49 protein-coding genes (2 of these 49 cut by a window edge) are annotated in these 57,671 nt (G+C 31.2%); 20 read left to right on the top strand and 29 right to left on the bottom strand.

The genetic code is table 11. The annotated features are described in order from the left end of the window. The 4 genes from FHG05_RS07465 to FHG05_RS07450 form a co-directional block, all read left to right on the top strand. On the top strand, positions 1 to 91 hold the 3' end of the coding sequence (locus tag FHG05_RS07465) for a mevalonate kinase family protein (RefSeq protein WP_140997394.1). 848 nt of this gene lie to the left of the window's left edge; only the last 91 of its 939 coding nucleotides appear in the window; its start codon lies off the left edge, out of view; its stop codon occupies positions 89 to 91. A 69-nt stretch (positions 92 to 160) separates the two neighbouring features. After that, complete coding sequence (locus FHG05_RS07460; protein ID WP_140997393.1) at positions 161 to 1,108, top strand: geranylgeranylglycerol-phosphate geranylgeranyltransferase; 948 nt, start codon at positions 161 to 163, stop codon at positions 1,106 to 1,108. An 88-nt stretch (positions 1,109 to 1,196) separates the two neighbouring features. Beyond that, positions 1,197 to 2,078 carry a pseudouridine synthase gene (locus FHG05_RS07455; protein ID WP_140997392.1) on the top strand — a complete coding sequence of 294 codons (882 nt, stop codon included), beginning with the start codon at positions 1,197 to 1,199 and terminating at the stop codon, positions 2,076 to 2,078. A gap of 55 nt (positions 2,079 to 2,133) precedes the next feature. Then, the gene (locus tag FHG05_RS07450; protein ID WP_140997391.1) at positions 2,134 to 2,493 is read left to right on the top strand and encodes a nuclear transport factor 2 family protein; all 360 of its coding nucleotides are present in this window, start codon (positions 2,134 to 2,136) and stop codon (positions 2,491 to 2,493) included. A gap of 100 nt (positions 2,494 to 2,593) precedes the next feature. Here FHG05_RS07450 and FHG05_RS07445 read toward each other — a convergent pair whose 3' ends face one another. Further along, positions 2,594 to 2,968 (bottom strand): hypothetical protein, encoded by a 375-nt coding sequence (locus FHG05_RS07445; RefSeq protein ID WP_140997390.1) that lies wholly within the window; start codon positions 2,966 to 2,968, stop codon positions 2,594 to 2,596. 51 nt (positions 2,969 to 3,019) lie between these two features. Next, complete coding sequence (locus FHG05_RS07440; RefSeq protein ID WP_140997389.1) at positions 3,020 to 3,358, bottom strand: roadblock/LC7 domain-containing protein; 339 nt, start codon at positions 3,356 to 3,358, stop codon at positions 3,020 to 3,022. A 125-nt stretch (positions 3,359 to 3,483) separates the two neighbouring features. Between FHG05_RS07440 and FHG05_RS18635 the strand changes: the two genes are divergently transcribed. Then, positions 3,484 to 3,612 carry a hypothetical protein gene (locus FHG05_RS18635; protein ID WP_262710448.1) on the top strand — a complete coding sequence of 43 codons (129 nt, stop codon included), beginning with the start codon at positions 3,484 to 3,486 and terminating at the stop codon, positions 3,610 to 3,612. Between the two features lie 131 nt (positions 3,613 to 3,743). Here the strand turns inward: FHG05_RS18635 and dusB are convergent, their stop codons facing one another. The 3 genes from dusB to FHG05_RS07425 form a co-directional block, all read right to left on the bottom strand. Next, the gene (gene dusB, locus FHG05_RS07435; RefSeq protein ID WP_140997388.1) at positions 3,744 to 4,736 is read right to left on the bottom strand and encodes a tRNA dihydrouridine synthase DusB; all 993 of its coding nucleotides are present in this window, start codon (positions 4,734 to 4,736) and stop codon (positions 3,744 to 3,746) included. A gap of 95 nt (positions 4,737 to 4,831) precedes the next feature. Continuing rightward, positions 4,832 to 5,590, bottom strand: a complete 759-nt coding sequence (locus FHG05_RS07430) for a TIGR03915 family putative DNA repair protein (RefSeq protein ID WP_140997387.1) — start codon at positions 5,588 to 5,590, stop codon at positions 4,832 to 4,834. Then, entirely contained in the window at positions 5,568 to 6,848 is a 1,281-nt protein-coding gene (locus FHG05_RS07425) for a putative DNA modification/repair radical SAM protein (protein WP_140997386.1), read from the bottom strand. Before FHG05_RS07425 ends, FHG05_RS07430 begins: the two co-directional genes overlap by 23 nt. Positions 6,849 to 7,041: 193 nt before the next feature. On the opposite strand from FHG05_RS07425, the gene lepA reads away from it, so the two are divergent. After that, entirely contained in the window at positions 7,042 to 8,838 is a 1,797-nt protein-coding gene (gene lepA, locus FHG05_RS07420; protein WP_140997385.1) for a translation elongation factor 4, read from the top strand. 60 nt (positions 8,839 to 8,898) lie between these two features. Here the strand turns inward: lepA and FHG05_RS07415 are convergent, their stop codons facing one another. From FHG05_RS07415 to FHG05_RS07405, 3 genes are read right to left on the bottom strand one after another with little or no spacing between them, the layout of a single operon-like run. Continuing rightward, a complete protein-coding gene (locus FHG05_RS07415; RefSeq protein ID WP_140997384.1) occupies positions 8,899 to 9,099 on the bottom strand; it encodes a hypothetical protein in 201 nt (66 codons plus the stop codon). 3 nt (positions 9,100 to 9,102) lie between these two features. After that, a complete protein-coding gene (locus FHG05_RS07410) occupies positions 9,103 to 10,500 on the bottom strand; it encodes a radical SAM protein (RefSeq protein WP_140997383.1) in 1,398 nt (465 codons plus the stop codon). Continuing rightward, a complete protein-coding gene (locus FHG05_RS07405) occupies positions 10,490 to 11,230 on the bottom strand; it encodes a prolipoprotein diacylglyceryl transferase family protein (RefSeq protein ID WP_140997382.1) in 741 nt (246 codons plus the stop codon). Before FHG05_RS07405 ends, FHG05_RS07410 begins: the two co-directional genes overlap by 11 nt. A gap of 175 nt (positions 11,231 to 11,405) precedes the next feature. On the opposite strand from FHG05_RS07405, the gene FHG05_RS07400 reads away from it, so the two are divergent. After that, positions 11,406 to 15,581 carry a T9SS type B sorting domain-containing protein gene (locus tag FHG05_RS07400; RefSeq protein WP_140997381.1) on the top strand — a complete coding sequence of 1,392 codons (4,176 nt, stop codon included), beginning with the start codon at positions 11,406 to 11,408 and terminating at the stop codon, positions 15,579 to 15,581. Positions 15,582 to 15,642: 61 nt separating this feature from the next. Here the strand turns inward: FHG05_RS07400 and FHG05_RS07395 are convergent, their stop codons facing one another. Next, a complete protein-coding gene (locus FHG05_RS07395; protein WP_140997380.1) occupies positions 15,643 to 16,893 on the bottom strand; it encodes an ABC transporter permease in 1,251 nt (416 codons plus the stop codon). Positions 16,894 to 17,211: 318 nt separating this feature from the next. Between FHG05_RS07395 and FHG05_RS07390 the strand changes: the two genes are divergently transcribed. From FHG05_RS07390 to rodA, 7 genes are all read left to right on the top strand, one after another. Further along, complete coding sequence (locus tag FHG05_RS07390) at positions 17,212 to 18,231, top strand: OmpA family protein (protein WP_140997379.1); 1,020 nt, start codon at positions 17,212 to 17,214, stop codon at positions 18,229 to 18,231. A 292-nt stretch (positions 18,232 to 18,523) separates the two neighbouring features. Then, entirely contained in the window at positions 18,524 to 20,050 is a 1,527-nt protein-coding gene (purH, locus tag FHG05_RS07385; RefSeq protein ID WP_140997378.1) for a bifunctional phosphoribosylaminoimidazolecarboxamide formyltransferase/IMP cyclohydrolase, read from the top strand. 58 nt (positions 20,051 to 20,108) lie between these two features. Beyond that, complete coding sequence (locus FHG05_RS07380) at positions 20,109 to 21,137, top strand: rod shape-determining protein (protein WP_130735703.1); 1,029 nt, start codon at positions 20,109 to 20,111, stop codon at positions 21,135 to 21,137. Between the two features lie 9 nt (positions 21,138 to 21,146). Next, positions 21,147 to 21,977 (top strand): rod shape-determining protein MreC, encoded by an 831-nt coding sequence (mreC, locus tag FHG05_RS07375; protein ID WP_140997377.1) that lies wholly within the window; start codon positions 21,147 to 21,149, stop codon positions 21,975 to 21,977. After that, positions 21,974 to 22,477, top strand: a complete 504-nt coding sequence (gene mreD / locus FHG05_RS07370) for a rod shape-determining protein MreD (protein WP_140997376.1) — start codon at positions 21,974 to 21,976, stop codon at positions 22,475 to 22,477. The genes mreC and mreD overlap by 4 nt, the downstream gene beginning before the upstream one ends. Then, entirely contained in the window at positions 22,474 to 24,387 is a 1,914-nt protein-coding gene (gene mrdA / locus FHG05_RS07365) for a penicillin-binding protein 2 (protein WP_140997375.1), read from the top strand. Before mreD ends, mrdA begins: the two co-directional genes overlap by 4 nt. Beyond that, positions 24,388 to 25,641, top strand: coding sequence for a rod shape-determining protein RodA (gene rodA, locus FHG05_RS07360; protein ID WP_140997374.1), 1,254 nt, complete (start codon positions 24,388 to 24,390; stop codon positions 25,639 to 25,641). It begins immediately after the preceding gene. A 14-nt stretch (positions 25,642 to 25,655) separates the two neighbouring features. Here rodA and FHG05_RS07355 read toward each other — a convergent pair whose 3' ends face one another. The 8 genes from FHG05_RS07355 to FHG05_RS07325 form a co-directional block, all read right to left on the bottom strand. Further along, on the bottom strand, positions 25,656 to 26,966 hold the full coding sequence (locus FHG05_RS07355; RefSeq protein ID WP_140997373.1) for an HlyD family secretion protein: 1,311 nt from the start codon (positions 26,964 to 26,966) through the stop codon (positions 25,656 to 25,658). A 35-nt stretch (positions 26,967 to 27,001) separates the two neighbouring features. Then, positions 27,002 to 29,203, bottom strand: coding sequence for a peptidase domain-containing ABC transporter (locus tag FHG05_RS07350; RefSeq protein ID WP_140997372.1), 2,202 nt, complete (start codon positions 29,201 to 29,203; stop codon positions 27,002 to 27,004). Positions 29,204 to 29,427: 224 nt separating this feature from the next. Beyond that, the gene (locus FHG05_RS07345) at positions 29,428 to 30,936 is read right to left on the bottom strand and encodes a vitamin K epoxide reductase family protein (protein WP_140997371.1); all 1,509 of its coding nucleotides are present in this window, start codon (positions 30,934 to 30,936) and stop codon (positions 29,428 to 29,430) included. Positions 30,937 to 30,956: 20 nt separating this feature from the next. Then, entirely contained in the window at positions 30,957 to 32,063 is a 1,107-nt protein-coding gene (locus FHG05_RS07340) for a thioredoxin-like domain-containing protein (RefSeq protein ID WP_140997370.1), read from the bottom strand. Between the two features lie 64 nt (positions 32,064 to 32,127). Further along, complete coding sequence (locus FHG05_RS07335; RefSeq protein WP_140997369.1) at positions 32,128 to 32,379, bottom strand: bacteriocin-like protein; 252 nt, start codon at positions 32,377 to 32,379, stop codon at positions 32,128 to 32,130. A gap of 468 nt (positions 32,380 to 32,847) precedes the next feature. Beyond that, positions 32,848 to 34,374: a vitamin K epoxide reductase family protein gene (locus tag FHG05_RS07330; protein WP_140997368.1), complete on the bottom strand. Its 1,527-nt coding sequence runs from the start codon at positions 34,372 to 34,374 to the stop codon at positions 32,848 to 32,850. A gap of 80 nt (positions 34,375 to 34,454) precedes the next feature. Further along, positions 34,455 to 34,607, bottom strand: a complete 153-nt coding sequence (locus FHG05_RS18350; protein WP_157504199.1) for a hypothetical protein — start codon at positions 34,605 to 34,607, stop codon at positions 34,455 to 34,457. 106 nt (positions 34,608 to 34,713) lie between these two features. Beyond that, positions 34,714 to 35,502 (bottom strand): DNA/RNA non-specific endonuclease, encoded by a 789-nt coding sequence (locus FHG05_RS07325; protein WP_140997367.1) that lies wholly within the window; start codon positions 35,500 to 35,502, stop codon positions 34,714 to 34,716. A gap of 48 nt (positions 35,503 to 35,550) precedes the next feature. On the opposite strand from FHG05_RS07325, the gene FHG05_RS07320 reads away from it, so the two are divergent. Then, positions 35,551 to 36,126, top strand: a complete 576-nt coding sequence (locus FHG05_RS07320) for a hypothetical protein (protein WP_140997366.1) — start codon at positions 35,551 to 35,553, stop codon at positions 36,124 to 36,126. A 65-nt stretch (positions 36,127 to 36,191) separates the two neighbouring features. Here the strand turns inward: FHG05_RS07320 and rpmA are convergent, their stop codons facing one another. Beyond that, positions 36,192 to 36,452 (bottom strand): 50S ribosomal protein L27, encoded by a 261-nt coding sequence (rpmA, locus tag FHG05_RS07315; RefSeq protein WP_140997365.1) that lies wholly within the window; start codon positions 36,450 to 36,452, stop codon positions 36,192 to 36,194. Positions 36,453 to 36,484: 32 nt separating this feature from the next. After that, on the bottom strand, positions 36,485 to 37,165 hold the full coding sequence (rplU, locus tag FHG05_RS07310; RefSeq protein ID WP_140997364.1) for a 50S ribosomal protein L21: 681 nt from the start codon (positions 37,163 to 37,165) through the stop codon (positions 36,485 to 36,487). Positions 37,166 to 37,351: 186 nt separating this feature from the next. Between rplU and FHG05_RS07305 the strand changes: the two genes are divergently transcribed. Both FHG05_RS07305 and FHG05_RS07300 read left to right on the top strand, forming a co-directional pair. Further along, the gene (locus FHG05_RS07305; protein WP_140997363.1) at positions 37,352 to 38,677 is read left to right on the top strand and encodes a M16 family metallopeptidase; all 1,326 of its coding nucleotides are present in this window, start codon (positions 37,352 to 37,354) and stop codon (positions 38,675 to 38,677) included. An 8-nt stretch (positions 38,678 to 38,685) separates the two neighbouring features. Then, complete coding sequence (locus FHG05_RS07300) at positions 38,686 to 40,737, top strand: M16 family metallopeptidase (RefSeq protein ID WP_140997362.1); 2,052 nt, start codon at positions 38,686 to 38,688, stop codon at positions 40,735 to 40,737. A 52-nt stretch (positions 40,738 to 40,789) separates the two neighbouring features. Here the strand turns inward: FHG05_RS07300 and FHG05_RS07295 are convergent, their stop codons facing one another. Then, positions 40,790 to 41,665 carry a DMT family transporter gene (locus tag FHG05_RS07295; protein ID WP_140997361.1) on the bottom strand — a complete coding sequence of 292 codons (876 nt, stop codon included), beginning with the start codon at positions 41,663 to 41,665 and terminating at the stop codon, positions 40,790 to 40,792. Between the two features lie 107 nt (positions 41,666 to 41,772). Between FHG05_RS07295 and FHG05_RS07290 the strand changes: the two genes are divergently transcribed. Continuing rightward, on the top strand, positions 41,773 to 42,288 hold the full coding sequence (locus FHG05_RS07290; protein WP_140997360.1) for a heavy-metal-associated domain-containing protein: 516 nt from the start codon (positions 41,773 to 41,775) through the stop codon (positions 42,286 to 42,288). A gap of 47 nt (positions 42,289 to 42,335) precedes the next feature. On the opposite strand, the gene gldD is transcribed toward FHG05_RS07290, so the two are convergent. The 4 genes from gldD to mutY are packed head-to-tail and all read right to left on the bottom strand — an operon-like array spanning position 42,336 to position 45,730. Continuing rightward, positions 42,336 to 42,887 carry a gliding motility lipoprotein GldD gene (gene gldD, locus FHG05_RS07285; protein WP_140997359.1) on the bottom strand — a complete coding sequence of 184 codons (552 nt, stop codon included), beginning with the start codon at positions 42,885 to 42,887 and terminating at the stop codon, positions 42,336 to 42,338. Positions 42,888 to 42,889: 2 nt separating this feature from the next. Further along, positions 42,890 to 44,182, bottom strand: coding sequence for a gliding motility-associated protein GldE (locus FHG05_RS07280; protein WP_140997358.1), 1,293 nt, complete (start codon positions 44,180 to 44,182; stop codon positions 42,890 to 42,892). A 22-nt stretch (positions 44,183 to 44,204) separates the two neighbouring features. After that, on the bottom strand, positions 44,205 to 44,654 hold the full coding sequence (locus tag FHG05_RS07275; RefSeq protein ID WP_140997357.1) for a single-stranded DNA-binding protein: 450 nt from the start codon (positions 44,652 to 44,654) through the stop codon (positions 44,205 to 44,207). A gap of 47 nt (positions 44,655 to 44,701) precedes the next feature. Beyond that, on the bottom strand, positions 44,702 to 45,730 hold the full coding sequence (gene mutY, locus FHG05_RS07270) for an A/G-specific adenine glycosylase (protein WP_140997356.1): 1,029 nt from the start codon (positions 45,728 to 45,730) through the stop codon (positions 44,702 to 44,704). A gap of 88 nt (positions 45,731 to 45,818) precedes the next feature. Between mutY and FHG05_RS07265 the strand changes: the two genes are divergently transcribed. Both FHG05_RS07265 and FHG05_RS07260 read left to right on the top strand, forming a co-directional pair. Continuing rightward, complete coding sequence (locus FHG05_RS07265) at positions 45,819 to 46,157, top strand: HU family DNA-binding protein (RefSeq protein WP_256476717.1); 339 nt, start codon at positions 45,819 to 45,821, stop codon at positions 46,155 to 46,157. A gap of 289 nt (positions 46,158 to 46,446) precedes the next feature. Further along, complete coding sequence (locus FHG05_RS07260; RefSeq protein WP_157504197.1) at positions 46,447 to 47,997, top strand: Rne/Rng family ribonuclease; 1,551 nt, start codon at positions 46,447 to 46,449, stop codon at positions 47,995 to 47,997. A gap of 173 nt (positions 47,998 to 48,170) precedes the next feature. On the opposite strand, the gene FHG05_RS07255 is transcribed toward FHG05_RS07260, so the two are convergent. From FHG05_RS07255 to FHG05_RS07235, 5 genes are all read right to left on the bottom strand, one after another. Beyond that, on the bottom strand, positions 48,171 to 50,744 hold the full coding sequence (locus FHG05_RS07255; RefSeq protein WP_140997353.1) for a LamG-like jellyroll fold domain-containing protein: 2,574 nt from the start codon (positions 50,742 to 50,744) through the stop codon (positions 48,171 to 48,173). Between the two features lie 97 nt (positions 50,745 to 50,841). Continuing rightward, complete coding sequence (locus tag FHG05_RS07250) at positions 50,842 to 51,594, bottom strand: LytR/AlgR family response regulator transcription factor (protein WP_140997352.1); 753 nt, start codon at positions 51,592 to 51,594, stop codon at positions 50,842 to 50,844. Positions 51,595 to 51,603: 9 nt separating this feature from the next. Further along, the gene (locus tag FHG05_RS18700) at positions 51,604 to 54,516 is read right to left on the bottom strand and encodes a histidine kinase (protein ID WP_140997351.1); all 2,913 of its coding nucleotides are present in this window, start codon (positions 54,514 to 54,516) and stop codon (positions 51,604 to 51,606) included. Between the two features lie 72 nt (positions 54,517 to 54,588). Beyond that, on the bottom strand, positions 54,589 to 56,880 hold the full coding sequence (gene pbpC, locus FHG05_RS07240; RefSeq protein ID WP_140997350.1) for a penicillin-binding protein 1C: 2,292 nt from the start codon (positions 56,878 to 56,880) through the stop codon (positions 54,589 to 54,591). Positions 56,881 to 56,942: 62 nt separating this feature from the next. Next, positions 56,943 to 57,671: the 3' portion of an alpha-2-macroglobulin family protein gene (locus tag FHG05_RS07235; RefSeq protein WP_140997349.1), read on the bottom strand. 4,776 nt of this gene lie beyond the right edge of the window; only the last 729 of its 5,505 coding nucleotides appear in the window; its start codon lies beyond the right edge, outside the window; its stop codon occupies positions 56,943 to 56,945.

Here is a 57,671-nt window from a genome sequence, read left to right as displayed (position 1 = left end):
TGGCGGTTATATTCTTGGTTTTACAGAAGATTTAGAAAAAGCAAAAGCATCACTTAAAGATTACAAATTAGAAGTAGTTTATAATTTTTAACCCTAAGTACTCTCAATAAAAGCATTCTGCTTTTGACAGTTACTTTTTTAAACTTTTTTATACGCCCTTATGCTAAGTCGTAAATCTAAATTATTACTCACTAAAATTTTCAGTTTTTTTTCTGTTATTAGAGGTTATAATATTTGGGTCATCGTCTTAGCACAATACTTATCTGCTATTTTTATTTTAGCTCCTGAAAGAAGCGCACTAAAAATTATTTTAGATTGGAAATTATTTTTAATCGTTTTCGCATCTTCTTTAACTATTGCATCAGGATATATTATTAATAATTTTTATGATGCTAAAAAAGATTTAATCAATCGCCCTCGTAAAGCTATGATAGATCGTTTGGTAAGCCAGTCTACCAAATTAAAAGTCTATTTTGCTTTAAATTTTTTGATTGTAACTTTAGTTAGTTTTATTTCTTGGAAGGCCATCTTATTTTTTTCTAGTTATATTTTCTTAATTTGGTTTTATTCTCATAAACTAAAAAAATATCCTATTGTAGGAAATTTAACTGCAGCCCTTTTGGCCGTATTGCCTTTTTTTGGCATCTTAATGTACTACAAAAACTTTTACCATGTCATTTTTGCTCATGCTACCTTTCTCTTCTTATTAATCCTGATACGAGAATTAATTAAAGATCTGGAAAACATAGAAGGTGATTTAGCTAATGAATACAAAACCATTCCTGTACTATTTAATGAAAAGACGGCTAAAACTATCATTTCAATATTAACTATTGGAACTTTACTTCCAGTCTATTTTTTAACTGACATATACGATGTAGGTTATATGGACATTTATTTTTATTCTAGCTTGTTACTTTTAATCTATTTTTTTATCCAATTATGGAAATCGGAAAGCAAAGCTGATTTTCTAAAACTCCATTTCTTATTAAAATTCATTATTGTATCGGGTGTATTTTGTATTGTTTTAATTGACCCTTCCGTACTTATTCACGGACAAAAACTATTGACACAAGAATACCATCAGCTAATTTTAAATTTTATTTAATCACTTCTAGATAAACGAATTGTATTTGCGAATAAAAATACGCGAATCCATATATTAGTTATATCTTTGCAAAAAATACAGAAATATTATGTCACGTCACCAAGGCAATGATAAAAGCAAACCTGGATCAGGAAGACAAGGTGGTTTTAAAAAAACGAGTAACTCAAGAGGAAACGCACCCATAAAAAAAACACCCTCTAAGTTTACAACCAAACCAGAAGAAAATAAAAACACCAAAGCACCTAAGACCGCATCAAATTCAGACGAAATGCGATTGAATAAATATATCGCTAATTCTGGAATGTGCAGTCGTAGAGAAGCCGATATTTACATTCAAAGCGGAAATGTTAAGGTAAATGGTGAAGTAGTTACCGAAATGGGCTACAAAGTAAAATTATCAGATGTAATTGTATTTGATGGTGCAACCATTACTCCTGAAAAAAAAGAATATATTTTATTAAATAAGCCTAAAAACTTTTCTACTGTAGGTGATGATGTTAAAGGTGATGGAAACGTATTGGATTTAGTACGTAATGCTACAAAAGCTAAAATTCAACCTATTGGGAGAATGGACAAAACCACCACGGGTTTATTATTATTTACAAACGATACGGACATGATCCGTAAGTTTACCACTCCTAACCAACGTTCTTCTAAATTGTATCAAGTGAGTTTAGACAAAAATTTAAAATACGAAGATTTAGAAAAAATTGAGAAAGGAATTACAATTGATGATTACCGAATTTACGTAGAGGAAATTACGTATATCGAAAACGAACCTAAAAGCGAAGTTGGGGTTAAAATGAAAACAGCCAACGTAAAAATTGTCCGTAAAATATTTGAACATTTCAACTATAATGTAATCAAATTGGACCGCGTTACTTTTGCTGGTTTAACCAAAAAAAATCTGGCTCGTGGTCAATGGAGATTCCTAACGGATCAAGAAATAATAAATTTAAAAAATTCGTAATTAAACTATCAAAAACCACGAAAATAAAAAATTCGTGGTTTTATTTTCTAGACATATGTCCAATCAACTCCAACAAATAGCCATTCGATGGTTTGAAGCATTCAATGCAAAAGATTTAGAAAAATTACTCGACTTATATGATGAAGATGCCCAACATTATAGTCCGAAATTAAAAATACGTCAACCCGAAACTAAAGGTTTAATTGAAGGCAGAGAAGCTTTACGCAGTTGGTGGCAAGATGCTTTTGAAAGGCTTCCTTCATTACACTACAAAACAACCTCTTTAACTGCAAATTCGGATCGCGTATTTATGGAATACATTCGTCAAGTTGACAATGAAGAAGATATGGCTGTAGCCGAAGTTTTAGAAATTAAAGAAGATAAAATTATTTTTTCTAGAGTATATCATGGCTAAAACACCAATATAAAAGTATATTCTTAATCACTTTAAGAATAAAAAATCTTAGCTGAATCACTGAACAGCTAAGATTTAAAATATTAAAAAAAGTAGTTTTTTACATTTTTGAAGCAATTTCTTTACTATATCTTTTTAGAATAGCTCTACTCATTCCTAAATTAGCCTTACTACTATCTACAGCTAAATAAATGAAATACTCTCCATTTTCAGAAATACTGATAATATGAATTTGGTTACTCAAAGTAATCATAATATCTTCAATATTTTCTTTCAATCCTAAGGCTTTAATCGCGGTCATTTTTGCTTTTACAACTTCTAAATTATAAGCGGAAGCTAATTCTGGATCAAAAGACGGATTTACAGATAACGATTTGTAAGACATACCTGTTTTAACTTCTGTTACAGCTACTGCAATAAAACCCGCTACATTGGCTTTTAAATCCTCTACGAATGTGGTTAAAAAATCTGACATAAATTTTTGTTATTTAGTTTATAATGGTTGAATTCTTTTGATTAAATAATACTATTTGCTAATAATACTGTCCATGGTTTTCATGATAAGACCCAATTTGGAACCATCTTTTGAAAAGGAGGCTAAATAATAATCTTTATTAAATTTATTAATTACTACCAAACCTTTATCTGCATGTATGGTAATTTTATCCATTTCACCATATTCGAGATCTATAATTGTCTCTTTACACATGGTGGCAATCATTCCAGACATGGCCGCAAAATTTCCGTCATATTCAAATTCGGTAGATTCAATTAAATCTCCATCAATATCAAATAGAAGAACATTTTCTACACCTGCGTCTGCAATCATGTTTTTTAAATCTTGTTTGGTCGGTCTACTGCTCATAAATACTTAGTTTTGATTTGTATTAGTTTTTTATTAAATATATTTAGAGTTTTAACAAAAATATATTAAATTTACTTCACAAAAAAGTTAAAATATCAGTATTCCATTACAGAAAAACTATAATTATGAAAACAAAGAACCTAAAAAAACTAAACAAAGACCTACAAAAAGCATTAGTAGAATTTAGAAAATATTCTACTGAAAATGGTGCCATTACTAAGAAAAGAGGATTTTTTAAAAATATTTTTAGCTAATAGAAGTTAAAAATCTAAATCTCCTTTGGAAGAAGAGAAAATTTTCAAAAAAAAGAGCACTTTCGCGATTTTATGAGTTTAAAATCAACGAAAGTGCTCTTTCTTATATATAAATTTTGAAAAAAAGCTATTTATGCAAATTGATAGTCTCCAAATACCTGCTCAATTTCTGTAAACACATCTAATAATTGATGTAAATCATCTGTAGTAACTAATTTTTGTTTGTATTCTTTAAACCCATGAATGCCTTTAAAATAGTTGGTGTAATGTCTTCGCATTTCAACCACTCCCACTCTTTCATTTTTCCATTCTACAGACCAAATCAAATGATTGCGAGCAGCTTCAATACGGTCTTTCATACTAGGAACTGGTAAATGTTCACCCGTTTTAAAAAAATGCTTGATTTCATTAAAAATCCAAGGGTACCCAATAGCTGCACGCCCTATCATAATTCCATCCAAACCGTATTTATCTCTATATTCCAATGCTTTTTCAGGAGAATCGATATCACCATTACCAAAAACAGGCATCGTAATTCTAGGATTATTCTTTACTCGTGCAATATGTGACCAATCGGAATGACCTTTATACATTTGTGCACGCGTTCTTCCATGAACTGTTAAGGCTTGCACACCAATATCTTGTAAACGTTCTGCTACTTCATCAATATTGATAGAATCTTCATCCCAACCTAATCGTGTTTTAACCGTTACTGGTAACGAGGTACTTTTTATGACTGCTTTTGTTAAACGTACCATCAAATCCACATCTTTCAAAACTCCAGCACCAGCACCTTTAGAAACCACTTTTTTAACAGGACACCCAAAATTAATATCTACTAAATCGGGTTGCACTGTTTCTACAATTTTAGCACTCATGGCCATGGCTTCTTCATCTCCTCCAAAAATCTGAATTCCTACAGGTCGTTCGTAGTCAAAAATATCTAATTTCTGACGACTTTTAATTGCATCACGAATTAATCCTTCCGAAGAAATAAATTCAGAATACATTAAATCTGCACCGTGTAATTTACACAACCGACGAAATGGTGGATCACTCACATCTTCCATTGGAGCCAATAAAAGAGGAAAATCAGGTAATTCTATGTTGCCAATTTTAGGCATAATCTTTTATTTTTTTTGCAAAGGTAAGTTTTTTTTAAAAAACATAGATTGTTGATCTAAAATTCAAGCTTTGAACACTTTAAACCAAAATAACATTATCTCTTTTCCGTTAAATAGCGCCAATAACGCTTAGGAACATGTTGGAGATGTAATTTTGTGTTTTTTCGTTCCTTAATGTTCGTATGATCAAAATATTCTATCCATAAATTTTGATACTTGACTTCTGCTTCGTGCCAAATAGTTTCTTTATTTTTTGACAACATTTTTTTATCTGGCAAAGTAACCACTGCCACTTCCTTCAAATCATAAAAAATACCATACTGCCTTTTTTCATCATAAATCAACCATTTTTGATCTTGATATCTTTCTTTAAAATGCTTAACAAGTAAAGGCAATACGTCAAAATCAGGTCGAATTGTTGCGAAGTAAATAGCGTCTTTTAATAATTCAAAACGCACAAAAGCCTCCATGCGATGCTTTTCTCTACCCACGCTTTTTACCCATTTTGATAATTGCAACACAAAAGGATTAGAATAATCATTTAAAATATTGTCAGAAGGATTTGCTATTGCATAAAAAATTATTTGACTAATAATTACTTCCCTTTCTTCATTTTCAGAAGCAAACGCATACAAGAACTGCCTAATAGCATTAGCTCCCATCTGTTTTTCAATGCGCGCCATTACTCGATCAGCTTTTTCTGTATTTGTAATTACTAAGCTGTTTTCACCAAAGAGATCATTTTGTGTATTTTGATTACCAAGGATTTTAACATCCGTGTATTTGTATTCGTAAATTTCGAATATTGCTGTAAGCAACCCTTCAAAACTATTATCGTATAAAAGAGCTATCATTTAATAAAGACAATTGAGCACTAAATTGTTTTTCAAACTTACTTTTTGTTTCATTTAAAATGACTTTTTTTAAATGCAAACTATCTAAATATTGCAAATGCTGATTGGAATGAGACACACTAATAAAATACTTCGCCCTATTCGTAGCCACTCCCATTTTTTTTATATGTTCCAATGTAAGCTTTTGAAAACGTCTTGCTTGAACAATTTTGTAGGCCGATTTTACTCCAATTCCAGGTACCCGCAAAATCATTTCAAGAGAATCATACTGAATATTAACTGGAAATTGATGAATATTTCGCAACGCCCAACCTAATTTCGGATCCACTTCTAAATCTAGAAAAGGTTGGTTTCGATCGACTATTTCATCTGCTTTAAAACCATAAAAACGCATTAACCAATCCGCTTGATACAAACGATTTTCTCTTACCATAGGAACTTCTGTACCTAAAGCAGGCAAACGAAAATCATTTGACACAGGAACATAACCTGAATAATACACTCTTTTTAAATTAAAATTAGTGTAAAAATGGTCGGCCACTTTTATAATTTGAAAATCCGTTTCTTTCGTAGCACCTACAATTAATTGAGTACTTTGTCCAGCAGGAGCAAATTTAGGAGTCGATTTGAATTTCTTTTTTTCCTCTTTATAAACCACAATCTCATTTTTCACAAAACCCATCGGTTCAATCATTTGCTGATGATTTTTATCAGGCGCCAATAATTTCAAACCCGATTCGGTTGGGATTTCCAAATTTACACTCAATCTATCGGCATACAAACCTGCTTCACGCATTAATTCATCACTTGCTCCAGGAATAGTTTTTAAATGGATGTAGCCATTGAAATTATGCTCCAATCGTAACTTTTTTGCCACACGAACCAAACGCTCCATGGTATAATCGGCATCTTTAAAAATTCCCGAACTTAAAAAAAGTCCTTCAATATAATTTCTTCGGTAAAAATTAATAGTTAAATCTACCACTTCTTCTACCGTAAAAGCAGCTCTTTTAATGTCATTACTTTTTCGCGTCACACAATAGGCACAATCGTAGATACAAAAATTAGTTAAGAGAATTTTCAACAAAGAAACACACCTTCCATCTTCTGTATAGGTATGACAAATTCCAGATGCTGAAGAATTCCCTAAGCCTTTATCTTTATTTTTTCGATTCCCTCCACTAGAGGAACAGGAAACATCATACTTGGCGGCATCTGCTAAAATTTCTAATTTCTCTTTAATTCGATCGTAATTCACTTTACAATATATAAGATTATTTTCGTATAAAAATAAGAAAAAAATATTAGCCACAAAAGAAAAAAATAAACTTTAGCATTTGTTTAAGCATGTACATAATCTGTTAATAATACATCGATTGTTAAAAACTTTAATTTATATTTGCAGATTAAATACAGCAATGTATTTTTAGGAAATTTGATAGAATCAGAAGATGAAGAACATTAGAAATTTTTGCATTATTGCGCACATTGACCATGGTAAGAGTACTTTGGCAGACAGATTATTAAGTGCTACACAAACTGTCTCAGCCAGAGAAGAAAAAGCGCAATTGTTAGACAATATGGACTTAGAGCGTGAGCGTGGTATTACCATTAAAAGTCACGCCATTCAAATGAATTATAGACACAATGGTGAAGATTATATTTTAAACTTAATTGACACTCCAGGTCACGTAGATTTTTCGTACGAAGTTTCGCGTTCCATTGCAGCTTGTGAAGGCGCCTTATTAATTGTAGATGCCGCACAAAGTATTCAAGCGCAAACCATTTCTAATTTATATTTGGCATTAGAGAATGATTTGGAAATTATTCCTGTTTTAAATAAGGTAGATTTACCGAGTGCCAACCCAGAAGAAGTAAGTGACGATATTATTGATTTATTAGGATGTAAATTAGAAGATATAATTCATGCTTCTGGTAAAACAGGTTTTGGAGTCGATAAGATTTTAGAAGCTATAGTAGAAAAAGTTCCAGCACCAAAAGGGAATGTGGATGAATCACTACAGGCTTTAATTTTCGACTCGCATTACAACCCTTTCAGAGGAATTGAAGTTATTTTCCGGGTAGTGAATGGAGAAATTAAAAAGGGTCAAAAAATTAAGTTCATGGCTACAGGCAAAGAGTATTTTGCTGATGAAGTAGGAACTTTAAAATTAAATCAGGTTCCCAAAGATAAAATTTCAACAGGTGATGTAGGCTATTTGATTTCTGGAATTAAAGAAGCGAAAGAAGTAAAAGTAGGTGATACTATTACTGATGCAAAAGAACCTACTACCAATATGATTACAGGTTTTGAAAACGTAAAACCAATGGTATTTGCTGGAATCTACCCAGTAGATACGGAAGATTTTGAAGATTTACGTGCTTCTATGGAAAAACTACAGTTAAACGATGCTTCTTTAGTTTTTGCTGCAGAGAGTTCAGCAGCTTTAGGATTTGGTTTCCGTTGTGGTTTCTTAGGCATGTTACACTTAGAAATCATTCAAGAGCGTTTAGAGCGTGAATTTGATATGACAGTAATTACAACAGTTCCCAACGTTTCATATTTGGCTTATACCAAAAAAGAACCTGAAACCGCTATTATTGTTAACAATCCTTCTGATTTACCAGAACCTTCTAAGTTAGACCGCGTAGAAGAGCCTTATATCAAAGCAACAATCATTACAAAATCAGACTTTGTGGGTAACGTAATGAGTCTATGTATTGAAAAAAGAGGAATTATTACCAATCAAACTTATTTAACCACTGAAAGGGTGGAGTTGAATTTTGATATGCCATTAGCAGAAATTGTATTTGATTTTTACGATCGCCTAAAAACAGTTTCTAAAGGATATGCTTCTTTTGATTACCATCCAATCGGGATGCGAACTTCTAAATTAGTGAAGTTAGATGTTCTTTTAAATGCACAATCAGTAGATGCTTTGTCTGCATTGATACATGAAGACAATGCCTATAACATTGGTAAAAAGATGTGTGAGAAATTACGTGAATTAATCCCAAGACAACAATTTGACATTCCAATTCAAGCTGCTATTGGAGCTAAAATTATTGCTCGTGAAACCATAAAAGCACTTCGAAAAGATGTTACCGCAAAATGTTATGGGGGTGATATTTCTCGTAAAAGAAAATTATTAGAAAAACAGAAAAAAGGTAAAAAACGTATGCGTCAAGTAGGAAATGTTGAAATTCCTCAAGAGGCATTTATGGCCGTTTTAAAATTAAATGATTAAGAAGCCTAAATCTTTCAAAATATTGTATAAAAAACCAATAAGTAAAATTATTGGTTTTTTTTATGCCATCATACTGCCGCAAATACCAAGGCCTATTAATAAATATATTCCAGATAATATATATAAAATTTTAGCCGCCTTAGGATTATTCTTCCGAATAATAAATCCTAAAATACTTAATACAATGGGAGGACCAACCATTATGATAATAATTAATAGAATTAACCCTCCTAAATTCATATTTCCTTCTAATGTTATCATATTTTAAAATTTTATTTCGTTTCTTAATGCTTCTAAACGTGCTTTCTTATCGTCTCTATAAAACAAATTCATCGTTTCAAAAGGAATAATTTTATAATCCTTATCTACAATATGCACACATGATTTTTTAATAGCTCTAACATCAAAATTATAGGCATCAATAAATTGCATGATAATAATCCTGAAAAGGTTGTCATACCCTAAATGAGGTGCATCAATATGAGGCAAACAACATAAAATTGATTTTAAATTTTCTTCAGCTACTTCAACCGAATTTCCAGTGCTAAACAAATCAATCATTTTCCCTTTTAATTGTTCGTCCTGTTCATAGATAATTGTATTTTTACTATTATCAAGCAAATCATTTGGGTTAATATAACGTGTTAAAGGGAATACTTCACCTGCTAATTTTAAAGCATAACCCATAACCAAAGCATCTGGATTACAAGGCACTGGCAACAAATCATCTGGGTTAAAAATAGTTGTTTGTTCCAAAATTTTCCTTCTAACTTCTGTCAATGTCATTCGGTCTGTTTCAGGATTAAAGTTTTGTAACCTACCTGCTATTTGAGTGGGTTGAAAAGTAACTCCACGAACGCATTTTTGCTGTAATGCATAATCTATTATTTTTCCAATTTCATGATCATTCAATCCTTTTTGTAAGGTTACTACTAAAGTAGTTGACAAATTTACTTCATTCAAGTTGGCAATAGCTTGTTTTCTTATCTCACTTAAATGCGCTCCTCTCAATTCCTTCAAGACCTCATCTTCAAAAGAATCAAATTGCAAATAAATCTCAAAATCTGGTGTATATTTTTTTAATTCGCTTACAAAATCTTTATCCTTTGCAATTTTAATTCCATTGGTATTCAGCATCAAATGGCGAATAGGCAATGATTTTGCATATTTTAAAATTTCAAAAAAATCAGGGTGTTCAGTAGGTTCACCGCCACTTAATTGCACTACATCAGGTTCTTTTTCATTACGAACAATGGTATCTAACATCTTTTTCACCTCATCTAAAGTTCGATGTCTTCCATAAAAAGGAGAAGAACCAGCATAACAAGTAGGACACGTTAAATTACAACGATCTGTAATTTCAATGACAGTTAAACAAGAGTGTTGTTCATGATCTGGACATAATCCACAATCATAAGGGCAACCATAATCTGTTTTCGTATTGAATTTATAAGGTGTTTCAGAAGGTTTGTTATAATTTCTAATATTTTTATAGTAAGCTATATCATCAGCAATTAACACTTTTGAATTCCCATGTTCTGGACATCGCTTCAACATGTAAACCTTATCGTCTTCAAAAACAATTTTAGCATCAATACGCTTTAAGCATTTGGGACACAAACTTAAGGTATAATCGTAATAGGTATAATTTCTAACAGGCATTTTTGAATAGATTAAAAATGGTTTTATAATAGTACAACCAACAAATGACACATAAAATTTGAATGGTACTCAAATGACAAATAAAAAAGGTATTCGGTTTTAAAAATTCAATAAAAAAGCGAAACGTAAAATAGCCAATCATAAAATATTGAAACAACAAACCATTTTCTTTGACTTTGCTTTTTATTTTCCATAAAAATAAAAATAAAATGAATAGAAAAAACAATTCATACAAAGCAATAGGATGTCTTTTCAAACCATCTCCTAAATTCATTCCTAAAAAAAAAGAAGTTCTTTTTCCGTACGTAAATTCGTTAATTCCAGAAAAAAAACAACCAATTCTTCCAATAAAAATTCCCAAGATTAGAGGAAATACAAATAAATCTCCAGATGAATGTGTTTCACCAATTATTCTCTTTGCTATTTCCACTCCTAGTAATCCTCCAAATAGTCCGCCCATAATGGTTTTGGTATTCATAACCTGAATCCATTGCAACAGCTCAGTGGGAAAAATTGGGTTTTCAAAAAAACCAATAATTCTAGAACCCAAAAGTGCTCCTAAAATGGCGCCGAGTAGAATAGACAAACGATTCGTATTGGAAATATAATCTATAGTGTTTTTTCTGAGATAGAGATAATATCTAAATCCTAAAAAAAAAGCAAGGTATTCTAAAACAAGGTGCACATTGATTTGGCAATCAAACCAAATAGGTTCATAAGGAATTGTCATACGTACAATTTTACTAAATTTAGAAAAATACTACAAAAAAAACAACATTGAAAAAAAGCTCTTATTAAATGTGTTAAATTTATTAACATTTTAAGATTATTTTCTCAGCTCTATAGTCAAAAAACCGTAATTTTGTAAACTGTCAAAATGATTTTCAAACCCCAAAGATATCATAATGAAAAAACTACTAATTTTATTTTGGCTTTTGCCAATACTATCTTATTCTCAAGCCATTACAGTGGATGATACTGGGTTTTCTCCTAATCAATTAGTGGATTTATTGTTAGGTAATTCCTGTACCGAGGTATCAAATGTTTCCATTTCTTCCAATCAATCAGTAGCCTATTTCAACAACAATGGTTCTGCGTTTCCAATAAATGAAGGAATCATAATAAGAAGTGGTATTGCTTCTTATTCAGAAGGTGTTTACACAGGAAACAATTTAGACAGTCAGGTAAACACTTCTGGTGATGCTGGTTTACAAAACCTTGTAGCAAGTAACGGACAAAGTGGCTCCATTACTGATGTGGCATATCTCGAATTTGATTTTATTCCTTTATCTTCAAACTTTAGCTTTGATTTCTTATTTGCTTCAAACGAATACGGTCAGTGGCAATGTGCTTCTTATGATACTTTTGCTTTTTTCTTAACAGACTTAAGCACTAATACAACTACTAATTTAGCTGTTATACCATCTACAATAACTCCTGTATCGGTTCTAAACATTAGAGACCAAGCCTATAATAACAATTGTTTTTCTTCAAATGCTACTTTATTTAGCACCTATAATGTAACCAATCCTGGAAACTCAACTGTAAACATGAGAGGGTTTACTACGGTTATGAATGCATCTTCAACAGTAACACCAAACAATGCTTACAGAATACGATTAGTTATTGGAGATTACCAAGATGCACGTTATGATTCTGCTGTTTTCTTAGCATCTGGAAGTTTCATTACTACTTTAGACTTAGGGCCAGATGATAGTTTTTGTTATGGTGACAATAGAACACTTACAACTGGGCTAAATGAGACCGATTACAATCATAGTTGGACGTTAAATGGAAATCCATTAGCAGAAACAGGCAACACCTTAACGGTTACAGAAAGCGGAGAGTATGAGGTAACAGTAACAAAACCCAACACAAACTGTACCATTACCGATGCAATAGTTTTCTATGATTTAGCTGTTAACAATCCAAATAACCTTACAGCTTGTAATAACGGTAGTACAACCTACACTTATGATCTAACACAAAACAACGAAGCTACTTTAGGAATTGATGATGCTCGATATGATATTTTTTATTACACCTCATCAGCAGATGCTTCATCTCATACCAACCCAATCCCTGATGTTGAATTAAACAATTATGAGAGTCCAGGAAATGAAACCCTATATCTTGCAGTCTATAATAGTAACACTTCTGCATTTTGTGAAGCTGTTTATTCTTTTGATTTGTTAGTGAGTGATCCAATTATTGTGAACACTATTGATAATCTAGAAATTTGTGATACCGCAAACGGTCAAGGTCAAAATGTAAATTTAATTTCGCAAACATTAGCTAATAATTCGCAGTTAGCTACAGGGTATAGTTTATCTTTCTATGCTACTCAAAACAGCGCACAATTAGGTGATACTGGGAATTATCCAAATCCTTCTACCTACCCAATAGCGACTGGAGCCTCTACACAAACAGTGTGGGTTAGAATCCAATCCGATACCAATTCCAATTGTTTTGCTGTAAGCAGTTTTGAAATCATTATTAATCCTTTACCGATAGTAGATACGTTAGAAAACGTCATAGAATGTCATAATTATATCCTACCTCCTATTACAAATGGAAATTATTTTTCAGGACCAAATGGCACAGGTATTTCCTATAATGCTGGCGATATAATAGATATTAGCGGCACCTATTATATTTTTATCGGTCCAGATACAAATGGTTGTACCAATCAATCTAGTTTTCAAGTTACTTTAATTGACGAGTATGATATTGATTTAGAGCACTGTGGTCAATTTGCCATACCTAATCCAGTATTAGGTAACTTTTATACGCAAGCAGGTGGACCAAATAATTTATCTAATAATGTTATTCCTAGTGGCACACTAATTACGAGCGATCAAACGATATATTATTATGCCGAAGTAGACGGTGTTTTTTGTAGAGATGAAGCTTTCCCATTAATTATTCATCCTTTACCTCCTGTAGATACTTTAGACGATGTAATAACTTGTACAAGTTATACTTTACAACCTCTTATCAATGGGAACTATTTCAACGCACAAGGGAATCAATTGAATGCAGGAGAATCGGTAACTTCTACGCAAGTTATTACCATAAGCAATGGTCCAGACGGTAATGGCTGTGTTAACAGTTCCACCTTTACAGTTTATATTATTAATAATATCGGAAATCAAAGGGCCTGTGGAGTATACACACTTCCTAATTTGGATGCAGGAGGTTATTTCACAGGTCCTTCAGGATCGGGAGATAACATTCCTGCACAAACTCAAATTACATCCTCACAAACGATTTATATCTACGCAAACACCAGTACAGTCCCTAACTGTACCGAAAACATGTCTTTTGAAATTACTATATTAGAAGTTCCACCAGTAGATGAACTAGAGGACGTTATTGCTTGTGATCATTACATTCTACCTGAGTTAACAGATGGAAATTACTACACAGAACCAAATGGAAATGGAACCCAATTACAAGCTGGAACAATTATTGACTTAACATCAAATAATCCCAACCCAGGCATTTACTATATTTACACTCCTGCAAATGCATTCAATTGTGATAATCAAAGTTCGTTTACCGTTACTATAAATCCATTACCTCCTGTTGATAACGAAGGAGATCTTTATTTTTGTAGTCCTTATTCATTAGAGGCACCGGTTTTTGGAACTTATTACACAGAACCTAATGCATCAGGAACACTTGTAACACCAAGTATGGTCTTTGAAGAAACAAAAACCTTTTACATTTATAACATAGATACAACTACAGGTTGTTATCAAGATATTCCATTTACGGTTTACTATAATTATATTGGTTTACCAGATTTTGATAATATCTCTAGCTGTGATAGTTATACATTAGAAACATTAACTCATACACCAGCTTCACCAAATAGTTATGCAATAGGTTATTACTCCCAACCTGGGGGCAATCCTGCAGATATTATCAATCCAAATGATTATACTATTAGCGCAACTCAAACCATTTATGTGTATGCAAAAAATGGAGATAGATATCCTTGTACAGAAGAAAAGAGTTTTACAGTTACTATCTCAGAAACACCAGATTTAAGTACTTATGCGATTGATTTTACAGCTATAAACGGAAGCAATCATTGCGGTGAATTTACGTTACCGACCTTAACACCTACTACTTATCAAGTAAATTATTACAGTCAGCCAGGTGGTGATTCGGCAAACCTCATTAACCCAAACAACTATACGTTTAGTGTACCAGCCGCTAGTACAAGTGAAACCTTTGATATTTGGGTATATGCTCGAGCAACTAATAATGATGCTTGTAATGACGAAACGCATTTTCAATTTACAGTTTCTCCAAGATCCGTGTTTTCTGTAGCAGACGGTATTATTTGTATTCATCCAGAAACCAATATAGTAGAACAAACAGCAACCTTAGTTGTTCCTCAAGACACAAGTTTAAATACTACTAACTATGCTATTGAATGGTATTTGAATGGTAACTTAATGGGTACAGGATTTCAATATATCGCTGATGCAATTGGAGTTTATGATGTAGTTCCCATTAAATTAATACCTGAAAACGCTCCTGATTGTTCGTATGATGCAACTACCGTTGAAGTTACTGCTTCAAGTGTTGCTTTAGCCGAAGTGGTCTTAACAGAAGATTTCGAAGAAGTAGCTATTGCAACTGTTAACATACTAACGGGTTTGGGCAACTATGAATATCAATTAGATGGAGGTGCCTTTCAAACAAGTCCCGTATTTACCGATTTAAATTCTGGTGATCATACTATTGTTATTAATGATTTATATGGAAACTGTGGAGATAGTCAGGTTACCTTTACAGTGATTAAATATCCCAAATTTTTTACCCCAAATAATGACGGTTACAATGATCAATGGAACATTTATGATTTAAAAGACACTTCTGGTACAACCATTTCTATTTTTGATCGTTATGGCAAATTAATTAAACAAATTTCACCAAACGGACCCGGCTGGGATGGAACTTACAACGGAACACCATTACCATCAACAGATTATTGGTTTATTGTTTCGTATCAGTATAATGGGGAAGAACGCACCTACAAAGCACACTTTACAATGAAACGATAAATAAAAAAGCACTTGAAGATTCAAGTGCTTTTTTTATACTATTCTCTATTTAACAATTAATTTAGAGACCTGTTCTAATCGCTTCCACTGGATCCAATTTTGCAGCTGAAATAGCAGGCAGAATTCCAGAAATCAAACCAATAAATGAGGCCAGACCACTCCCAATTAATAAATTTTGGGAACTTAAAACAAACTCAAAATCCAGAGCAGCACTTAATCCTACTGCACACAACCATACGAGTAGCATACCTACAATTCCTCCAATTAGAGACAAAATAATAGCTTCAAATAAAAACTGAAATAAAATAAACTTATTCTTAGCTCCCAAGGCTTTTTGAATTCCAATTAAGTTGGTACGCTCTTTTACAGAAACAAACATAATATTAGCAATTCCAAAACCTCCAACTAAAAGAGAGAACAAACTGATTCCCCAACCTATTTTATTCATTTGTCCAACGATATTATCAATGAAATCTGTAAAACCAGATAGCACATTAATAAAAAAGTTATTAATTTCACCAGGCTTCAAACTTCTGTAAGCTCGCAGTTTTTGAGCTAATTCTGCTTTAAACTCTTCCATATCTACTCCCTTTTCAGGTTTAATTAATATAGCTGGAGTTAAACTCTTATTATTATCACCATACATTCTTCTTAAAAAGTTAACTGGAAAAAACACAGACACATCATTGCTTTGACCAAAAGTAGCTTGTCCTTGTTTTTTAAGCACTCCAATTACTGTTAGTTTCTGACCATACAATCTTACCTTTTTACCAAGTGGATTCTTGTTACCAAATAGACTGCTAGCCACTTCGCTTCCAATAACAATTACAGGCGTACCTGAATTCGATTCTGATTCATTGAAAAAACGACCTGTTTCTACTTTTATAGGTTCAATATCAATTAATTCATTGGTACAAGGAGTAACCTGAATTGAATTAACTGTTTTATCGTCATACTTTATGTTTTCATTTCGCGTAAAAACATTAAAAGACATTTTATCCACATGATTTACTGAACGTCTAATGTATTCATATTCATCATAAGTTACATCTGGAAACTGTTCTCTCTTCCATCTTGGCACTTCAGAAGGACCGAAAGAAAAGCGAATTAAATACACGGTATTTAAATCCATATCACTTAAATCTTCTTTGATTTTCTTATCCATAGAATCTACTGCAGCAAGAACTGCAATAATGGAAAAAATACCTATAGTAACTCCCAAAAGAGACAACAAGGTTCGTAGTTTGTTATTTCGCAGTGCATTGAGCGCAAAGCTTAAACTTTCTTTAAGTAATCGAAGATATAATAACATAATACAGTTGAATTATAGTATTAGTAGACCGAAACCTTAAAATGTTACAAAAAGTATATAAAAAGATACACTTTAGCTTGACTAACGGTTAAGTTACTATAACCTCGGCTTTGATATGACTTTGATATGGAGTAATAACTTTTGTGAAACGCATAGAAGAAATAGAATTTGAAAAATATTTTTTAATAAAATAACTGTAAGGTCTCGATTCCTTGCACTTAACATCTATTTCATTTTAATACTAATATATTTTTAGAAACTTTATTTATTTTTGTTTTAACTTTATTTAAAAATACAACTATTCAAAAAACAAACACTATGAAAAAATTTTTTTTATTAGCCATACTAGGCTTATCTCTATTTTCATGTAAAAAAGATACTACTCCAGAAAACAAGAACAATAGTGAAATTGAAGTGGCAACGGAAACATTAGAACAAAAATCTTCAAATGAAAATAATTCCAAAACACTTGATTTAACACAAATCCCTATTAGTACATTTCCCATTACCCAAATTCCTTTTTTTAGTTTACCAACGGGATACAAATATTCTCATGAAGAAAAGAGAAATTACGAGTCGATTCGTTTTTGGACTGGGTCTTCATTTGAAATGCCAGAAGGTGAATTATTCTGTGGAAGAATCAGTAATGACAAAGACCATTCCTATTCTGGACTTGAACTCTTTAAAAACTTAGATCAAATTTTTAAAGATGCTGGTGCAGTAACTCTTTTTGAAGGCAAAGTACCACAAGAAGCAATCACTCAAAATGAAGAAAAATATCCTATTTCTGATTATGGGATAAAATCTAACGCCTATGGTTTTCAAGGATTTGCCAAAACATGGACGTATATCATTCGACAAGACAATCAAAATATTTGGTTGCAATTAAATGAATCTGATGACAATGCGAGTTTACATGTGGCAATAATTAAAACAAAAGCGGTTGCTATTACTTCTCAACTCATTAAAGCTGACGAAATGAAATTGTCATTGGAACAGAATGGATTAGTAACCTTATATATTAATTATGAGACCAATAAATCAGACATACAACCAGAAGCTAAGCCAACTCTAGAAGAAATTTTTAAATTATTAAAAGAAAACCCAAGTTTAAAATTAAGTATTGAAGGACACACCGACAATAGTGGCGATAAAAAATACAATTTTGAACTTTCTGAAGCAAGAGCCAAAAGTATTGTCGCTTACCTTACACAAAGAGGCATTTCAAGTGAGCGTTTACAAAGTAAAGGTTATGGTGACACTAAACCATTACAAGAAAACACATCAGAAGACAATAAAGCCTTAAATAGACGAGTTGAATTGAGAAAAATAGGATAACAACTACCCTCTTTTTTATCAATTTCAGGTATTTCAAAAACTCGAACACACAGTTATAAAAAGTTTAGAAGAGATTGTGAAACGAAAAAGCAATCAAATCCTTAATAGAATTGAGTTCGAGTTTTTTTAATATTCACTTTTAAATAAAAATTATCAAAAAAAGTACTTTTCTGTGCTCATAATTGTTGAAAGTTTTAATAAGTATAACTACTTTTGCACAACGAAAAACTACTCCAAAAAAAATACATTACAAAAATGTCTTTTTTGGAACTAAACAACAACACAACACACTATGAGCACAACGAAAAAAATTACTTCTGCCTTAATTTCAGTCTTTGACAAAACAGGATTAGAGCCTATTGTAAAAGCACTTCATGAAAATCAAGTAACCATCTATTCTACAGGAGGAACAGAAACTTTTATTACCAATTTAGGAATTCCAGTAGTAGCTGTTGAAAATATAACCGATTATCCCTCTATTTTAGGTGGCAGAGTAAAAACATTGCATCCTAAAGTGTTTGGAGGAATTTTAAACCGTCAAGACAACCCTTCAGATGTTGCTCAAATGGAAGAATATAACATTCCACAAATCGATTTAGTAATTGTTGATTTATATCCTTTTGAAAAAACAGTGGCTTCTGGAGCAAATGAAGCCGATATCATTGAAAAAATAGATATTGGTGGTATTTCTTTAATTCGAGCTGCAGCTAAAAACTTTAAAGATACCGTTATTGTAGCTTCTGTGGAAGAATACAAACCTTTTTTAGATTTCTATACGAATGAAAATGGAGCTACAACTATAGAACAAAGAAGAAGCTTAGCAACGAAAGCATTCCATGTTTCTTCCAATTATGATACTGCAATTTTTAATTATTTTAACACGGATGAAACCTACTTAAAAATAAGTATGGCAGAAGGCGAAACATTACGTTACGGAGAAAACCCACATCAAAAAGGATTTTTCTTTGGTGAGTTTGACAAAATGTTTACCAAATTAAACGGAAAAGAATTATCATACAACAACTTACTAGATGTTGATGCGGCTGTTAATTTAATGAATGAGTTTAAAAATGACGCCCCTACCTTTGCAATTTTAAAACACAATAATGCTTGTGGAATTGCGACAAGAGCTACCATGAAAGAAGCGTATTTAGATGCTTTAGCTGGTGATCCAACCTCTGCTTTTGGTGGTGTTTTAATTGCAAACGGCAAAATTGATTTAGCTACAGCAGAAGAAATTCACTCCCTATTTTGCGAAGTGGTAATTGCTCCTGCTTTTGATAAAGATGCAATCGATTTATTAGAAGAAAAGAAAAACAGAATTTTATTAGTTATAAATGATGTTGCATTGCCAACAAAACAAGTACGTACTTGTTTAAACGGCATCTTAGTTCAAGATAAAGATAACCTAACAGATACGAAAGAGCAACTAAAAAACGTTACTACTTCAAAACCGACAGAAGAAGAAATTGAAGATTTAATTTTTGCTTCAAAAATTTGCAAACACACAAAGTCGAACACTATTGTTTTAGCAAAAAACAAACAATTATGTGCTTCAGGAACAGGGCAAACGTCACGAGTAGATGCCTTAAGACAAGCGATTGAAAAAGCGCGTTCTTTTGAATTTGACTTAATTGGCGCGGTGATGGCAAGTGATGCTTTCTTTCCTTTTCCAGATTGTGTAGAAATTGCAAATAAAGCAGGAATTACTTCGGTCATTCAACCTGGAGGTTCTATTAAAGACGAATTGAGCATTAATTATTGTAATGAAAATAATGTGTCTATGGTATTTACGGGAACACGTCATTTTAAACATTAATTTTATTACATTTGTAAAACACGAATATTTTTACTAACATAAACCCCTAAAAAAGCATATGGGATTTTTTGATTTCATGACTGAGGACATCGCAATTGACCTTGGTACAGCAAACACCTTAATCATTCACAACGACAAAGTAGTAATAGATAGTCCTTCTATTGTTGCACGGGATCGTATTAGTGGTAAAATTATAGCCGTCGGGAAAGAAGCCAACATGATGCAAGGGAAAACACATGAAAACATTAAAACCATTAGACCTTTAAAAGATGGAGTTATTGCTGATTTTGATGCTTCAGAAAAAATGATTAGCATGCTAATTAAAAGCATTCCAGCATTAAAAAAGAAACTTTTTACACCCGCTTTACGAATGGTAATTTGTATTCCTTCTGGAATAACGGAAGTAGAGATGCGTGCGGTAAAAGAATCAGCGGAACGTGTAAATGGTAAAGAAGTATATTTAATTCATGAACCTATGGCTGCTGCTATTGGTATTGGAGTTGATATCATGCAACCAAAAGGGAATATGATTGTAGATATTGGTGGAGGTACAACTGAAATTGCAGTAATTGCGTTGGGTGGTATTGTTTGTGACAAATCTGTAAAAATTGCAGGTGATGTATTTACTAATGACATCATCTATTATATGAGAACACAACACAACTTATTTGTGGGTGAAACTACAGCTGAAAAAATTAAGATTCAAATTGGTGCCGCTACAGAAGATTTAGACAGTCCACCAGAAGAAATGCAAGTTCAAGGTAGAGATTTATTAACTGGTAAACCAAAGCAAGTTGACATTTCTTATAGAGAGATTGCAAAGGCATTGGACAAATCGATACAACGAATTGAAGATGCCGTTATGGAAACGTTATCGCAAACACCTCCAGAATTAGCCGCTGATATTTACAACACAGGTATTTATTTAGCTGGTGGTGGTTCTATGTTAAGAGGTCTTGATAAGAGAATCTCTATCAAAACTGATTTACCTGTTTACATCGCTGAAGACCCATTAAGAGCAGTTGTAAGAGGAACAGGAATAGCGTTAAAAAATCTTGGTAAATACAAAAGCATCCTTATAAAATAAAGATAATTCATGCAGCAAATACTCTATTTTTTTATAAAAAACAGCTATAGATTGCTGTTTTTGCTGCTTTTGGGTATTTCATTTGCGCTCATTATTCAGTCTCATTCCTTTCATAGAAGTAAGTACATTAATAGCGCCAATAATATAACAGGAGGAGTATATGAAAACATTAATTCGTTTAACGAATATCTTAGCTTAAAAGAAAAAAATGAATTACTTGCTGAAGAGAATGCACGATTAAAACAAATCTTATTCAATCAAAAAGATACGGTTTTAGATTTGAAAAAGTTAAAATTCAATGATGCGCTATTTTATACAGTAACAAAAGCGAAAGTGATTAAGAACTCGTATAATGTTAGGCAAAATTTTTTAACGATTAATGCAGGAACAAAAGACAGCATTAAACCGAGTATGGGTGTTGTAAATGACAAAGGTATAGTAGGAATTATAGAAAAGACTTCTAAGAATTATGCAACTATTATTAGCATATTAAATACCGAATTAAAAATTAATGCTAAAATTAAAAATTCGACTCATTTTGGAACCTTAAATTGGGACGGAAAAAATGTGGGTTATGTGCAACTCACCGATGTACCTCGTTTGGCTAGTTTAAAAAAAGGAGATTCGATTGTAACAGGAGCAGATTCAGAAATTTTCCCAGAAAACATTCCAATTGGTAAAATTGAAAAGGTTTTTATCGATAAGAAGACCAACTATTACACCATAAACGTGCGATTATTTAATGACATGACAGCTTTAGGTTATGTATATGTAATTGGGAATGAATACAAAGAAGAAAAACAAGAGTTAGAAAAAGAAACCATTAGAGAAGCGAATTGAATAATAACATCCTAAATATCATACGTTTTATATTACTTGTTCTTTTACAAGTAATTTTATTTAACAACATCAATATGTTTGGGTTTGCGAATCCTTACCCTTATGTTTTATTTATCTTATTATTTCCAGTAAATGGGAATAAAAGCGCGTTGTTAATTAGCAGTTTTTTTATTGGTTTAACGATAGATATGTTTAGTAATTCACATGGAATTCATGCTATGGCTTGTACCGTATTAGCCTTTGTGAGACCAAATTTATTTCGTTTTTCCTTTGGAATTAGTTATGAATACCAAACTGTTAAAATAGCAGATAAAATTACATCCGAGAGAGTATCTTATGTGTTATTAGCACTTTTTATTCACCACTTTGTATTGTTTTTCTTTGAATATTTCAGTTTGACTTTATTCTTTGAAATAATATATTCCACCTTAATCTCAACGGTACTTTCATTTATTATTTGTTTACTGATTATTTATCTTATTAAACCGAATAAGCGATGAGAAAAATTGTTTTACCATCTCTCATAATAGTTGCGGCAATTGTATTAATTGCACGTATTTTCTATTTACAAATAATGGATGATTCTTTAAAGCTTCAATCTGAAAATAATGCAATCAAAAAAGTATTTGATTTTCCTGAAAGAGGTTACATCTATGATCGAAATGGAAAACTAATGGTTGCCAATCAACCTTCTTATGACATCATGGTAATACCCAGAGAAATAAAAAACTTAGACACTTTAGATTTTTGTAATTTATTAAAGATTGATAAAAAAGAATTGATAGAAAAAATCAGAAAAGCAACCGTATACAGTCCGAGGTTACCTTCTGTTTTTTTAGCACAATTGAATAAAAAAGAATATGCAGCTTTTCAAGAAAAGGAAAGAAAATTTGAAGGTTTCTATACGCAAAAGAGAGCATTAAGAGATTACCAAGTTGATTTTGGAGCTAATATTTTTGGTTTTATCACCCAAGTAAATGAAGCTATTATCAAAAAGAACCCCTATTATAATAGTGGCGATTTAATTGGTAAACAAGGTGTTGAACAAGAATATGAAGATATTTTAAGAGGTGTAAAAGGAGTAAAATACCTATTGAGAGACAAATACAATAAAGTGATTGGTTCTTACAAAGATGGTAAGTTTGATACCCTTTCCCAACAAGGAAAAGATTTAACACTTACCATTGATTATGAGTTACAAAAATATGGGACAGAGTTAATGATAAATAAAAGAGGTGGTATTGTAGCTATCGAACCTAAAACAGGTGAAATTTTAGCTTTAGTTTCTGCTCCAACCTATGATCCCAGCTTATTAGTTGGAAGACAACGATCAAAAAACTACACAGCTTTGTATCATGATTCCATTGCCAATCCTCTATTTGACAGAGGTCTTTTGGCACAATATCCTCCGGGTTCACCTTTCAAAATTCTAACGGGTTTGGTTGGTTTACAAGAAGAAGTGATTACACCTGAAACAGGATTTGTATGTCACCACGGATTTTCCTATGGAGCAGGTCGTTTTATGAAATGCCACGATTCTGGATTATCCAAATTGAACAATGGAATTTACAATTCTTGTAACACGTATTTTTGTAGTGTTTACAGAAATACCATTGACAAATTTAAAAACTCTTCTAAAGGAGTAGATGTTTGGTCGAATCATGTGAAAAGTTTTGGGTTAGGAAATTATATGGGAACCGATTTGCCAATTGGTAAAAAAGGGAACATTCCCACTTCAAAAACCTATGAAAGATTATACCCAAATGGTGGTTGGAGAGGTTCTACCATAATTTCAAATGGTATTGGTCAAGGTGAAATATTAACTACTCCGCTTCAATTAGCTAATATGATGGCAGTTGTTGCCAACAAAGGATATTATTTCACACCTCATATTGTTAAAAAGATTAAAGATCAATCCTTAGATAAAAAATTTACTACTAAACATGTTTCAACTGTAGATTCAAGACATTTTGAACCTGTTATTGAAGGATTAGCAGATGTATACAACAAAGGAACTGCTGCTAGTTTAAAAGTAAAAGACATGCAAATTTGCGGAAAAACAGGTACTGCAGAAAACAAAATTAGAGTAGCGGGTAAAACGTATCAATTGAAAGATCATTCTATTTTTGTGGCTTTTGCACCAAAAGAAAATCCCACCATTGCAATTGCCGTTTTTGTTGAAAATGGCTATTGGGGGAATCGTTGGGCCGGTCCTATTGCTACCTTAATGATTGAAAAATATGTAAATGGTGAAATTACTAGAACCGATTTGGAAACCAGAATGTTAAATGGCTCTTTAGAAGATGAATATAAAAAAATAGAGAATATTATTTATCAGAGATTCACTGAAACCACAACGGTTCAAGACACAAAACCTAATTTAAACCTAAAAGAGGAAGAAGTTAATTAAATGAGAGGAAAAAGTATTGGTAACATTGATTGGTTAACTGTATCATTATATATTACTCTAGTAATAATGGGGTGGTTGACGATCTATTCTGCCTCTTTATCTTTAGAGGTTACTTCTATATTTGACATTAAGCAAACCTACGGAAGACAAATGCTATTTGTTATTTTAACCATTCCCTTAATATTAATATTACTCTTTTTAGACGCCAAAATATTTGAACGCTTTTCTTTTATTTTTTATGGAATCGGAATTCTACTATTATTAGGCTTGTTTATTTTTGGGGTAACCAAAAAAGGGCAAACGAACTGGTATCAATTTGGAGGATTTGGGTTTCAACCTTCTGAATTTGTAAAAACAGGAACCGCTCTATTATTAGCAAAATACCTCAGTTTTCCACAAATTAATTTAAAAAACCTAAAAGATCAGTTACTTGCTTTTGGAATCATCTTACTTCCTGTTTTATTAATCCTTTTACAACCAGATGCAGGTAGTGCAATGATTTTTCTTTCTTTAATTTTCGTTTTAAATCGAGAAGGACTTCCAGCATGGTATTTATTTTCTGGTTTTAGTGCGATTGTTTTATTTTTTCTTGCCTTAACAATAGATCCCAAATACATTATGATAGGGATTGGATTAGTGATGCTCGTTTTTTATTTCAAAGAAAGAAGGGTAAAGAGAAACCCCATCTTATATAGTATCATTTTTATTGTTATAGCAGGGTTTACTTTTTCGGTAAGCTATGTTTATACAACAGTTTTAGAGCCACATCAAAAAGACCGTATTGATGTATTATTAGGTAAAGATGTAGATATTAAAAGAGAAGGATACAACTTAAATCAATCCATGATTGCAATTGGTTCTGGTGGTTTAACAGGTAAAGGTTATTTAGAAGGCACACAAACCAAAGGAGGTTTTGTTCCGGAACAGCATACAGATTATATATTTACTACTGTAGGTGAAGAATGGGGCTTTATAGGTTCGTCTATAGTAATCATCCTTTTTGTGACTTTATTCTTAAGAATAATTTTTTTAGCTGAAAAACAAAAGACAAAATTTAGCCGTGTTTATGGTTATTGCGTTGCCAGTTATTTGTTTACCCATTTCTTTGTAAACATTGCAATGCTTATTAAGTTATTTCCAACCATTGGTGTTCCTCTACCATTTTTCTCCTACGGTGGTTCGAGTTTGTGGGCATTTACAATTATGCTCTTTATTTTTGTGAAGCTAGACGCGAATAAAGTAAACGAATGGTAAAACAAATCCTTACTTTATCTTTTAAAAACATCTCTAAACTGATACAACAAGCGTTCAATCAAACGTAAATCTTCTGTAACAATATCGGCAGTTCCTGTCATTTCTTGTTGAAAAATAATTTTCTTTTCATAAGAGGTTTCTAAACCGTTAGGCAAACTTACATCAATTAATAAATTCCCTTCTTTATCTGGAGTTGCTGCAATATTGTGTACCACACCTTGAACAATACCATATTCCCTATCTGGAAAATTAGCCAAACGAATATGAACGGTTTGTCCTTTTTTAATTTTTCCCGAATTTTGTGCTTCTGCAACTACTTTTCCTATGTATGTATCCGCATGAATAGGGACTACTGAAAAGACCAAATCTCCAGAAGCCACCGTTTGATTTTCAGACCAAAGTTGTAAAAAGGAAACTCTACCTTTCATTGAAGTTCGCAATACATAATTCAACTCCCAATCTTTAATTGCTTTTTTTAATTGAAAGAAAGATTGAATTACATTTCTTTCAAGATTAATCGACTCTTTAGTAGCATTGATTGTCGTGTTTTTACTATTCCTATTTATATCATTTAAGGATGATTTCAACTGAGAAATAGAACTTAATAAATTTTTAAAGTTTTTTTGAGATTGCAAATAGGCTAATTTAAATTTTTCAAATTCTTGCGCTGCAATTACACCTCTTTTATATAACAATTCTTGTCTATCTAATTGATTTTTTTCTAATTCTAATTCCGATTGATTGATTTCTTTTTGTGACTCTAACAGCAGCAATCTTTCTTTTAACTGATTAACTTCAAAATTTTGTGCATTTGATTCTACTTGGTAAGGTTTTAATTTTTTTAATAAATCATTTGCACTATACTCTTTTTGAAAAACTGCAAAAGCACTTTCTACTTCACCTAATTGTGTAAATTGTAATTTCTGGAATGGGAAAGGAGTTCTATCTATTTGAATGGTATCAGTAATGCTTTTCAACAAAAAAACATCTTTATAGTTAGCCGTATTTTCAATAACTGCTAAAGGAGTATTTTGAGATACAACACTATTATCATTCACCAATAAAGCCTCTATTTTACCCGAAGTTCTAGCTACTAATTTTTCAGGAGGAATAGCTGTTGTGACAGTAATTTTTGCAGTATTAATATCTGGATATTTAATAAAGTAAGAAAACAACAAAAGCACCAACAAAAGTATTAAAATCACCAAGTTTCCCCATCGAATCATCCAATGTGGAACTTTTGTTAATATTTCTTGTACTTGTTCACTTCTTAATTCAATATCTGAAGCAGGAAGCGACTCGTTGTTTGTATTTTCGTTTGGCATTGTTTCTTACTTATCTATAATTTATTCTCTTTATTCTAATTTCCTAATTGCAATTGGTTTTTAACCAATTTAAAATAGCTTCCTTTTAGTGCCACTAATTCTGTATGTGTTCCCGTTTCAATTATTTTCCCTTTTTCTAAAACCACAATCTTATCCGCATTCATAACCGTACTCAAACGGTGTGCAATAACCAAAACCGTTTTGTCTTTAAAAAACACATCTAATTTTTCCATAATTTCTTTTTCATTGTTCGCATCTAAGGCACTCGTTGCTTCATCAAAGAAAAGCATTTCTGGATTTTTATAAACCGCACGAGCAATTAGTAAACGCTGTTTTTGTCCTGTACTCATCCCTACTCCTTCAGCACCTATTTTAGTGTTGTATCGCAAGGGATAATCATCAATAAACTCTTTAATATTAGCTACATCAGCTGCATATTGTAAACGCTCTTTATCAATAATATCAACCCCAACAGCAATATTATTTGCAATCGTATCACTAAAAATATATCCTTCTTGCATTACAGATCCAATATGATTTCTCCATGCTTTCTGAGAAATACTTTTCAAAGACGTCTTATTGATTAAAATATCTCCTTCTTGAGGTTCGTAAAATTTCAAGAGTAATTTCATTAATGTAGTTTTTCCACTCCCACTGGTTCCCACAATTGCCGTTATCTTTTTGGCTGGAATTGTTAAATTTAATGCTTCCAAAACATTTACATCCGAACCTGTATAACGAAACGACAAGTCTTTTATATAAATATCATGTTCTGGTATTTCTCGTGTTTTTTCATTTTCGTCTTCAACCTCATCTTTCATTTCATGAATTTCTGACAATCTTGCCAATGAAATTTTAGCATCTTGCAATTCTCGAATAAATCCTATTAATTGAATTACTGGTCCATTTAAACTTCCAACAATACTAGTAATTGCCATCATTTCCCCTAAGGTTAGTCCGTCATTGATAACCGCAAGTGCAGACAAAAAGATGATAATTATATTTTTTAATTCGTTTATAAAATTGGAACCAATACCTTGCGTTTGCTCCAAAACCAAGCTTTTCATAGAAACCCTAAACAATCGCGCTTGTATGTATTCCCAACCCCATCTTTTTTGTTTTTCAGCATTATGCAATTTTATTTCTTGCATTCCATTGATCAACTCAATCACCTTACTTTGCTCTTGAGATACTTCAGAAAAACGCTTATAATCTAATTTTTCTCTTCTTTTTAAGAATAAAATAACCCATAAAAAATAAAGCAAACTACCAATAAAGAAAACCGTAAAAATCCCAAGGTTATAATAAGCCAAAATCCCTCCCATTAAAACCATATTAATCATAGAGAATAATACATTTAGAGAAGATGTTGTTAAAATTCTTTCAATTCGGTGATGATCATTAATACGTTGCATGATATCTCCGGTCATTTTTACATCAAAATAAGAAATGGGTAAATTCATTAGTTTGATAAAAAAGTCAGAAATTAAAGCAATATTAATTCGAGTAGACAGGTGTAATAAAATCCAGCTGCGTATGAGTTCTAAAGCTGTTTTTCCGAAAAACAAAAACAATTGTGCTAATAAAACCAAGTAGATAAAATGAATGTTTTGATTTTGTATTCCAACATCTACTACGCTTTGAGTTAAAAAAGGAAAAATGAGCTGCAATAAACTACCTGCTAATAATCCTATCGTCAATTGAATAACAAACGCTTTGTATCGATAAATATATTTTGATAATAAGCTAAATCCAAACTTCGTTTTCCCCTCTTCGTCTTTATCTAAATCAAATTCAGATTCATAAAATTTAGGAGTAGGTTCTAACAATAAGGCAATACCTTCTTCTGTGTTTTCATCAGCGTTGTTACCTATCCAAAATTTTAAAAATTCTGCTTCACTATATTCTATAAGACCAATCGCTGGATCAGAAATATAATATTTATTCTTTTTAATTTTATACAGAACCACATAATGATTCTTATTCCAATGTAATATACACGGAAGTGGCGCTTCTTGTAATCTTTCTAGAGAAATCTTTACTCCTAAAGAGCGAAAACCAATCGTTTCTGCTGCATCACTCAAAGTTAGTAAATTACTTCCTTCTCTAGTAGTTTCAGAAAGTTCACGAAGCATTTGTGTATTTAAAACTTTCCCGTTGAACTTGGCAATAATTTTTAAACAGGTAGGTCCACAATCTTTACTTTCAGTTTGGATGTAATAAGGAAATTTTTTCAAAAGTTTGTTCAGATTTTTATCAAAAATAATAAAAAGAAATACCTAAAAAATTTTTAATACAAATTAATTATTTTCTTTTACCTATATTTTTATAAATTGTAACAAATAAACATAGCATCCTTTTCTTTAGAAAAATTAAAAAGAAATGAAGAGTTTATTTTTAACAAGATAATTATTCAAATAACATGGGACAAAATCTATTATTTTTTAATAATTATTTGGAGTCAATTGATAAAAAACTCTTCATCTTCAATTAAATCATCAATAAAATAGAATATATCCTCTCTTTCATATTTGTCAGGAAACTGGTAATTATTGATTAAAAATACAGGAGTAAAAGTAAGTCCGTTATTTCTATTATCATTGGCTAACAATATTATTTTTGATAAATCAGCTTGAACAAAAAAATTTTCATATTCCTTTTTAAAATTTTTCAAGTTATTATTTTTATACCAAATTTCAATGGCTTTTAAAAGAGATTTTTCACCCTCAGAATCGTAAATGTTTTTAAAAGCGGAGATAATTGAAGTTAGGTCATCATTAGCCAATTCTGGGTAATAGTTAAATCTAATTTGAGCAGAAATATTAGTATACTTATTAATTATTTTTTCAAGAATAATATGAGCTTCTTTACAGTAACCACAAAAAGGGTTGGTAACTATCGAAATGTTTAGTTTAGCATCTCTTTTCCCAATCCAAAACACTTCATTCTTATTATGAAAATCAAAGTGCTTAACTAATAATTCCTTTTTAAAAATATCATAGTTCTTTTTAAATTTAATACTTTTCAAACTTAGTCTATAAAAATCTTCCTTTTCACTTAAAATATTGTTAATATAAATTATCAAACCAAATAATATTAAAAAAACAATAATTGATTTGAAAAAAACATTGTAATAAAAGGTGTTGTTAAAAAACAAATAACTAATTAAAATTTGTACTATCAGTATTAAAATAATAGTTAAACAAATTCTACAAAAGGTTTTTTCTATGAATAATTGATAAAACAGAGAATAAGCTATAACTAAAATAGAAAAATAAGAGATAACCTTTAAAATACTCTCACTTAGCGGAATAAATAATCCAAGTACAAATATGCCTAAAAAATATATCAAACTAAAATCTGAAAGCCTTAATCTGTAAAAATTAATTTTGTCAGAATTAAAAATTTTCTCACAATCACTTATAGATTCTGACTTTTTTTTTGAGCCATCACACAATGCATTGATTACAACAGACTCTTTACCAAATTTTTTATTAAAAATTCCTAAAGAAATAAATATGCCAATTATACTAAGTATATTAAATAAAAATAATTGAACGGTATTTTGAAAATATGAATAGAGAGAAAATAAAGCAAAAAAGGAATATATTAACCACTTGAAATTAATTTCGCTTTTGTGTAAAACTTCTTCTACTTTTTCAAAAATAATTACAAAATCGCTAGCCTCGTCATGTAATTTTGACTTAGACATTTTGCTTGCTTTGTCACTATAAATTAAATAATCATTATCTTTTTTTTCAACGTATGTAAATTTATTGTTATGAATTGTTATAAATTGATTGGGCAACTCACCCCAGTTATCTTTATCTATTTCATATACATCATTTTTAATTCCTAAAAAAGATAATGTGTCACTAAATGAAAGCAATGAAGGGTAATTAGGATGTGACTGAAATTGAAATAAAAATTCTTCTTTAGAAATTTTAAGTTTATTATAAAATAAATTCATGCTTTATTAATAAAAAAAAATTAATCTTGAATAAATTTTTCTAATTCATTTTCTGTCATTACACCTACACTTGATTTTAACACTTTCATATTTTTATCTAATAAAACAGAATATGGTATGGAATTACTTAGTTGAAAGAATATCTCAACACCTTCATATTCCTTAGAATCTTCATTTACAATAAATTGTTTCCATGGCATATTCTCTTTTTCAAGAGCCTTTTCCCATGCAGTAGCATTAGAATCAGTTGATATAGATACAAAATCAATACTTGTATTATATTTTTCGTACACCTTTTTCAAAGAAGGTATTTCCTCTCTACAAGGTCCACACCAACTTGCCCAAAAAACGACTAAATTTCTATCAAAAGTAGTATCTAAAACCTCTTTTTTTTCTCCTTTAGAATTTAATAAAACAGGAGAGGTCAATTTACTAGCTTCTTCTCTTTTATTATTATATTTTTTTAACTTAAAAAAAGTTTCGCTTTTTGTAATATCTCCTTTAAAAACATTTAAAAATTGATTTATTTGATCTGGCAAAAAACTATTTCTATTATTATTAATTTGATAAAGTAAATGAAAAGAATTTGGAAATTCTTTTATTTTATCAAGGATTTTTTTGTAAGAATCTTTATTAATTTCACTGAATAAATCGCCATCTGTGTGAAACATTGCATTCGTTTGATATCCAGCCTTTATATCATTAGAGACTGTCATCATTTTTGATCTATTATTAAAATTATATCCTTTTGGCGTTTTATCTATTAAGTAACCACTAATTTCAATCGAATCATCAGACAAAAATAAACTTGACTCATACTTTGCATTTTTAAACTTTCCTTTAGTCAAAAAACCGATAAACCTAAATATTCCATTTTCATCAATATGGTTCAAAACAAGATATCTGGGTTCATTATCCTCATTGTTATCATATTTAAATTCGAATTTACCGTTAACAGTTTTTACACTATCGATTTTATTAAAAAATTGTTCTTCAGACAAATACATAATCCCATTTGGAAGATTCGAAAGGTTTCCAAATAATATATTATTTTCTCGCTCTTGAGAACATGAAATACTTATTAATAAAAATATTAAAAGTGTTAAAATTCTTGTAAAATTTTTCATTTAAGATAAAAAATAATTCATATAAATTTTAGGAGAAATATAATATTTCTCCTAAAAAAACTTATTAACATCTAGATCTACCTCCATTTGAAGTTAATGTATGAGAAACTCCATCTCCTGTATCGCAAAAAGAATTTCCTGTACTAACTGGATAAACATGACCAAGAGCATCTACTTCAAAAGCCATTTCAAATTTACATGTTCCATTATAAGTTATATAAGAACCATCCGATTGTTTTACAGTTAAAGTACATGCTTTTATACCACCAAAAACACTCTTTAATTCTTCTCTTGAAAGTTTTTTAAAATTTTTCATAATGTAATTATTTATTAAACATAAACTCTTTAATTCATTTATAAAATTCGTGCACTAATTTCAAAACGAATAAAATGTTATTTTATCCACAAAATATATATAATTAATAATAAGAAAATCAAAATTTCATTATTTTAATATTAAAAAAAATAACATATAAATCTTATTAATTTAAAAAACTAAAACCTACCTTATGAAAACAAGTTTAAAATCCGAGAATTCTAAAATAGTCATTTTTTTTTTTAAACATATTTGAAGAAAGTATCATATTTAATGAAAATTTGTAACTTTCATTAAAAAGATATTTTTTGTCTACTATATAATGTTCCTAGTGTAAATTTTAAATGACATCTACATTGATTATACTCAAAATTAAAATCCTTTCGAATGATAAAAAAATTTGATTTATTAAATGTATTTTTAAAGTCAACTGTAGTGTATTGATTATCATTGCTACACTATTTTAAGCTATAAAGCTTCTTTATTTTCCGTTAAATCAGAAATAAAATATCGCAATTCTTGTAACTCATACTCATCTGGATAAATCATTCCATTAACTAGTTTTACAGGTGTATAATTAAGGTTATTGTTCAAACACCAAGTATATTCACTTCTTAAATTCTCTTCCACTTCAAAATCTATCATACCAATGGTCCATTTGGCTTTCCAATCTTTCAAGCTCATTGCATGTATGTGCCAATCCATTAATGCAGCTTCTGCCATCTTAGGATTCTCTTTGTGCAACTGAAGAATGGTTTTAGCTACTATTAAATAAGGATTATCTAAATTATCTGTATTTAAATTGTAATAAATGCCTACTTGAAGTTTATCTGGAAATTGTTGTAACAAATCGATTGCAGTTGAAAAAGCCGTATGGCAATGACCACAACTCGGACTTAATATTAAATCAATTTTTACCGAAGCCTCTTTGTTACCTAAGATTATAGTAGGTATGCTATGCAAAACCCCAACATCTAAAACGGGTTTTTGTAAGGACGAAAAAATTGAAAAATTACGCTTGAATTTTAACAACGTAACATTCTCCTTCTCTAAAGTTACTTTTCGATATAAAATAGGCTTTATAAAGAACCAAACTGAAAATACTATTGCACTTGCTTGAACCAATCCTAAATAATTGAATGATAAATCTTTGGCAAACCCAACAAAAAGTAAAGATTGTAGCACTAACAACAAGGAAACGCCTAAACACAACACACACCATTTCTCTAATTTTACCTTTTGTAACCAAATCGAATAGCCCACCATAGGCAATGACAAAAGACTCAGAAAATTTACAATAGCATAGGAAGCTGGAGCCAATTGCAATAAAAGAATACTCGTACCAAAAAAAAGAACGGGTAAATCTGAAAAATCCAACCATTGGGTAAGTTGAGAACTTTCTGATTGTATCACCGAATCGCATGATGTATGTTCGTTAAAAGAACATATTTTAGAAATAACACCTTCCGTTTTATTAATTTTTTCATCAATAATTACTACACCTAAAAAAAATCCGATACTACTACATAAAAAAGTCAATAAAGAAGGTAATGTAAATTCTCGAAAAGTCAGTCCTAATAAAGCTAACAGTAAAACCGCTAGACCTACATAGACATTATTCAATAAAGGTAAGCGCTCTTTTTGTATTACTTCATTAGGTTCTATGGCAACTACTACACCACTCCATTGCGTTAAAAAAGCATCAAAGGATAGTTTCTTTTTCCCTTCTTTTTCCGTTTCAATACTTACTTCTTGAGACAAACGTCGAACCAAGACAATATCATTAGAAACAACCGCTAAAAAAGAATCCGGTAAAGCAGAAAATTGTTCCTTAGGTACTTGAGCTGCCACATTCTCTATTTGCAACATATCTAAAGTATCTGTTACTGCATAAAGACTAGGATAATTGGGGTGAGATAAAAAAAGATTTTCAAAAGAATGTTGTTGTTCTTTATAATGGTTTATTTGCAGAAATTTTTTTACAATAGAAATCATAAGAATAAATTTAAAAAAAGGATAGTGAATTTTAAAATTAAAAAAACGCTACCCTTAACTTATTATTTTGTTACAGTTTACTATATTCTACAAGGATCAGCACAAGCAAAACTGTAATATTTACATTGATTCGTATTTGGGTCAATACAATCTTTCAATTGTCCTTTAATCACTATTTGTTCTTTCTTTGATAGAACAGTTACACCTGTTAGAGTTAAAATGGATTTTTTCATAATTATATAGTAGTTAAATAACTTATCTTTTTGAGTAAGTCAATTATACAATACTACTAAATAAATACCACTCTTAATTACAATAAAATTACCTAAAATGTTAAATTCAAAAATCCCAGTTATCATACGTTTTAGAGGATTCTAATTTTTTTTCTAAAGCATCTTCAAGCTCAGGAAAAAAATCAATTCCTGTCATTTCTTCGATACTATCAACAGGAACAATATAATTATATAAAGGTTCTTTAGATTCTTTATGAGGCAATAAAAAGCCAATCATTTTGGAATGATTTTTAGACAATAAAACTTTGTAAAAATACTTGGGCACAGCAACATTTTCAAAACCAATTACTTCTAAATTATTGGTTAAAACCCCACCTGTAACAACATAAAGTGAGTCTTGCTTTTTTGCCCAATATCTAACTTTTTGTTCTAATCTGTTCCAAATTCCAGCATTAAAATCGTAGTGCTGCGGAGTAACATTTGAAGTTAAAAAAGTTTCCTTAAAATCTTTATAACTGCCTCTTCGATCACCAGCTGGACAGAGATGCCCTTTATTGTAACCAGATTTTTTAAAATTTCTCCAATCGGCTGCACCCGTCAAAATATCTGAATCAATTTCAAAATAAGGCCTTTTATAATCCATTTCTTTAATATCAGATGCTTTTAATACATATGCAACCCATTCCGCTTGCTCATGTACTTCTGAATACGATAGTACATATGTATTTTTTCGATATACTGCTCCTGTAGTGTTACTAGGCAAATAGTTAAATCCAATAATTGAAGGTGTATCATTTGGATTGATTAATTCTGGCAAGGTTTTATTTGACAAATTATCTCTACATGATATTACAACGAATCCTAGAATTATAAACAAAAATACCCTTTTAGACATTTAACCTGATTTAATTATATTTGTGAAGCTAAAATTAAATAAAAAGATATGAAAACCAAATCATTACTAGCACTACTATTTTTCGGAATGCAATTCGCCCTATCTCAAGAAGTTAAAGATTCTGTTGCGGCTCCTAAAATTAAAACAGAAAAGGAATTAGAAGTTGAAAAAGCGCAACTCAAAGCAGAAAAAGAACGATTAAAAGCAGACGAAAAGGCCAAAAAAGAGCAAGAAAAAGCAGAAAAAGAACGTGAAAAAGCCGAGAAAGAAAGAGAAAAGGCAGTAAAAGAACAAGAAAAAGCAGAAAAAGAACGTGAAAAAGCGGAAAAAGAAAGAGAAAAGGCTGAAAAGAAAAGAGAGAAACAAATAAAAGAGGCTGAAAAAGCCAAAGAAAAAAGAGAGGATGCTAAAAAAGAAGTTTCTCAAATCAAAAAAAAGATAGCCGACCAAAAGAAAGACATTAATAAGGAGAAAGCCAATCTTCAAAAGAATCAGTTGAAAGGAAAACTAAGTCCTAATGATGAATTAAAATGGAAAGAGAAAATTTTGAAAAAAGAAGAGAAACTGAATAAGCAACAAAACGAGTTAGAGAAAGCAGAAAAGAAATTATCTAAATTAGATTAATTAAGGAAGTATAAAAATAAAAAAACCAGCATTACTGCTGGTTTTTTTATATACGATTTAAATAATTATGCTTCAAAAGGAACAATTGAAACATAAGATTTATTATCTTTTTTCTTTTGAAATTGTACCACACCGTCAACTTTAGCATGTAAAGTATGATCTTTACCCATGTAAACATTTTCACCTGGATTGTGTTTAGAACCTCTTTGTCTAACAATGATGTTACCAGCAATTGCAGCTTGACCACCATAAATCTTAACGCCTAAACGTTTCGATTCTGATTCTCTACCATTCTTAGAACTACCGACACCTTTCTTGTGAGCCATGACGTTTTAAGTTTTATTAGTTAATATTAAAATTAAACTGCTTTACCGCCGTTTAATTCGTCTTGTAATTTCTGTAATTCATCCCATTTCTCATCAGCAGCTAATTGTGCTTGTTGTCCCCATGTTGTTGGGTCTAAGTGAGAAAGTTTTGAAGTTGAAGCATCTAAAATTTCTTTTACAGATTCTGTACTAGCTTTAGCTAATTTAGCAAATGTATCAATTCCAGCAGCTACTAAAGCTTCAGCAGCTTTAGGACCTATTCCTTCAATTTTTTTCAAATCATCACCTTTTTTTGAAGCCTTAGCTTTTGGAGCCGCTTTTTCTGCTACTGGAGCATCAGCTGCTTTCTCAGCTTTAGGAGCTGCCTCTTTCTTTGGTGCTGCTTTTTTTGGAGCACTACCTGAAGCAACAATACTTTCGATGATAATTTGAGTTAATGATTGTCTGTGACCGTTTTTCTTTTTGAAACCTTTTCTTCTTTTCTTTTTGAAAACGATTACTTTGTCACCTTTAAGGTGCTTTAAGACTTTAGCCTCAACAGAAGCTCCATCTATAGCTGGGGCGCCTAGAGTTACAGTACCATTATCGTCTAATAAAAGAACTTTGTCGAAAGAAATTTTATTTCCTTCTTCTTCTCCTAAACGGTGTACATAAACCTTTTGGTCTTTGCTTACTTTAAATTGTTGCCCTGCTATCTCTACGATTGCATACATACGAATATGAATTTAGTTAATTTTTCAAGTGTGCAAATATACAACAATTTATTATTCAACCAACAAGCGAATGATTTTTTTTAATCTTATTTTTTAAGAATAAAGAGTTTTACTTTTTTTTATTAAAAATTGTAACATTATGAATCAAATTACGACACATTGAAAAAATAACTCAAATATTAACATATGAAAAAATCTTTAATGGCTTTGAGTACGGCTCTTCTTATAGGTGGATCAACTTACGCCCAAAAAGTAACTTTTGATGAATATGATTTAGACAACGGACTTCATGTTGTGCTTCATCAAGACAATTCAGCTCCTGTTGTCATTACTTCTGTAATGTATCATGTAGGTGCTAAAGACGAACAACCAAACCGTACAGGTTTTGCTCACTTTTTTGAACATTTATTATTTGAAGGAACTAAAAATATTGAACGTGGAGAATGGTTTAAATTGGTAACTGCAAATGGAGGAAATAATAACGCAAACACCACAGACGACAGAACGTATTATTATGAAGTGTTTCCTTCAAACAATTTAGAATTAGCCTTATGGATGGAATCGGAACGATTAATGCATCCTGTAATCAATCAAATTGGAGTTGACACTCAAAATGAAGTAGTTAAAGAAGAAAAACGTTTAAGAGTAGACAACCAACCATATGGTAACATCTTTAAAGCAGTAAAACAAAATATGTTTAAAGTACACCCTTACCGTTGGACTACCATTGGAGAAATGGAACATCTAGACGCTGCTACTTTAGAAGAATTTCAAGCATTCAATAAAAAATTCTACATACCTAACAACGCTGTTTTAGTAGTAGCAGGTCAGTTTGACAAGGAAACTGCAAAAAAATGGATTAAAGAATATTTTGGACCTATTCAAAAAGGACCAGCTGTAGAACGTAAAACATACACTGAAGAACCTATAACCAAAGAATTCAGAACTACATGGGAAGATCCTAATGTTCAGTTACCAATGGTGTTAGCAACTTACAGAACACCTTCCATGAAAACTCGTGATGCGAGAGTTTTAGATATGATATCTTCTTATTTATCAGACGGTAAAAGTTCGAAATTATACAAAAAATTAGTTGACGATAAAAAAATGGCTTTACAAGCTGGAGCATTTAATAATAGTCAAGAAGATTATGGAATGTATTTAATTTATGGTATTCCAATGCAAGGCAAAACTTCAGATGATTTAATTAAAGAAATTGATGAAGAAATTGTTAAAGTTCAAACCGATTTAATTTCTGAAAAAGATTATCAAAAACTTCAAAATAAATTCGAAAATCAATATGTAAATAGCAACGCTAGTGTTGAGGGAATCGCAAGTAGCTTAGCAACTTATTACTTATTGTATGGCGATATTAATTTAATTAATACTGAAATTGATATTTATCGTTCGATTACTAGAGAGGAAATTAGAGAAGTAGCTAAAAAATATTTAAATCCAAATCAACGAATGATTTTAGATTATATTCCTGCTAAAGACAAAACTCAAAACTAAAATTGAAGATGAAAAAAATAGTATATATTGCAGCATGTTTGTTTCTAACAATTACTATGCAAGCTCAAGACAGAACACAACCAAAACCAGGACCAGCTCCTACTATCAATATTAAAAAACCTGAGAGTTTCACTTTAAAAAATGGTTTAAAAGTATTAATCGTTGAAAATCATAAATTACCAAGAGTATCTTACACCTTAACATTAGACAATACTCCTTACGCAGAAGGAAACAAAAAAGGAGTGTCTGAAATTTTAAGTGCTATGATTGGAAACGGTACCACTTCCATATCAAAAGACGCTTTTAATGAAGAAATTGACTTCTTAGGAGCAAATATTAATTTTTGGAGTGAAGGTGCTTCTGCAAATGGCCTTTCAAGATATTCTAAAAGAGTATTAGAGTTAATGGCAGACGGTGCTTTAAATCCAATTTTTGTTCAAGAAGAATTTGACAAAGAAGTAACTAAAGCTGTTGAAGGTTTAAAAGCAGATGAAAAAAGCGTAACTTCTATTGCTAGAAGAGTTGAAAATGCACTTACTTATGGAAAAAATCACTATAATGGTGAATATGTAACGGAAGAAACGTTAAAAAACATTACTCTTGAAGATGTAAAATTAAATTACAATACTTATTTCGTACCAGGTAATGCTTATTTAGTTATCGTAGGTGATGTAAATGTAAAACAAACCAAAAAAGAAGTAGAACGCTTATTTGGAAAATGGAAAAAAGCGACTGCTCCATCATTATCTTACAATGATCCTGTAGATGTCCAATACAGTCAAATTAATTTTATTGATGTACCAAACGCAGTTCAATCTGAGGTAGCTGTGGTTAATTTATCGCAATTAAAAATGACCGACAAAGATTATTTTGCTGCTATTTTAGCCAATCAAATCTTAGGTGGCGGTGGTGAAGGAAGATTGTTTTTAAATCTTCGCGAAAAACACGGTTGGACGTACGGTTCTTACTCTAACTTGGGTTCTGGAAAATACATTAATAAATTCCGCTCAGGTGCAGCCGTTAGAAATGCAGTTACGGATAGTGCTGTTGTTGAAATTTTCAATGAATTAAAACGAATTAGAACGGAACTAGTTTCTGATGAAGAATTGCGTAATGCCAAAGCGAAATACGTAGGTAACTTTGTAATGCAAATTGAAAAACCTGCTACTATTGCACGTTATGCTTTAAACAAAGAAACCCAAGGACTTCCAGATGATTTTTACGAAAATTATATTAAAAACATCAATGCAGTTACCGCAGAAGACATCCGAAACGCGGCTCAAAAATACTTTTTAGCAGATAACTCAAGAGTAGTTATTGTAGGTAAAGCAGGTGATGTTCTCCCTTCATTAGAGGCAATGAGTAAAAAAGAAAAATTACCTATTCTATACTTTGATAAGTTTGGTAACAAAACAGACAAACCTGTAGTTAAGAAAAAAATTCCTGCTGGTGTAACAGCTCAATCTGTAATCAAAAAATATTTAGATGCAATTGGTGGTGAAAAAGCTGCTAAAGAAGTTAAGACCGCTGTTGTAATAGCAACTGCTACCGTTCAAGGCATGAATATGGAAATCACCAACAAATACTCTGAAAATAAGTTTTCATCAGACGTCAAAGCAATGGGCAACCCTTATATGAAAACTGTTCTAAACAACGGAAAAGGAAACATAACTATTCAAGGTCAAAAAAGAGAATTAAGTGGTCCTCAATTGGAATCAACAAAAGAAAGCGCAATGTTATTCCCTGAATTGTCGTTATTGAATAATAAAGAAATAACACTTACTGGAATTGAAAATATTAATGACGAAGATGCTTACGGTATAAAAAAAGGGAGCATTACTTACTTTTACAATACAAATACTGGCTTTAAAGTTGCACAAACTGTAGAAACAGAACAAGCAGGCCAAAAAATAAGTCAGACAACTTATTTCCAAGATTACAAAGAAGTAAAAGGTCTTAAGTTTCCTTATAAAACAATAGCTAACATAGGTATTGAAATCGAATTAACTACTTCTGAAGTAAAAATTAACGAAGGTGTTACAGACAAAGATTTTGAATAATCTTATTCAAAATAAAGAAAAAGCTCTCAACTAATTGGGGGCTTTTTTCATATCAATTATTTTTTCTACTAGACAAATAAACTCCCAGAAGCACTATAAAAGCACCACATGCTTGTATAAAATTCAAACTTTCATCCATAAAGAAATAACCTAACAAAATAGCTACTACCGGTATTATATACGTTACTGAAGCCGCAAAAACTGGAGACGACAATTGGATTAATTTAAAAAACAATATATTAGAAAGACCTGTCCCTATAACTCCTAAAATAGCGATATAACCTAAAGAAGTTAGCACTTTTTCTTGAGAAGCTATTACAAAAAAATCTGAAAAATAAAGCACTACTAAAGCAGGAATAAAAATAACCACAAAATTCCCTGTACTAATGGTTAATGGTTTTAAATCGGATAAATACTTTTTAATCAAATTCACATTAATACCATAAAATAAGGACGCTAATAAAATTAACAACGCATAATAATAATTTTCAGTTGTATTACTGCCTTCTCCAAAAAGGACCAACAACAAACAACCTACAAAACCTATAATTACTCCAAACACTTGTCTTCGCTGAACACTTGCACCAAAAAACAAAAGCCCAACAATAAGTGTGTTTAATGGTGTTAATGAATTTAAAATAGAACTTACAGAACCATCAATTTTAGACAAAGCCAAAGCAAACAAATACACCGGAAAAAAAGTACCACACAAAGAAGTAAGCACTATGAATTTCCATTTGTATAATGGTATTTTAGCCAATTCTTTATAACCTACCAAGATTAAGAACAAGCCTGCAAACAAAATTCGTAAGCTTCCCATTTGAACTGAATTTACTCCTTTTAATCCTAATTGCATTAAGATAAAAGAACTTCCCCAAACACATCCTAAGAAACCCAACAAATACCATTTTGTATTATTATTTTCCATAAAAATAAATTTAGCAGCTCAAAATTCAGACTTTATTTTAACTTAGCCATCATTTTTTACATAAATTTGTAATAAAATTTTTGAATTACTTTTATAAAATATCTATTATGAAGAGCCTTAAACTAATTGCTCTTATAGCTTGCTCAACTTTACTATTCACGAGTTGTAAAAAAGAAGAAACTGCTACAACTGAAAATAAATCAACTACTATTGCCACAGAAAACTTAGCTACTGCCTCTTTTACGATTGATGGCATGACATGTCCAGAAGGATGTGCAAAAGTTATCGAAAACAAATTAGCAGGTCTTGATGGTGTAAGCGAAGCAAAAGTTGATTTTGACAACAAAACAGCTACAGTAACTTTTGATGATCAAAAACAAACACCTGAATCTTTAAGAGAAACTGTTGAAAAAGTGGGTAATGGTGAGCTTTACAAAGTTTCGAATGTAAAATCTTCAAAAGACAAAGCTTTTTATTCAGTGAAAGAGAAAGAGAAGAAAAAAAAGAAAAAATCTAAAAAAGCAGACAGTTCAACTTGCACTGAAAAAAAGGAAGGTGAAAAGAAATCTTGCTGTGCTGGAAAATTATCATGTGGTGAGAAAAAAGAAACTGGAACTTTGTAAGATCTAAAATAATTATAAAAAAAGAGCGAATAACAATTCGCTCTTTTTTATTTCCATTCGATAGTTTCCATAATCTTACGAATATCATTTTTTACATAATCCGCAGCAGGTAATATGGAATCAAAATTAGGCTTTGCATAAAAATACAAACTGCCTACTATAAAATTCTTAGTACTATCGGTAACATAAAACTGAGCATTGGTAGCCGCATTCCCTCCTACTTCATAAAACATTCCATATACCTTTTTCTTCGTATTAATAAAAGGTTGCTCTAAAATATCATCCGCTTTTATAACATGATCATAGGTTAGTTTTTGAGCATCACGCAGTAAATCATCAATATTATCATTTACCGGTTTATAAGTAATATATACGGTAGCTTTCATTTTAGGATAATGCAATTCAAACGAACACATTTCCTTAGATTTTATTTTGACTACATCATTAATATCAAAAGAAAACGGACAACTTCCTGCTAAAAAACCATAATTTGCTTCTGGGTAATCTAAACGCAATTGACCTTTAGGCTTTGGAACCGTTTCATCTCCACAGGATACCAATAAAAAAGAAAACAACAATATAACAATCCAATTTTTCATCTCTAATTTATAGTAACTTTTATTTGCTTAATTCTTCTTTTATCAACGTTTTCTATTGTAAAAACATAAGAATTAAAGTTTATTTTCTGACTCTTTTTTGGAAAATTTCCAGATATTTCTAAAAGGAATCCTGCGAGCGTTTCAGCTTCACCTTTCTTCTCTTCAAATTCAACTCCATTAACATCAATAATTCTATAAAAATCTTTCAAACTAATTTTCCCTTCAAAAAGATAGGTTTTATCATCTATTTGAGAATAAATAATATTTTCATCATCAAATTCATCACTAATGTCTCCTACAATCTCTTCTAAAATATCTTCCAATGACACTAACCCCGAAGTTCCACCATATTCATCTACCACAATAGCCAAATGATTTTTCATCCCTTGAAACTCTTTCAACAAATTATCTAGCTTTTTATTTTCTGGTATAAAAAAGGGAGCACGTATTAGTGTTTGCCATTCAAAATCCTTTTCATCGATGTAAGGAATCAAATCTTTAATAAATAAAACACCTTCTATTTGGTCAATATTTTCAGTATAAACTGGAATTCTTGAATAGCCTTTTTCGATTATTTTAGGCATTACATCAGAAAAAGACTCCTCTTTATCCAGTGCAAAAATATCAATTCTAGGGCTCATTACTTGGCGCACTTCTGTATTTCCAAAAGTAACAATCCCTTCTAAAATTTTTTGTTCCTCTTGTGTAGTTTCCGAATGATTGGTGAGTTCCAATGCTTGCGATAGCTGGTCTACTGAAAAACTCGTTTTTTGAACACTGAATTTTTTTTCCACATACAAAATGATATTTCGCATGGGAATCGTAATTGGCGTTAATACTTTATCTAAAATTGAAATAGGCAAATAAACCGTTTTGGAAAAACTAACATTATTTCTATTCGCATAAATTTTTGGTAAAACCTCACCAAATAATAAAATTAAAAAAGTAACCACGACTACTTCTAAAACAAAACGAAGCAAAGAAGAACTTATCGAATTGAAAATTTTTTCACTAATAGAAGAGAACAAGATAACTACAGCAATATTGATAAAATTATTGGCTACCAAGATTGTAGCTAATAATTTTTTAGGTTTTTCCAATAAACGCGTAATAATCGACCCTTTATTTCCATCTTCTTCAATTAAATCATCAAGATCTTTTTGTGAAAGCGAAAACAATGCAACTTCTGAACCTGAAATAAAGGCAGAGCAAAAAAGCAGAAAAAAAACAGCTATTAATCCTATTAGTAGCTCAAAATCTATGGTGTTTGTTAAACTGGAAGGATCTGGATCCAAAGTATACTATATTAATTAAACATTAAAAAGGTAAATCATCATTATGAGTTCCTAAGTTTGAATTGTCAAAATTAGTGTTTTTTGATGACTCAGAAACATCGTCTCTAAAATTTTGTTTGGTGGCTTCCGATTCTTTTTTGGTCGTTAAAAATGTAAATTCAGTTACTTGAATTTCAGTAGTGTATTTTGTACTACCATCTTCGGCTTGCCATTGTCGGGATTTAATTCGTCCTTCTATATAGATTTTGTCACCTTTTGATAAATATTTTTCACAAATTTCAGCTGCTTTATTTCGAACCACAATATTATGCCATTCTGTAGAGGTAATTTTTTCACCTGTGGTTTTATTAATGTATACTTCATTTGTGGCAAGTGGAAATCTTCCGATACAATTTCCTCCATCAAAATAATGCATTTTTATCTCATCTCCTAAATGACCTATTAAAAGTACTTTGTTTAAAGTTCCATTCATGGCGTATAATAATTTTATAAATCAAATATAGTGTTTTTTTTGAAGTTTTATAAATAATTTGCCGCTATAAAATTATGGATTACAATAGGCATTGGCAATTGCAACATCTTTTCCATTGAAATAGCATTCTCAATTTTGGTATTTAAACTTACTTCTATAAAATGAATATGAAGATGTTGATGAGACAATTTATGCAGCAACTCTTTTTCGTTTTTTAATATGATTTCTTTCGCTGGATACTGTTCTTGAATATGAGCCACAACCTCTTTTAAAAATGGTTTTTGATCGTATTCTAGTAACGTAAATTCGTATAAATTATGCCAAATTCCCTTTTCTTCTCTTTTTGACACCACAAAATGATTGGCTGCATCTCTAAGAACTAAATAATAAAAATAACGGTGTGCAATTTTTATCTTTTTAGATTTAACAGGTAAAACATCCACTTTCTTTTTTTGAAAGGCATAACAATTGTTTTGAAAAACGCATATCGAACAATTTGGACTCTTCGGTACACATTGCAAGGCTCCAAATTCCATAATCGCCTGATTAAAAAGAGCTGCGTTATCTATAGGTAAAAGTTCTTGTGCTAATTTTTGAAATTCTTTTTTGGTTTTTACTTCAGAAATATCCAATTCTAACCCATATATACGAGAAAGCACTCTAAAAACATTTCCATCAACTACAGCAACAGGTTCATTGTAAGCAAAAGATGCAATAGCGGCTGCAGTATATTCTCCTACTCCTTTTAAAGAAAGCAAATTATTATAATTATTTGGAAATTGACCTTCCAATTCTTGAACAATGTATTTTGCAGTAGCATGTAAGTTTCTTGCTCTAGAGTAGTACCCTAAACCTTGCCATAGTTTTAAAACGTCTTGTTCAGTTGCAAAAGCTAAATCTTGCACCGTTGGAAAATGTTGTAAAAAAGCATCATAATAGGGTTTCCCCTGCGCTACTCGCGTTTGTTGAAGGATAATTTCAGAGAGCCAAATAAAGTAAGGATTTGTGGTTTCTCTCCATGGCAAACTGCGTTTATTTTGTAAATACCAAGCAATTAAGGTCTTAGAAAAATTCATTTTTATATATTGGGTAACAAAAATAAAAATATTAAGGCTTAAAAATTAATTAATTATGATTGATTTATTATTTTTTTAATTCATATATTTGCAAACTCAAAAAAAGAACATAAAAATATTAATACGAAAGAAAATGACGAAAGCAGACATTGTAGCTAAAATTTCTGAAAAATTAGGTCTTGAAAAATCTGATGTTCAAGCAACTGTAGAGACTTTTATGGAAGAAGTAAAGAACTCATTAGAAACAGGTGATAATGTATATTTAAGAGGTTTTGGAAGCTTCATTATTAAAACTAGAGCTGAGAAAACTGGAAGAAACATTTCAAAAAACACTACGATTAAAATTCCTGCTCACAATATTCCAGCATTTAAACCTGCAAAAGTATTTGTTGAGAGCGTAAAAACGAAAACTGAAGTAGCAGTATAAATCATTTATTAATCTAAACCAACAACGTTATGCCAAGTGGTAAAAAGAGAAAAAGACATAAGGTAGCGACTCACAAACGTAAAAAAAGAGCGAGAGCTAACCGTCACAAAAAGAAAAAGTAGTTTAAACTACTTTTTCTTTTTTTAAAAGTTCTTTGAAATTAATCAGTAAGCTACTGATTATCGGGTAAAATACCTGTAAAATATTGTTTAATCCATCTGTAAATAAGTTAGATGTTACAAGTTAGAAGTTTTACTTAGAACACAACAGAAAACACTTACAGATAAAAATGTACAGCGTGAACAAAGAGTTAATTATTAGATCGGGTTCAGAAGCAGTAGATTTTGCCTTATTAAAAGATGGAAAACTAATAGAATTACACAAAGAAGAAGAAAAAGGGACTAATTTCAGTGTAGGTGATATTTTTATTGCCAAAATCAGAAAACCAGTTGCTGGTTTAAATGCAGCATTTGTTAATTTAGGTTATGAAAAGGATGCTTTTTTACACTATCATGATTTAGGCCCAAACCTACCTTCTTTGATGAAATTTATTAAACTTGTAAGCGCAGGTAAACTAAAAGATTATTCACTCAAAAATTTTCCTTTTGAAGCTGAAATCAATAAAGATGGCATGATTACTGATATTCTCAGTGCCAATCAATCGGTTTTAGTTCAGGTTGTTAAAGAACCTATCTCTACTAAAGGTCCTAGAATAAGTTCTGAGATTTCTTTAGCAGGTAGATATGTTGTTTTAGTTCCTTTTTCAGACAGGGTGTCCATTTCTCAAAAAATAGATTCTAAAGAAGAAAAAGACCGATTAAAAAGACTGGTTCAATCGATTCGACCAAAAGGTTTTGGGGTTATTGTAAGAACAGTAGCCGAAGGCAAAAAAGTAGCTGAATTGGACAGAGACCTACAACTGTTATTAGACAGATGGTCTGCCATGTGTAAAAGGCTACAAACCGCTCATCATCCTTCAAAAGTACTAGGAGAATTAAACAAAGCTTCTTCTATACTAAGAGATGTATTTAATGACACTTTTACTAGTATTCATATTGATGATGAAGAATTATACATTCAAACGAAGGACTATTTGCAAGAAATAGCTCCTGATAAAGTGTCTATCGTAAAACACTATCAATCGAAAGATCTTCCTCTTTTTGAGAAATATCATATAGAAAGACAAATTAAGACTTCCTTTGGAAAAACCGTTTCCATGAGCAAAGGAGCGTATCTTATAATTGAACATACAGAAGCCTTACACGTAATTGATGTAAATAGCGGTAATCGTTCCAACAAGGCTTTAAGCCAAGAAGATACCGCTTTAGAAGTAAACATGATTGCAGCTGCAGAAATAGCAAGACAATTACGTTTACGAGATATGGGCGGAATTATAGTGGTCGATTTTATTGATATGCAAAACGCAGAGAATAGAAAACAACTCTATGATTTCTTAAGAGAAGAAATGAGTGACGATAAGGCCAAGCATAAAATCTTGCCTCCTAGTAAGTTTGGACTAATTCAAATTACTAGACAACGTGTTAGACCAGAAGTTAATATTAAAACGAGAGAAGAAGACCCAAATGAAAATGGGGAAATTGAAGCTCCTATCTTAATTATTGACAAAATAACGGCTGACCTAGAAAGAATTATTAAAGTCCATAAAAAGGTAGTATTAAATGCTCATCCTTTTGTGGCAGCTTACCTTGAAAAAGGTTTTCCATCAATACGTTCAAAATGGTTTTTTGAACATAAAAAATGGGTGAAAATCATACCACGTGACGCTTACACGTATCTTGAATACCATTTCTTTGATAAACAAGGAAATCAAATTAAATAAATACAAAACCGCCTTCCAATCGATTGGCGGTTTTTTTATGTCAATTTTTTTGTGACCTATCTTTACCTATTTTGCTTGTTTCATTGAAATGCATTGGTTAACAAATAAAAAAATAAAAACCGCTACTTTACTAAAATAGCGGTCTTTCATTTAAAAAACTATAAAAAACAACATTACTGTTTTACAAATTTCTTCACTCCAAATTCATTTTCAAACGGTATCACTTTAATAAGATATAATCCATTTTGTAAAGATGTTACATCCACTTCATTTCCATTTGCTTTTAATATTAATTTTCCTTCCAAAGTATATACTTCTAGTGCATTTATTTTTTGTGAACTTGAAACATGCAAAATACTTGTTGCTGGGTTTGGATAAATTTGAAAATTGGTAAACTCTTGAAAAGCTGTCGAACTTAAAACCGAAGAACCAAACTCATACACTCCTCTATCCACAACTGTATTGAAAATTCTTTGGTTTCCTAATAAATCTGTCGTACCAATTACATTCGCATTATCTCCAGAATCTATAGCAGGTGACCCCAAACTTAAAGTATAATCTCCACCAGCTAAATCGGTAAATAAAGGATCCGAACTATTATTATTTGCAGATGTTCCCGAAAGAGTAATTCCTGTAAAATTAGTTTCGTCTGTTGAATTAATAACAGTTGCTGAAGAAATGCCACTTTCAATAAAGCCTCCAATAGGTCTTGCTGTAGCACCAGAAGCTGCTTTGTTATTCCAAAACAAACAGTTGGAAAGTGTAGCCGTATGGTTTGAATTGGTATTTTTGGTTAAAGCCAAAGTTACACGGTTCAAGTTATTCATTGCTGCATTGGCTCCATCATCTACATTATCCACAAAAGTACAATTCGAAATAGTCGTTACAATATTAGACCCTGACCCATAAGAACGTAACCACATAGAACTTCCGGCAAATCCATTAGTTGCACTACTGGTGTTTGTAGCCTTATTTTTACTAAATAACGTATTTGAAACAGTATAACTTATTAGTGCTGTACTAAGATTAGCAGAATAAATGGCAGCACCAATAGCTGATAAATTCTCAGAAAACTCACAATTACTAATTACCATACTACCCGTTCCTCCAAAAACATTATAACCTCCAGCAATAGCACCTGAAGCTTCGGTAGCAATATTTTTAGTCAGTTTACAATTGTTTAGCGTTATGTTTCTAATACTAGCATTTTTATTGATTCCGCCACCATATCTCGTTTCAGTTGCTCCTGATGTTGCATTAGCATGTCCAGCTGTAATTGTTAGTCCGTCCAATAATGGGTTTTCACCAATTAATGACACTACTGTATAACTATTATCTGAACGAGTGGAATTAACAAAAGAAACGGTTGCATCATCATTCCCTAATAAATCTCCAGATAAAATTGTTTCATTTGAACCTACAACGCGATCAGAAAGCTGCGTTTCATTACCAGCAAATCCTCCATATAATTTTAAATTTGTTGCCGTTAATGTAAACGATGCATTTCTATCAGAAGCACTTGGAGTGTAAGTACCTGAAGCAATCCATATTTCTTCATTGTTTTGAGCAACAGCTAAAGCATCATTTAAATTAGTATACGCATTTGCCCATGAAATACCATTATTATTACCACTAGCATTTGCATCTACATAAATATACCCTATGGCTCTTAAAGTTCTAAAGGTTATAGGGAGCGACCAGCCTGTTGTATTATTTGAACATTGTTCCCTAACATATACATCATAATCCGTAAAAACATCTAATCCATTTAGCACCGTTGAACCTGAAGTAATTCCAGTAACAGTTACCGCATTTGAAAAGGGTTCTGTAGATTTATGATACGCAATATCATACGTTCCTCCTCCAGAAATTGTAATAGTTGCACCTGTATCGGTAATTGAGGTTGCCGCTACTACAGAAGATTGCGGAGCAAAACAAAAATTATTATACGTAATAATATCTGTTACTTCAGCAGGTGTTAATATTCGATTGTAAATTAGAATATCATCAATTACATCAAAATATCTATTATTAGCAGGCAAAGAATTATTTCGGTTATTACCAATAGTAATATTTCCTGAAGTATCATGTGATTGCAGCAAACTTAAAGAACCATTAGCTGTCGATTGACTATTACCTCCATTACCCGAACTCACACCATCAATGTAAATCGTTAAATTGTTACTTAATGTATAAGTACAACAGCCTCCAAAACTATCGGTTCTAGATAAAAAAACAGTAACATGATGCCAATTACCATCACTAATAAATGTATTGGTTAAAACACCGCCACTACGGTAAGACAAAGCCCCGCTATATTGCACTCCTAAAGTAGCACCAATTTTTCCATTTTGTAGATAAATATAATACCCTGCCCAATTTGAAGTTGAAAAATCGGGTCTGTTACTATCGTCTATTATTATTCTTGCATCAGCATCATTTGTTGTGGTTTTAACCCAAAAACTAATAGTAATATATTCTCCAAGATTACTTACAGTAGGAAAATCAATATCTGGACGTGTTAAACAATCTGTATTTAGGGTTACTGCACTCGTAGGAGGTGTTTCAAATCGATCATTAATCTCTACAATTGAAGTTCCTGTTTGCGTGAGATTAACACCATTGGCTCCATCAATTAAAAGGTTTCCATTATCAAAACCATATTGTGCTACTAAACCATTAGTAGGAAACTGAGCCTGCACAAAAAGCCCCGAAAGTAGCAGTAAAGAAAGTAAAATTGCTCTCATAATAAAATATTTTATAGTTTATAAGAGCAAAATTGCAGATAAAAAGAAGTACTTATAAAATGACTTTCTGAAACAGGACTTTGACTTGCTAAAGCAATTAACCTATATTTTGAACAATGGTTAAGAATTCTTCTTTTTTATCATTTGCAATAGATACAGTAGTCTCGTTATCCATAATGATATAACCTCCATCTTTTTTAATATATTCTTTTATATACTTAAGATTAATCAAATAAGATCGATGTGGTTTATAAAAATTAGATTGATTTTCTAAAACTTCTACAAAATGTCGCAAAGGTTTGCAAACCAATAATTCCGTTTCTTTAATAGTGGTTACTTTGGTATACATACCATCGGCTTCAAATAAAATAATATCCTCAAAGTTGACAAATTTAAAACCATCTGCGAAAGGCAATCCAATTTTATTAAAATTAGCTGATTTTAAGCTTTTTCTCAACTCCTCTAATTTTGTACTTATCTCCGATTTTCCAATCTGATGAATGGCTTTTTCTATAGCTTCTTTCACCGTTTCAGCCCTAAGAGGTTTCAACAAATAATCGATAGCTGTGAGCTGAAAAGCTTTAATAGCATACTCACTGTAAGCTGTTGTAAAAATGATTTCAAAATTTAATTCTTCCTTATTTACAAAATCCAAAATCTCTAAGCCAGAATGTTGTGGCATTTCAATATCTAAAAAAACTATTTGTGGTCTTTCTTCTTTAATAAGCTTTACACCAGACAATAAATCTTCCGCTTGAAAAATCGTTTCAATTTTTGTAGTACTTTCTTGAATTAAAATTTCCAAAAGATTCCTTGCTTTTGGTTCGTCATCTATAATTATGGCTTTCATAAGCTAACTTTATTTAATAATTGGTATTAAAAGAGTAACCTTCGTTCCTTGAATTTCATTATTTTCATCCAAAACATCTTCTATAGTTACTCCAATTTTTTTCTCTTTCCCAAAATTTAATAATTCCAGTCTGTTTTGATTGGCTTGTGTAGCAAAAGAAAGGTGCTTTTTAGGTCTTAATTGAGCGGCTTTTTCTCTACCAATGCCATTATCCTCTACAACGCATTGTAGCATTTGTTCTTCAAACAACATCCTGAACGACACACGTAATTTTCGATTCTGTTTTTTGTGCAATAACCCATGTTTGATAGCATTTTCGACATAGGGTTGAATAAGCATTGTAGGTATTCTAATTTCTTCATTTACATCGCCAATTACAACAACATAACTGAATTTTTCTTCGAATCGTAATTTTTCAAGCTCTAAATAAATGTTCAAACACTCAATCTCTTCTTTTAAAGAAATATATCCTTTAGAACTATGATTCAAATAGGCTCGAATTAAATCGGCAAATTTTGACAAATAAGAACTTGCTAAATGTTTTTGATTTAAGATAATATATTCTTGTATCGAATTTAAAGCATTAAAAATAAAATGTGGATTCATTTGTGATTTTAAGTTTTCTAACTTTAAAACTGCCAATTCGCTTTCGAATTTTGCATTTCGCAAAGCCAACTCCTTTTCTTTCTCTTGAATTGCCAATTTATTTCTATAAAACACAATGATAATTCCGAAAATAAACAAAAAAACAAGCAACACAAACCACCATCTTTTCCAATAAGGTAAGTTAATTTGAAAGCTGATTTTTTTAGACATAAAATGCTTTTGATTGCCATTTATTGCCCTAATTTCAAAAACATAGGAATTGGAAGGAAGACTATTAAAATGAATAAAATTGATGTTTTTTTCAACAGGCACCCATTGGTCACTTAAGCCTAATAATCGGTATTCGTATTGTAATTCTTCATCGGGAAAATAACCATTGGTATGAAAACTAATTTTAATTCGATTACTATCATAGGGCAAATTATAATTCTCTTGAACCGAAGTCTCTTTTTCATTAATCGTTACCGATTTAAAATAGATTTCTTTTGGATAATAGGTCTTCGGATGGATTTTCTTTTCGATTTCAAAAATAGCTTCTTGACTCACTAACCAAATGTTTTCATTATTAACAATCAAACCTTTTGCATTTCCTATATTTGCAGCATCATTTAATAAAGACGGCTTAAATTCTTTGGAAGGAGCATCAAATAGTTGAATTCCTTTATCGGTCACAATCCAAATCGCATTCTTATCTGATTTTAACTCTTGAATCACTACCGATTTCAATCCATTACTCGTATCTATTTTATGAATAAACTTACCGTCTTTATAACCTAATATTCCTTCAGAAAAAGTTGCTATCCAAATCACGCCATCTGAGGTGGCACAGATTTCTTTAGCAGTAATGCTTTTGGTGTTATATGTTAACACTTTTGCATTCATAACACTATCATAAACAATAAGATTGTCTACATAAGAAACATATATTTTTTTATTGTTTTCATCATAAAAAGAACGATAAGCTCTGCTAAAATTTAATTTTTTTTGTTCCCTTATTTTGTTATTATTTAAATAAAACACAGTTGCTCTGTCAAAACCAGAGTAAACAATTCCATTCGAATCGCCTATTTGTTGTAAATCTTTTGCATTATGCAAATAATCGAGTGTTACGATTTTTTTAGTTTGTAAAGCATAACTATAAAAACCACCTTCAGTACTTATTAAAAGTGTGTTTTGATTTTTTAAAAATAATAGAGCGGCAATTTTTCTCTTTTTTTCAATCGTAACTTTTTCTTTTTTACTCTCTTTCAAGTCTATAAAAAAGACATTGCCTTTGGTAGTACCAATAACAATTTGAGTGGGTGCAATTTTTTCTACTGTTGAAATCGCTTCACCGTCAACAACATTTTCATAGGATTTAATTTGTAAACTAGGCACTATAAAAACACCATTATTTAAAGTTGAAATCCAAACTGTTCCATTTTTATCTAGAATATTTTTAGTAATAAAATCATTCTTAAAAAAAATATTTTTTAAATGGGTTCTGTCGTTATCAATATCAATAATTAGTATTCCATTTGAAGTACAAAACCACACCTCTTCCTTATTTTCTGAAATAGTAACAATTCTATTATTTTGTAACTCTTTTGGAAAAGTAATAGCTTCTAAATGATCTTCAACAATTTCAAAAAAATAATTTTTATTTTGGAGGTTATCATAAAGCAAGAGATAGGGTTTGCTTTTAAAATTGAAAAATTTGGGAAAGATATTACTCCCAAAAAAAGGCAAACTCACTTTCTTTTTTGCTACAACATTGGATTTTGAAATTGTAAAAACCTTATCATCTGCTGTAAAATAAATAGCTTCTTCGAATAAAAATGGAGCTCTTATAGTAGGATATTTTGAAGCAACAGGTAAGGCAATTTTTTGACGTAGTTTCGTATTCAAATCCACTGAAAAAATAATAGAATTCGAAAAAATAAACAACGTATTCTCTAGAAAAAAAAACTCCGATAATTCTCCTTTTAATTCGTTTTTTAAATCTAAAAAGAGTACCAATCTATTGTCTTTTACATAAAAAAACTGACCGGATATATTATTACACCAAAGCTTACCTTTTCTATCTAATTTTAAACCAAAAACAGAAAGACCTCTTTTATCTACATGATGATACGATGCATATTCTTTTCCATCAAACCGATACAAACCTTTGTCTGCAGCAAGCCAAACAAAACCTTCATTATCTTCTAAAATATCGTAAAACTCAACATCTGGCAAGCCCTCTTTCTCACTCAATTTAATAGCAATAGGATCTTGTGCAAACAAAATGTTCACCACAAAATAAAACAAAAAGCTATATCTTACAATTGTTTTCAAGTAATCAAAAATAGCACTTTGATATGAAATTTTAGTGTGCTATTTCTGAAAAGGGCTTTTGGCTTTCTAAAATTAATCTTTCTCTATGGCAATTTTTCTTTTTATTTCGTTACCATACTCATCCACAACTGTAATAATATGAGTTCCAGTAGATGCAATTACCTGTTTTTCATGAAACGTCTTTGTAGTTCCTAAAAAAGTATCATTCAAGTACCAAAATAGTTCCGTATCAGGATTCGAATGTGCTACTTTTAAAATTACGGGTTGCGTTTTCCCTTCAAAATTTTTGGTTAGAATAATTTTACTATTCGGATTTGGGTATATAAAATCCATTTTCTTATCCATTGACGCCTCAACGCAATCTGGTCGAAATGGAGGAAGTGAAACATAATTTGCATGCTTGCTTTTGTAATACCACTCTATAACTGGCGGCAAAACAAACCAAGATTTCGCTAGTATAGCGTCTACATTTTCACAAGAACTATTTACTCGAAATTGCTCGGTGCTATCTAAATGAATTAATTTATGATACGGACAATTCTCGGTTTTTTTTTCATTCTTTGGAATCCATTGTAGCTGAGCATTACAATTTTCTTGTGCCAAATAACCTGATTGCTTGCATACTTTTTTCTCTTCTAAATCATTATAAGGTATGGTAAACCAATTCGCTTTAGGAAACAAACGAAACACATCAAACAAAATAGGTGCAGCACTTTCCACTCCTGTTAAAAGCGGCCGTCCTTCACCAGTCGCATTTCCTACCCAAACCCCTACTACATAATCTTGAGTAACTCCAACAGCCCAAGCATCTCTTCCTCCAAAACTTGTTCCTGTTTTCCAAGCTAAATCAATAGAAGAGTCATAAAATCGCCAAGCTTCATCACCTTGAGGGCGATTCACTTCTTTCATAGCATTAAAAGTATGCCAAATTGCTCCAGCGCTAAAAACGTTTTTTTGTCTTTTTGAAGCTCCAAAATCGATTTTTACAGCACTGTTGTAATTCAAATTAGCCAACTCATTTATTCGAAATTCATCTTGAGTTTTAGTGTAATGAGTAAGTGTACTCGACATATAAGCATACGAACGGCATAAATCCCAAAGATTCGTTTCAGCCCCTCCTAAAATTAAAGAAAGTCCGTAATTAGAAGGATGCCGATTGACATCTCGTAATTTCAATTTTTGCAATTGCTCATAAAATTTCGTTACCGAATATTGTTGCAACATCAAAACAGCCGGAATATTTAAAGAACGAGCTAAAGCTCTGTTTGCAGCTACCGCTCCATCATAAGACAAATCATAATTTTGAGGTGTATATCCCGAAATTTGAGTTGGAACATCAGGAATTAATGTTCGTGGTAAAATCTCTCCTTCATCTAGCATGGAAGCATATAAAAAGGGTTTCAGAATACTTCCAGTGCTTCTTGGAGCTTCAATAATATCGACATCTTTTTGATGGGCAACGTCTGTGGGGCTATTACCAACATAAGAAATAATATTTCTTGTTTTTACATCCACCACTAAAACAGCGATATTAAATACTTGATTTTGTCTATATAAATTATAATATTGATTCACAATATCATTTACCCGTTCTTGAACACCAAGTTGGATTGTCGTTTTTAGCTTTTTACCGTGATGTTCTTTCGCAATTTTTTGCAATAGATGGGGTGCAATTTGAGGAACCGCAAAAGGTTTTTGAGGCAATTCTTCTAACAAAGACAACTCATAGGTTTCCTGATCGATGGTTTTATTTTCGACTAATTTTTTTAATAGCCGATTTCTTTTTAGTAATAGTTTTTGTTGATTTTTTCCAGGATAAATTAAACTTGGTGCATTTGGCAATACGGCTAAAGTAGCTGCTTCTGCCCAAGATAACTGATGGGGTTGCAACCCAAAATACCGCCATGAAGCCATTTCTAAACCTACTACATTACTTCCGAAAGGAGCATGAGCAGCATATAGTTGCAAAATCTTATCTTTAGAATGGCGAAACTCTAAACGGGTTGCTAAAATGACTTCCACAAATTTTTCAAAATACGATCTTTTTTTACCGTCTCTATGCAAACGGATGACCTGTTGTGTTAAAGTACTTCCTCCTCTAACTACCTTATTGGCTTTTCGGTTTTCTTTAAAAGCATGGTACATGGAAATGGGATTAAACCCAAAATGACTATAAAAATGCTGGTCTTCAAAAGCAACAATACAAGCTTTAAATTTAGTGGGAACACTATCACTTTCAGGAAATCGCCATTGACCATCATCTGCTATTTTTGCACCTATAAATTGACCTTCTTCACTTTCTATAACGGTCGTGTAGTTTGCATCAAAGAGGACTTTGGGTAAACAAAAATAATAAACAACCATAAGAAGTATTCCTATGGTTGTTTTAAAGGGATTTTTTTTAAGAAACCGAATTGGTTTTTGTATTATTCTTTTACGATATTGATCCACTGTCCTTTGTTTCTCACAATATAATTATCATCATACATCGCTTCACACTGAATTCCAGGCAAATAGTATGTTCCTAAGAAAGAAGCATTTAATAAAACGGTAAACGTTTTAGATTCATTTATACCTAAATTAAAATAGAAATTGGTTCTATCATCTCTAATATCGATGTAATCCGCTTTATTTTCTGTTTCACTACCAAAGTCAGTATAGCGAGAATTCATGATCTCGAATCCAGAAGGCACAATTTGCGTTAAAGCAATGTTATTTACTCTTTCTGAACTATTATTTCTAATGGTAACCTGACCTATAATTTCTGTTCCTTGCTCAATTGCGTTAAAATTAATAGCTCCACCAGCTTTATTTCTGTAAGAAACTACTGCTGTTAAGTTCTTTTGAATTTCCTTCTCTTCTCCAATAGGTAGCACGCCACTATTTAAAACCCTTACATACACCGTACCATTATTGTTGTTCTTAACCGAAACACTATATTTCCCTTTATTTACTAAAAGAGCTTTATCAATAACTGATTTTTGTGTCGCTAAATTTTCAGATTTTCCACCAAAATTAATCCCTACATTCACTCCTTTTTCACCATTTTTTACTGCAAATTTAGACATAGCATAAAGCGAATAAGCCGTTGTTTGGGTACTCATATATTGGTTAGACGAAAGATTTTTAGCTAATATATTGGCTAATTCAAAAGC

This window comes from Flavobacterium profundi (genome assembly GCF_006491645.1).
GTDB classification, from domain to species: Bacteria; Bacteroidota; Bacteroidia; order Flavobacteriales; family Flavobacteriaceae; genus Flavobacterium; species Flavobacterium profundi.
The sequence above is the reverse complement of the archived record's forward strand: the minus strand, read 5'-3'. Positions and strand labels throughout refer to the sequence as shown.

Bases quoted from the DNA above. Each gene is read 5' to 3' on its own strand.
- rodA (WP_140997374.1), top strand. From the start codon at position 24,388: ATGAGAGGAAAAAGTATTGGTAACATTGATTGGTTAACTGTATCATTA.
- FHG05_RS07395 (WP_140997380.1), bottom strand. From the start codon at position 16,893: ATGTTATTATATCTTCGATTACTTAAAGAAAGTTTAAGCTTTGCGCTC.
- pbpC (WP_140997350.1), bottom strand. From the start codon at position 56,880: ATGGTTGTTTATTATTTTTGTTTACCCAAAGTCCTCTTTGATGCAAAC.
- FHG05_RS07330 (WP_140997368.1), bottom strand. From the start codon at position 34,374: ATGATTTCTATTGTAAAAAAATTTCTGCAAATAAACCATTATAAAGAA.
- FHG05_RS07450 (WP_140997391.1), top strand. From the start codon at position 2,134: ATGTCCAATCAACTCCAACAAATAGCCATTCGATGGTTTGAAGCATTC.
- FHG05_RS07345 (WP_140997371.1), bottom strand. From the start codon at position 30,936: ATGAATTTATTTTATAATAAACTTAAAATTTCTAAAGAAGAATTTTTA.
- FHG05_RS07295 (WP_140997361.1), bottom strand. From the start codon at position 41,665: ATGGAAAATAATAATACAAAATGGTATTTGTTGGGTTTCTTAGGATGT.
- FHG05_RS07380 (WP_130735703.1), top strand. From the start codon at position 20,109: ATGGGATTTTTTGATTTCATGACTGAGGACATCGCAATTGACCTTGGT.
- FHG05_RS07455 (WP_140997392.1), top strand. From the start codon at position 1,197: ATGTCACGTCACCAAGGCAATGATAAAAGCAAACCTGGATCAGGAAGA.
- purH (WP_140997378.1), top strand. From the start codon at position 18,524: ATGAGCACAACGAAAAAAATTACTTCTGCCTTAATTTCAGTCTTTGAC.
- FHG05_RS07275 (WP_140997357.1), bottom strand. From the start codon at position 44,654: ATGAATGGAACTTTAAACAAAGTACTTTTAATAGGTCATTTAGGAGAT.
- FHG05_RS18350 (WP_157504199.1), bottom strand. From the start codon at position 34,607: ATGAAAAAATCCATTTTAACTCTAACAGGTGTAACTGTTCTATCAAAG.
- FHG05_RS07405 (WP_140997382.1), bottom strand. From the start codon at position 11,230: ATGACAATTCCTTATGAACCTATTTGGTTTGATTGCCAAATCAATGTG.
- gldD (WP_140997359.1), bottom strand. From the start codon at position 42,887: ATGAAAAATTGGATTGTTATATTGTTGTTTTCTTTTTTATTGGTATCC.
- FHG05_RS07430 (WP_140997387.1), bottom strand. From the start codon at position 5,590: ATGATAGCTCTTTTATACGATAATAGTTTTGAAGGGTTGCTTACAGCA.
- FHG05_RS07255 (WP_140997353.1), bottom strand. From the start codon at position 50,744: ATGAGAGCAATTTTACTTTCTTTACTGCTACTTTCGGGGCTTTTTGTG.
- FHG05_RS07440 (WP_140997389.1), bottom strand. From the start codon at position 3,358: ATGAGCAGTAGACCGACCAAACAAGATTTAAAAAACATGATTGCAGAC.
- FHG05_RS07320 (WP_140997366.1), top strand. From the start codon at position 35,551: ATGAAAACCAAATCATTACTAGCACTACTATTTTTCGGAATGCAATTC.
- FHG05_RS07340 (WP_140997370.1), bottom strand. From the start codon at position 32,063: ATGAAAAATTTTACAAGAATTTTAACACTTTTAATATTTTTATTAATA.
- FHG05_RS07410 (WP_140997383.1), bottom strand. From the start codon at position 10,500: ATGCCTGTTAGAAATTATACCTATTACGATTATACCTTAAGTTTGTGT.
- FHG05_RS07305 (WP_140997363.1), top strand. From the start codon at position 37,352: ATGAAAAAATCTTTAATGGCTTTGAGTACGGCTCTTCTTATAGGTGGA.
- FHG05_RS07445 (WP_140997390.1), bottom strand. From the start codon at position 2,968: ATGTCAGATTTTTTAACCACATTCGTAGAGGATTTAAAAGCCAATGTA.
- FHG05_RS07300 (WP_140997362.1), top strand. From the start codon at position 38,686: ATGAAAAAAATAGTATATATTGCAGCATGTTTGTTTCTAACAATTACT.
- FHG05_RS07335 (WP_140997369.1), bottom strand. From the start codon at position 32,379: ATGAAAAATTTTAAAAAACTTTCAAGAGAAGAATTAAAGAGTGTTTTT.
- mutY (WP_140997356.1), bottom strand. From the start codon at position 45,730: ATGAATTTTTCTAAGACCTTAATTGCTTGGTATTTACAAAATAAACGC.
- FHG05_RS07400 (WP_140997381.1), top strand. From the start codon at position 11,406: ATGAAAAAACTACTAATTTTATTTTGGCTTTTGCCAATACTATCTTAT.
- FHG05_RS18635 (WP_262710448.1), top strand. From the start codon at position 3,484: ATGAAAACAAAGAACCTAAAAAAACTAAACAAAGACCTACAAAAAGCA.
- FHG05_RS07260 (WP_157504197.1), top strand. From the start codon at position 46,447: ATGTACAGCGTGAACAAAGAGTTAATTATTAGATCGGGTTCAGAAGCA.
- FHG05_RS07460 (WP_140997393.1), top strand. From the start codon at position 161: ATGCTAAGTCGTAAATCTAAATTATTACTCACTAAAATTTTCAGTTTT.
- rpmA (WP_140997365.1), bottom strand. From the start codon at position 36,452: ATGGCTCACAAGAAAGGTGTCGGTAGTTCTAAGAATGGTAGAGAATCA.
- FHG05_RS07390 (WP_140997379.1), top strand. From the start codon at position 17,212: ATGAAAAAATTTTTTTTATTAGCCATACTAGGCTTATCTCTATTTTCA.
- mreC (WP_140997377.1), top strand. From the start codon at position 21,147: ATGCAGCAAATACTCTATTTTTTTATAAAAAACAGCTATAGATTGCTG.
- FHG05_RS07250 (WP_140997352.1), bottom strand. From the start codon at position 51,594: ATGAAAGCCATAATTATAGATGACGAACCAAAAGCAAGGAATCTTTTG.
- lepA (WP_140997385.1), top strand. From the start codon at position 7,042: ATGAAGAACATTAGAAATTTTTGCATTATTGCGCACATTGACCATGGT.
- mrdA (WP_140997375.1), top strand. From the start codon at position 22,474: ATGAGAAAAATTGTTTTACCATCTCTCATAATAGTTGCGGCAATTGTA.
- FHG05_RS07355 (WP_140997373.1), bottom strand. From the start codon at position 26,966: ATGCCAAACGAAAATACAAACAACGAGTCGCTTCCTGCTTCAGATATT.
- rplU (WP_140997364.1), bottom strand. From the start codon at position 37,165: ATGTATGCAATCGTAGAGATAGCAGGGCAACAATTTAAAGTAAGCAAA.
- FHG05_RS07415 (WP_140997384.1), bottom strand. From the start codon at position 9,099: ATGATAACATTAGAAGGAAATATGAATTTAGGAGGGTTAATTCTATTA.
- FHG05_RS07325 (WP_140997367.1), bottom strand. From the start codon at position 35,502: ATGTCTAAAAGGGTATTTTTGTTTATAATTCTAGGATTCGTTGTAATA.
- dusB (WP_140997388.1), bottom strand. From the start codon at position 4,736: ATGCCTAAAATTGGCAACATAGAATTACCTGATTTTCCTCTTTTATTG.
- FHG05_RS07290 (WP_140997360.1), top strand. From the start codon at position 41,773: ATGAAGAGCCTTAAACTAATTGCTCTTATAGCTTGCTCAACTTTACTA.